This is a genomic window from Gemmobacter nanjingensis, assembly GCF_014652195.1.
GTDB classification, from domain to species: Bacteria; Pseudomonadota; Alphaproteobacteria; order Rhodobacterales; family Rhodobacteraceae; genus Gemmobacter; species Gemmobacter caeni.
In genome coordinates this window covers 60,510-116,237 of sequence record NZ_BMYI01000003.1, presented here as the reverse complement: position 1 = coordinate 116,237, position 55,728 = coordinate 60,510, and the positions used below count along the sequence as shown (strand labels likewise).

The 55,728-nt window shown below is 66.4% G+C and carries 53 protein-coding genes and 1 pseudogene (1 of these 54 cut by a window edge); 27 read left to right on the top strand and 27 right to left on the bottom strand.

The features are described from left to right. From IE126_RS08275 to IE126_RS08255, 5 genes are all read right to left on the bottom strand, one after another. A protein-coding gene (locus IE126_RS08275) for an OpgC family protein (protein ID WP_189380698.1) crosses the window boundary here: on the bottom strand, positions 1–734 show its 5' portion. 412 nt of this gene lie to the left of the window's left edge; 734 of the gene's 1,146 nt are visible here — the first part of the coding sequence; it begins with the start codon at positions 732–734; the stop codon falls past the left edge of the window. After that, a complete protein-coding gene (gene mdoH / locus IE126_RS08270) occupies positions 721–2,511 on the bottom strand; it encodes a glucans biosynthesis glucosyltransferase MdoH (protein ID WP_054304023.1) in 1,791 nt (596 codons plus the stop codon). The genes IE126_RS08275 and mdoH overlap by 14 nt, the downstream gene beginning before the upstream one ends. Positions 2,512–2,514: 3 nt before the next feature. Beyond that, positions 2,515–2,694, bottom strand: a complete 180-nt coding sequence (locus IE126_RS08265; RefSeq protein ID WP_145693593.1) for a hypothetical protein — start codon at positions 2,692–2,694, stop codon at positions 2,515–2,517. Then, positions 2,694–4,292, bottom strand: coding sequence for a glucan biosynthesis protein (locus IE126_RS08260; RefSeq protein ID WP_189380697.1), 1,599 nt, complete (start codon positions 4,290–4,292; stop codon positions 2,694–2,696). Before IE126_RS08260 ends, IE126_RS08265 begins: the two co-directional genes overlap by 1 nt. 274 nt (positions 4,293–4,566) lie before the next feature. Beyond that, positions 4,567–4,767: a SlyX family protein gene (locus IE126_RS08255; RefSeq protein ID WP_082401090.1), complete on the bottom strand. Its 201-nt coding sequence runs from the start codon at positions 4,765–4,767 to the stop codon at positions 4,567–4,569. 80 nt (positions 4,768–4,847) lie between these two features. Between IE126_RS08255 and hisS the strand changes: the two genes are divergently transcribed. From hisS to hisG, 3 genes are read left to right on the top strand one after another with little or no spacing between them, the layout of a single operon-like run. Beyond that, on the top strand, positions 4,848–6,335 hold the full coding sequence (hisS, locus tag IE126_RS08250; protein WP_189380696.1) for a histidine--tRNA ligase: 1,488 nt from the start codon (positions 4,848–4,850) through the stop codon (positions 6,333–6,335). Further along, positions 6,332–7,432 carry an ATP phosphoribosyltransferase regulatory subunit gene (locus IE126_RS08245; protein ID WP_189380695.1) on the top strand — a complete coding sequence of 367 codons (1,101 nt, stop codon included), beginning with the start codon at positions 6,332–6,334 and terminating at the stop codon, positions 7,430–7,432. Before hisS ends, IE126_RS08245 begins: the two co-directional genes overlap by 4 nt. Positions 7,433–7,435: 3 nt before the next feature. Next, complete coding sequence (gene hisG, locus IE126_RS08240) at positions 7,436–8,146, top strand: ATP phosphoribosyltransferase (RefSeq protein ID WP_189380694.1); 711 nt, start codon at positions 7,436–7,438, stop codon at positions 8,144–8,146. Here the strand turns inward: hisG and IE126_RS08235 are convergent. Then, positions 8,121–9,005, bottom strand: coding sequence for a DMT family transporter (locus IE126_RS08235; protein WP_189380693.1), 885 nt, complete (start codon positions 9,003–9,005; stop codon positions 8,121–8,123). The genes hisG and IE126_RS08235 overlap by 26 nt on opposite strands. A gap of 68 nt (positions 9,006–9,073) precedes the next feature. Further along, a complete protein-coding gene (locus IE126_RS08230) occupies positions 9,074–9,505 on the bottom strand; it encodes a DUF1489 family protein (protein WP_189380692.1) in 432 nt (143 codons plus the stop codon). Between the two features lie 127 nt (positions 9,506–9,632). Here IE126_RS08230 and IE126_RS08225 point away from each other — a divergent pair, with 127 nt between their 5' ends. The 3 genes from IE126_RS08225 (at position 9,633) to IE126_RS08215 (ending at position 13,326) form a co-directional block, all read left to right on the top strand. After that, positions 9,633–11,906: an adenosylcobalamin-dependent ribonucleoside-diphosphate reductase gene (locus IE126_RS08225; RefSeq protein WP_189380691.1), complete on the top strand. Its 2,274-nt coding sequence runs from the start codon at positions 9,633–9,635 to the stop codon at positions 11,904–11,906. A gap of 431 nt (positions 11,907–12,337) precedes the next feature. Continuing rightward, positions 12,338–12,673, top strand: a complete 336-nt coding sequence (locus IE126_RS26370; RefSeq protein WP_189380690.1) for a glycosyl hydrolase family 65 protein — start codon at positions 12,338–12,340, stop codon at positions 12,671–12,673. Beyond that, positions 12,670–13,326 carry an HAD family hydrolase gene (locus tag IE126_RS08215; protein ID WP_189380689.1) on the top strand — a complete coding sequence of 219 codons (657 nt, stop codon included), beginning with the start codon at positions 12,670–12,672 and terminating at the stop codon, positions 13,324–13,326. The genes IE126_RS26370 and IE126_RS08215 overlap by 4 nt, the downstream gene beginning before the upstream one ends. Before the next feature lie 213 nt (positions 13,327–13,539). On the opposite strand, the gene IE126_RS08210 is transcribed toward IE126_RS08215, so the two are convergent. From IE126_RS08210 to IE126_RS08180, 7 genes are all read right to left on the bottom strand, one after another. After that, positions 13,540–14,646 carry an alkane 1-monooxygenase gene (locus IE126_RS08210; protein ID WP_189380688.1) on the bottom strand — a complete coding sequence of 369 codons (1,107 nt, stop codon included), beginning with the start codon at positions 14,644–14,646 and terminating at the stop codon, positions 13,540–13,542. A 45-nt stretch (positions 14,647–14,691) separates the two neighbouring features. After that, a complete protein-coding gene (gene mutY / locus IE126_RS08205; RefSeq protein WP_108128479.1) occupies positions 14,692–15,741 on the bottom strand; it encodes an A/G-specific adenine glycosylase in 1,050 nt (349 codons plus the stop codon). Positions 15,742–15,753: 12 nt separating this feature from the next. After that, a complete protein-coding gene (locus IE126_RS08200) occupies positions 15,754–16,236 on the bottom strand; it encodes an RNA pyrophosphohydrolase (RefSeq protein WP_189380687.1) in 483 nt (160 codons plus the stop codon). 40 nt (positions 16,237–16,276) lie between these two features. Next, positions 16,277–17,626, bottom strand: a complete 1,350-nt coding sequence (locus tag IE126_RS08195; RefSeq protein WP_054304008.1) for a S41 family peptidase — start codon at positions 17,624–17,626, stop codon at positions 16,277–16,279. Between the two features lie 52 nt (positions 17,627–17,678). Then, on the bottom strand, positions 17,679–18,833 hold the full coding sequence (locus IE126_RS08190; RefSeq protein ID WP_189380686.1) for a murein hydrolase activator EnvC family protein: 1,155 nt from the start codon (positions 18,831–18,833) through the stop codon (positions 17,679–17,681). After that, complete coding sequence (gpmI, locus tag IE126_RS08185) at positions 18,830–20,353, bottom strand: 2,3-bisphosphoglycerate-independent phosphoglycerate mutase (RefSeq protein WP_108128482.1); 1,524 nt, start codon at positions 20,351–20,353, stop codon at positions 18,830–18,832. Before gpmI ends, IE126_RS08190 begins: the two co-directional genes overlap by 4 nt. A gap of 72 nt (positions 20,354–20,425) precedes the next feature. Then, on the bottom strand, positions 20,426–20,887 hold the full coding sequence (locus IE126_RS08180) for an RrF2 family transcriptional regulator (protein WP_108128483.1): 462 nt from the start codon (positions 20,885–20,887) through the stop codon (positions 20,426–20,428). 210 nt (positions 20,888–21,097) lie between these two features. Here IE126_RS08180 and IE126_RS08175 point away from each other — a divergent pair, with 210 nt between their 5' ends. The 7 genes from IE126_RS08175 (at position 21,098) to IE126_RS08145 (ending at position 28,299) form a co-directional block, all read left to right on the top strand. Then, on the top strand, positions 21,098–23,248 hold the full coding sequence (locus tag IE126_RS08175; protein ID WP_189380685.1) for an FAD-dependent oxidoreductase: 2,151 nt from the start codon (positions 21,098–21,100) through the stop codon (positions 23,246–23,248). Beyond that, on the top strand, positions 23,245–23,856 hold the full coding sequence (locus tag IE126_RS08170) for a CDP-alcohol phosphatidyltransferase family protein (protein WP_189380684.1): 612 nt from the start codon (positions 23,245–23,247) through the stop codon (positions 23,854–23,856). Before IE126_RS08175 ends, IE126_RS08170 begins: the two co-directional genes overlap by 4 nt. 11 nt (positions 23,857–23,867) lie before the next feature. Further along, a complete protein-coding gene (locus IE126_RS08165) occupies positions 23,868–25,058 on the top strand; it encodes an ABC transporter substrate-binding protein (RefSeq protein ID WP_189380683.1) in 1,191 nt (396 codons plus the stop codon). Beyond that, entirely contained in the window at positions 25,055–26,746 is a 1,692-nt protein-coding gene (locus tag IE126_RS08160) for an ABC transporter permease (protein ID WP_189380682.1), read from the top strand. The genes IE126_RS08165 and IE126_RS08160 overlap by 4 nt, the downstream gene beginning before the upstream one ends. Continuing rightward, complete coding sequence (locus IE126_RS08155; protein ID WP_189380681.1) at positions 26,743–27,390, top strand: ATP-binding cassette domain-containing protein; 648 nt, start codon at positions 26,743–26,745, stop codon at positions 27,388–27,390. Before IE126_RS08160 ends, IE126_RS08155 begins: the two co-directional genes overlap by 4 nt. 65 nt (positions 27,391–27,455) lie before the next feature. Further along, positions 27,456–27,629, top strand: a complete 174-nt coding sequence (locus IE126_RS08150) for a hypothetical protein (protein WP_189380680.1) — start codon at positions 27,456–27,458, stop codon at positions 27,627–27,629. 61 nt (positions 27,630–27,690) lie between these two features. Beyond that, on the top strand, positions 27,691–28,299 hold the full coding sequence (locus IE126_RS08145; RefSeq protein ID WP_407646007.1) for a TetR/AcrR family transcriptional regulator: 609 nt from the start codon (positions 27,691–27,693) through the stop codon (positions 28,297–28,299). On the opposite strand, the gene IE126_RS08140 is transcribed toward IE126_RS08145, so the two are convergent. Both IE126_RS08140 and IE126_RS08135 read right to left on the bottom strand, forming a co-directional pair. Further along, positions 28,296–29,000: an NYN domain-containing protein gene (locus tag IE126_RS08140; RefSeq protein WP_189380679.1), complete on the bottom strand. Its 705-nt coding sequence runs from the start codon at positions 28,998–29,000 to the stop codon at positions 28,296–28,298. The genes IE126_RS08145 and IE126_RS08140 overlap by 4 nt on opposite strands. 62 nt (positions 29,001–29,062) lie before the next feature. Then, on the bottom strand, positions 29,063–29,854 hold the full coding sequence (locus IE126_RS08135) for an NYN domain-containing protein (RefSeq protein ID WP_189380678.1): 792 nt from the start codon (positions 29,852–29,854) through the stop codon (positions 29,063–29,065). Positions 29,855–30,005: 151 nt separating this feature from the next. Here IE126_RS08135 and IE126_RS08130 point away from each other — a divergent pair, with 151 nt between their 5' ends. From IE126_RS08130 to IE126_RS08120, 3 genes are all read left to right on the top strand, one after another. Then, entirely contained in the window at positions 30,006–30,884 is an 879-nt protein-coding gene (locus IE126_RS08130) for a DMT family transporter (protein WP_054302603.1), read from the top strand. Positions 30,885–30,967: 83 nt separating this feature from the next. Next, on the top strand, positions 30,968–31,930 hold the full coding sequence (locus tag IE126_RS08125; RefSeq protein ID WP_082400868.1) for an NAD(P)-dependent alcohol dehydrogenase: 963 nt from the start codon (positions 30,968–30,970) through the stop codon (positions 31,928–31,930). Between the two features lie 150 nt (positions 31,931–32,080). Beyond that, positions 32,081–32,509 (top strand): PACE efflux transporter, encoded by a 429-nt coding sequence (locus IE126_RS08120; protein ID WP_108128492.1) that lies wholly within the window; start codon positions 32,081–32,083, stop codon positions 32,507–32,509. Positions 32,510–32,513: 4 nt separating this feature from the next. Here IE126_RS08120 and IE126_RS08115 read toward each other — a convergent pair whose 3' ends face one another. Further along, on the bottom strand, positions 32,514–34,454 hold the full coding sequence (locus IE126_RS08115) for a lytic transglycosylase domain-containing protein (RefSeq protein WP_108128493.1): 1,941 nt from the start codon (positions 34,452–34,454) through the stop codon (positions 32,514–32,516). A 214-nt stretch (positions 34,455–34,668) separates the two neighbouring features. Between IE126_RS08115 and dapA the strand changes: the two genes are divergently transcribed. The 6 genes from dapA (at position 34,669) to IE126_RS08085 (ending at position 39,602) form a co-directional block, all read left to right on the top strand. Further along, the gene (gene dapA, locus IE126_RS08110) at positions 34,669–35,541 is read left to right on the top strand and encodes a 4-hydroxy-tetrahydrodipicolinate synthase (protein WP_189380677.1); all 873 of its coding nucleotides are present in this window, start codon (positions 34,669–34,671) and stop codon (positions 35,539–35,541) included. A gap of 99 nt (positions 35,542–35,640) precedes the next feature. Further along, on the top strand, positions 35,641–36,510 hold the full coding sequence (locus IE126_RS08105) for a DMT family transporter (protein WP_189380676.1): 870 nt from the start codon (positions 35,641–35,643) through the stop codon (positions 36,508–36,510). Positions 36,511–36,572: 62 nt separating this feature from the next. Then, positions 36,573–37,043, top strand: a complete 471-nt coding sequence (gene smpB / locus IE126_RS08100) for an SsrA-binding protein SmpB (RefSeq protein ID WP_054302627.1) — start codon at positions 36,573–36,575, stop codon at positions 37,041–37,043. Between the two features lie 104 nt (positions 37,044–37,147). Beyond that, on the top strand, positions 37,148–37,426 hold the full coding sequence (locus IE126_RS08095; RefSeq protein ID WP_119133631.1) for a hypothetical protein: 279 nt from the start codon (positions 37,148–37,150) through the stop codon (positions 37,424–37,426). An 85-nt stretch (positions 37,427–37,511) separates the two neighbouring features. Next, positions 37,512–38,372 (top strand): 3-mercaptopyruvate sulfurtransferase, encoded by an 861-nt coding sequence (gene sseA, locus IE126_RS08090; RefSeq protein WP_054302597.1) that lies wholly within the window; start codon positions 37,512–37,514, stop codon positions 38,370–38,372. 48 nt (positions 38,373–38,420) lie between these two features. Then, a complete protein-coding gene (locus tag IE126_RS08085; RefSeq protein ID WP_189380675.1) occupies positions 38,421–39,602 on the top strand; it encodes an amino acid aminotransferase in 1,182 nt (393 codons plus the stop codon). Between the two features lie 151 nt (positions 39,603–39,753). Here IE126_RS08085 and IE126_RS08080 read toward each other — a convergent pair whose 3' ends face one another. Together IE126_RS08080 and IE126_RS08075 are read right to left on the bottom strand one after the other, a co-directional pair. Further along, a complete protein-coding gene (locus IE126_RS08080) occupies positions 39,754–41,103 on the bottom strand; it encodes an ammonium transporter (RefSeq protein ID WP_054302626.1) in 1,350 nt (449 codons plus the stop codon). A 28-nt stretch (positions 41,104–41,131) separates the two neighbouring features. Beyond that, entirely contained in the window at positions 41,132–41,470 is a 339-nt protein-coding gene (locus tag IE126_RS08075; RefSeq protein WP_054302595.1) for a P-II family nitrogen regulator, read from the bottom strand. 257 nt (positions 41,471–41,727) lie between these two features. Between IE126_RS08075 and IE126_RS08070 the strand changes: the two genes are divergently transcribed. Beyond that, positions 41,728–43,953: a transglycosylase domain-containing protein gene (locus IE126_RS08070; protein WP_189380674.1), complete on the top strand. Its 2,226-nt coding sequence runs from the start codon at positions 41,728–41,730 to the stop codon at positions 43,951–43,953. On the opposite strand, the gene IE126_RS08065 is transcribed toward IE126_RS08070, so the two are convergent. The 4 genes and pseudogenes from IE126_RS08065 to IE126_RS25900 form a co-directional block, all read right to left on the bottom strand. Further along, positions 43,947–44,663 carry an LrgB family protein gene (locus tag IE126_RS08065; protein ID WP_054302593.1) on the bottom strand — a complete coding sequence of 239 codons (717 nt, stop codon included), beginning with the start codon at positions 44,661–44,663 and terminating at the stop codon, positions 43,947–43,949. The two genes, IE126_RS08070 and IE126_RS08065, sit on opposite strands and share 7 nt — an antisense overlap. Further along, complete coding sequence (locus IE126_RS08060) at positions 44,660–45,016, bottom strand: CidA/LrgA family protein (protein ID WP_054302592.1); 357 nt, start codon at positions 45,014–45,016, stop codon at positions 44,660–44,662. Before IE126_RS08060 ends, IE126_RS08065 begins: the two co-directional genes overlap by 4 nt. A gap of 43 nt (positions 45,017–45,059) precedes the next feature. Next, entirely contained in the window at positions 45,060–45,497 is a 438-nt protein-coding gene (locus IE126_RS25905; protein ID WP_229825356.1) for a GNAT family N-acetyltransferase, read from the bottom strand. 78 nt (positions 45,498–45,575) lie between these two features. Further along, positions 45,576–45,905: pseudogene (locus IE126_RS25900) on the bottom strand (GFA family protein); the annotation flags it as partial. 178 nt (positions 45,906–46,083) lie between these two features. Here IE126_RS25900 and smc point away from each other — a divergent pair. Both smc and IE126_RS08045 read left to right on the top strand, forming a co-directional pair. Further along, on the top strand, positions 46,084–49,539 hold the full coding sequence (gene smc / locus IE126_RS08050) for a chromosome segregation protein SMC (protein ID WP_189380672.1): 3,456 nt from the start codon (positions 46,084–46,086) through the stop codon (positions 49,537–49,539). Beyond that, the gene (locus IE126_RS08045; protein ID WP_189380671.1) at positions 49,536–49,892 is read left to right on the top strand and encodes a hypothetical protein; all 357 of its coding nucleotides are present in this window, start codon (positions 49,536–49,538) and stop codon (positions 49,890–49,892) included. The genes smc and IE126_RS08045 overlap by 4 nt, the downstream gene beginning before the upstream one ends. On the opposite strand, the gene IE126_RS08040 is transcribed toward IE126_RS08045, so the two are convergent. Continuing rightward, positions 49,893–50,528, bottom strand: a complete 636-nt coding sequence (locus IE126_RS08040; protein ID WP_189380670.1) for an exopolysaccharide biosynthesis protein — start codon at positions 50,526–50,528, stop codon at positions 49,893–49,895. It abuts the gene before it with no gap. 131 nt (positions 50,529–50,659) lie between these two features. Here IE126_RS08040 and IE126_RS08035 point away from each other — a divergent pair, with 131 nt between their 5' ends. Together IE126_RS08035 and purD are read left to right on the top strand one after the other, a co-directional pair. Next, positions 50,660–51,130 carry a MarR family winged helix-turn-helix transcriptional regulator gene (locus IE126_RS08035; protein WP_229825323.1) on the top strand — a complete coding sequence of 157 codons (471 nt, stop codon included), beginning with the start codon at positions 50,660–50,662 and terminating at the stop codon, positions 51,128–51,130. A 70-nt stretch (positions 51,131–51,200) separates the two neighbouring features. Next, the gene (gene purD, locus IE126_RS08030; protein ID WP_189380669.1) at positions 51,201–52,463 is read left to right on the top strand and encodes a phosphoribosylamine--glycine ligase; all 1,263 of its coding nucleotides are present in this window, start codon (positions 51,201–51,203) and stop codon (positions 52,461–52,463) included. 8 nt (positions 52,464–52,471) lie between these two features. On the opposite strand, the gene IE126_RS08025 is transcribed toward purD, so the two are convergent. From IE126_RS08025 to IE126_RS08015, 3 genes are all read right to left on the bottom strand, one after another. Beyond that, positions 52,472–52,813 (bottom strand): hypothetical protein, encoded by a 342-nt coding sequence (locus IE126_RS08025; RefSeq protein ID WP_189380668.1) that lies wholly within the window; start codon positions 52,811–52,813, stop codon positions 52,472–52,474. Between the two features lie 74 nt (positions 52,814–52,887). Continuing rightward, positions 52,888–53,295, bottom strand: coding sequence for a PaaI family thioesterase (locus IE126_RS08020; RefSeq protein ID WP_108128503.1), 408 nt, complete (start codon positions 53,293–53,295; stop codon positions 52,888–52,890). A gap of 19 nt (positions 53,296–53,314) precedes the next feature. Continuing rightward, complete coding sequence (locus IE126_RS08015; RefSeq protein ID WP_189380744.1) at positions 53,315–55,702, bottom strand: ligase-associated DNA damage response DEXH box helicase; 2,388 nt, start codon at positions 55,700–55,702, stop codon at positions 53,315–53,317. Between the last annotated feature and the right edge of the window lie 26 nt (positions 55,703–55,728).

Here is a 55,728-nt window from a genome sequence, read left to right as displayed (position 1 = left end):
AGCGCGAAACCGACCCATGCCAGCGCCAGCCAGATCAGCCAGCGCCGCTTTGGAACGAAGCTGCCGCCCCGGCGAATGGCCATCCCGCTCAACAAGCCGACTGTGAAGATCACCTGCCAGCTGAACGGATTGAAGAACCAGCCGCCATCCATCGGATAGTTGGGCATGTTGAAGTAGATCATCGCCGCCGCCAGCCACAGCACAACCGACAGTGCCATGGTCACACGCGGCCAGCGCAACCCTGCCCAGAGTGTCAGCGGCGCGAAGGCCAGCAGAACGGCATACAGCGGCAGGATGTTGGCATAGCCGATCTGATGGGTCAGCAGCGGGATGCCGATCAGAAACTCCAGCGGTTTCTGCCACTGGAAACGGATCGCATGCAGGCGCATCGCCTCGGGCGCGTCGAACCATAGCATCGTCGCGGCCGAGATGCCGAGCGCAATCACCGTGGTCACGATATGCACCTGATACAGCGTCCATACCCGCCGCCAGATATGGCCGACGCCTTCCCAGAACGGGGCAGGGCGGTCGAAATACTTGCCATAGGCCAGCCCGGCAGCGATGCCCGACATCAGCACGAACGCCTCTGCCGCATCGGAGAAGCCGAAGTTCCGGGTGGTGAAATTCTCGTAAATCGTGCCGGGCGTGTGGTTGATGAAGATCATCATCAGACACAGGCCGCGAAACACGTCGAGCCGGGGATCGCGCGCGGCGCGGGGTTCAGGCGCTGACATGGGAAGGTTCGGTTCCGGCAAGTGCGGCGTTGGGAAGGGCGGTTTCACCCTCCCATATTGCAAGGATTTCGCGCTGGCGCTGCATCACCGCGGGCTCGGCCAGATCGGTGGGCGTGACGAACAGACCGCTGCGCGAGGGGCGGGAAGACCAGGACAGCAGTAGCGGGGCGGCCAGCATCGGCAGGATCACCGGCAGCATCCAGACCACCAGACCGGGCGCCATGGCCCAGGTGCCCGCCAGCGCCACGGCGCCGGTCATCACGATCCAGTGGCTTGCCGCCCAGGCCTCTCCGAGGCTCAGCGTGGCATCGCCCCGGTTGTTGGTGGGCCAGCCGCCATCGCGGCCCAGAAACACCTGAAACACACTGCGAGTCTGCCAGGCGAGCAGCACCGGCGCGGTGAGCGAGGAAAACAACAGTTCCGCAAAGACCGAAGCGAAGACCCGTGCGGCGCCACCGAAACTGCGGGCGCGACCGCTCATCGAGGCATGCAGGGCGATGGCGAATTTCGGCAGGATCAGCAGGCCGAAGACACCGATGGCAAGGCCGATGGCCTTGGAGGTTTCAGCCTGCGGGAAGATCGGGAAGGGCCAGTAGGGTTCGGGGAAGTAATCGGGCGGCGGTGCGAAATAGGGCGCCAGAACCGATGCGACCATGAAGCCGATCCAGAACAGCGGCGAGATATAGGCCATGATGCCCTGAAAGAACACGAACCGGCTCCAGGGTTTCAGTCCCGGGGCCAGCAGCAGGCGGCTGTGTTGCAGATTGCCCTGACACCAGCGCCGATCGCGTTTCGCATGATCGACGATGTTTTCGGGGCCTTCCTCATACGACCCGCCCAGATCGTCGTCCAGCCGCACGCGCCAGCCCGCACGGGCCAGCAGCGCGGCCTCGACATAATCGTGGCTCATCACATGGCCACCGAATGGCGGCTTGCCGCGCAGTTCCGGCAGACCGCAGCTTTCGGCGAAGGCGCGGACCCGGACCATGGCGTTATGGCCCCAGAACGGCCCGGTGCGACCCTGCATCATTGCCAGCCCGCGCGCGAAGACCGGCGAGTGGAAGGCTGCGGAAAACTGCATGGCGCGGCCGAAGCGAGTTTCGGCGCGGGTCACCACCGGCAGGGTTTGCAGCAGACCCAGATCGGGGGCAGCCTGCATCCGGCGGGCCATTTCCACAATTGTCGCGCCTTCCATCAGGCTGTCGGCGTCGAGGATCAGGGCGAAATCATATGCCCCGCCGGATTTCTGGATGAAATCCTCGATATTCCCGGCCTTCTTGCCCCGGTTATCGGCACGGCGGCGATAGAAGATGCGTCCTTCTGCCGCCCGATCCCCGACCAGACGCAGGAACCAGAGGCGTTCGCGCGCGGCAATCGCCTCGTTCCGGCTGTCCGACAGGATGGCGATGTGGAACAGATGACCAAGTCCTGTAGCCTGAAGGCTTTCGTCCATCGCCGCCACGCGCGAGAAGGTGGCCACCGGATCTTCGTTATAGACCGGCACCAGAACTGCGACTTTCGCGGTCAGCGGTGCATCGGGCAGGGCAGGGGCGGCGGCCTGTGTTGTCAGGCCCATGAGGCCCTGAACTGCACCCCAAGCCAGCCACCAGGTCGAAATGAAGATGAGGACCGACCGCGCGATATCGATGGAATCCAGCCCGTCCGACATGCCGAACTGAAGAAACAGCATGAAGGCCCCGGCCCCGGCGATGAGGCTGAGCACAACGGCAACGGCGCGCGGCAGCGCGGCGCCGGGTTGCCCCGCAGGGCCGGACATGGGTTACAGCCCCTGACGCGGCGACGCCAGCAGGTGCAGGCGCAGCATCAGTCCGCGCAGGAGGCCGCCATGCGGCGCTTCGAGAATCTGTTTGGGCATGACCATGGGCGCCGAAACAGGTGTGCCGATGGCCTGCACCATACGCTCGACCTCGGCAGAGGAGAGGGGGGCGGTGTTTTGCATCACGCGTTGATCCATTGATAGAGCCAGGTTTCCGAAAGCTTCCTTCCGAAACCCGCAACATGGGCAACCAGTTCCACGGTCGCCCCTTCTTCTGCCTTCACATCCATCGCCAGCCGCCAGATGTCAGAACCCCAGACACGCTGGAAGCTCTGCGAGACGATCTCGCCGCCATGGACCGATACGACCGGCTCGACCGGCGCGTCAGCGGGCAGCGGGTCCAGCGGATCGCCGGTGAAATCCACCACGAACTTGCGGGTATTCTGGGCGCTTTCCACCCCCGAAACCCCGCCGACACCCGACCGCGTTTCCAGCACATGCGCCAGATCGGTCCGATCCTCGACCGGCAGATTGCCCCAGCGCAGGCGGTAGTTAAATTCGCGCGTGTCCCCGGCCTTGACCGAGCCTTCGGGCACCCAGAAGGCGACGATATTGTCGTTCACCTCAAGGTCCGACGGGATCTCAACCAGACGGACAACGCCCTTGCCCCAGTCCCCCAGCGGCTCCACCTCCAGAGAGGGGCGGCGCTCGTACCGGGCTTCGGCATCCTGATAATGCGCGAACTCTCGGTCGCGCTGATGAAGACCGAAGGCATGCGGGGTCGTTTCGGCGAAATGCGAACCTGCCAGACGGGGCGGGTTGCTGAGCGGACGCCAAAGCACATCGCCATCGGCGCGGGTAATGCGCAGGCCGTCGCTGTCGTGAACCTGCGGGCGGTAATCGTCAAAGGCGTGACGGTTGCGTTCCGAGAACAGATACATCGAGGTCAGTGGCGCCACGCCAAGCTGCACCACATCGGCCCGGAAGAACAGCCGCGCGGTCACATCCATCACCGTTTCCTCGCCGGGGGTGATGACGAAGCGGTAGGCCCCGGTCACGCTGGGCGAATCCAGCGCGGCGCAGACCGTGACGCTGCGCGCGCCCGGCGCCGGACGGTCGATCCAGAAGGCAGAGAAGCGCGGAAATTCCTCGGCCGTGTCGGTCGCGGTGTTCAGCGCCAGACCCCGGGCCGACAGGCCATAGGCCGATCCCTGACCGAGGGCACGGAAGTAGCTGGCGCCAAGGAAGGCGACCACTTCGTCCATCACATCCAGCCGGTTCAGCGGATAATGCAGGCGGAAGCCCGCGACACCCGGCATCACCTCGCCCGGCGGCACTTTGGCGGCCAGTTCGTTCAGGAAGCGGAAATCGTCGGTGGTAAACACCATCTCGCTGGCGTGGCCGTCGCGCACTTCGTAAAGGCGCACGGGTTCGGCAAACAGCCAGCCCATCGGGAAGGCATGAAGCTGGAACTGGCTGTCCTTGTCATCGTTCCAGCGTGCCTTTTCCGGATCGAAGCTGACCAGACGATAGTCATCATACTTCAGTCCGGCAAAGAAGCCGCTGATCTTTTCCGGCGCAGCATAGGGCAGGGCCGCCCGGTCCTGCATCTGGCGCGTCAGCATGTCGAAGCTGAATTGCTGTGGCGCAGCATCTGGGGCGGGGGTCGCAGCCTCCTGTGCGAAACCACGACCGGCAGCCGCCATGATGGCGCCCGAGGCAGCAGAGAGAATCAGAGCGCGGCGCGAGAGGGTGAGCTCGGCCGAAGAGCCAGGCAGCATAGCAAGAATTCCAAGAGATTCCGGGCACTCGGGACAGTGCCGCATTCGGGGTGCTATATCTGTGCCCGCGCGGGATTTGCAAGGTGTGCCGGTGACTTGGCCAGCCTATCAGCGCGAAATTGCCCGCCTGTTGCGCGGCCGCCTGCGGAGCCTTGCCGAAGCTGTGCAATTTGCAGGCGCAGAATGAAGATTTCCGGGGGGCGAGTGCGATGGCGCACTCTTGCCGGTCGGCTCCGGCGCGCCCTTTCCCGGGGGGGCGATTCTCTCCGTGGGCTCACCAGTGTGGCGGCTTCTGGTCGGCCAGCGGGATAGTGCCGCCCTCGGCCTCGCGTTCGGCCTCACGCTCCATCAGCAGACCGATGCGGCGGGCCATGATGTCCATTTCGCGGCTCTGGCGGACCACGATATCCGACAGATCCTCGACCATGCGCGCCAGATGGGCGAGTTGTTCTTCCAGCGTGGTGATCCTGTCCATGTCCGGCCTTTCCCTTCCCGCACTTGTCGCGCTGCCCCCCATCCGCTAAGGCAAACGCGATTGCAAGCGAGGCCATCCCCATGTCGAAGGACAAACCCGCCCGCCGCCCGAAGGCTGAACCTCCCAAGGGCTTCCGCGACTATTTCGGTGCCGAAGTCACCGAGCGCAAGGCGATGCTGGACCAGATCGCCGGGGTTTACCATGCCTATGGTTTCGATCCGCTGGAAACCAGCGCGGTCGAGACGGTCGAGGCGCTGGGCAAGTTCCTGCCCGATGTGGACCGCCCGAACGAAGGCGTGTTCGGCTGGCAGGACGAGGACGACCAATGGCTTGCCCTGCGCTATGACCTGACGGCGCCGCTGGCGCGGGTGGCGGCGCAGTTCAGGAATGATCTGCCTTCGCCCTACCGGCGCTATGCCATGGGCCCGGTCTGGCGCAATGAAAAGCCGGGTCCGGGGCGGTTCCGTCAGTTCTATCAATGCGATGCCGATACGGTGGGCAGCCCCACCGTCGCGGCGGATGCGGAAATCTGCGCCATGCTGTCGGACGCTTTGGAAGTGGTCGGCATTCCGCGCGGCGACTACATCGTGCGGGTCAATAACCGCAAGGTGCTGAACGGCGTGATGGAGGTTGCGGGCGTGCTGGACCCCAGCGACCCGACCCGCTTCGAGGCCGAACGCGGCATCGTGCTGCGCGCCATCGACAAGATCGACCGTCTGGGCGAGGCTGGCGTGCGCGCCCTGCTGGGCGCGGGTCGCAAAGATGAAAGCGGCGATTTCACCAGGGGCGCAGGGCTGTCGGACGAACAGGCCGAGGTGGTGATGGCCTTCATGGCCGCCAAGCGCGACACGGGTGCGGCTACAGCCGCGCGGCTGCGCGATCTGGTCGGTGGCTCCGTGATCGGCCTTGAGGGTGTTGGCGAGCTGGAAACCATGGCTGATCTGTTGGACGCACAGGGCTATGGCGCCGACCGTATCGTGATCGACCCCGGCGTGGTGCGGGGCCTTGGCTATTACACCGGCCCGGTTTTCGAGGCCGAACTGACCTTTGAGATCCTCGACGAAAAGGGCCGCAAGCGGCAGTTCGGTTCGGTCTCGGGCGGCGGGCGCTATGACGATCTGGTCAAGCGCTTCACCGGGCAGGCGGTGCCGGCGACCGGGGTTTCCATCGGGGTGGACCGTCTGCTGGCTGCGCTGCGCGCCAAGGGGCGGATGGGGCAGGCGGCGCAGGGGCCGGTTGTCGTGACCGTGATGGACCGCGACCGCATGGCCGATTACATGGCCATGGTGGGCGAACTGCGCCGCGCGGGCATCCGGGCCGAGATGTATCTGGGCAACCCGAAGAACTTTGGCAACCAGTTGAAATATGCCGACAAACGCGAAAGCCCGGTGGCGGTGATCCAGGGCGGCGACGAGGCGGCCAAGGGCACCGTGGTGCTGAAAGACCTGATCCTCGGGGCGAAGATCGCGCAAAGCGCCTCGCTGGAGGAATGGAAGGACCGGCCCGCGCAGGTCGAGGTCGCGCGCAGCGATCTGGTCAGCGCCGTGCGCCGGATGCTGGACCAATGACCATCAGCCCCGCCGCCCGCGTCGAGGCCGAGGCGCTGTTCGCGGCCTTCCGCGCCACCGGCGCCGCGCCGGTGGAGGCGGATGTGCTGCAACCCGCCGGCACCCTGTTGGACCTGTATGGCGAGGACATCCGCGCCCGCGCCTATGTCACGCAAGACCCGCTGCGCGGCGAAATGGTGCTGCGCCCCGATTTCACCGTGCCGGTGGTGCAGGCGCATATGTCGGGCGGGGCGGAACCGGCGCGCTATTGCTACATGGGCGAGGTGTTCCGAAAGCAGGACCATCTTGGCCCGCGCGCCAGTGAATATCTGCAAGTCGGGTTCGAGGTGTTTGATCGCGATGCACCCAAGGCCGATGCCGAGGTCTTTGCCCTTTTCGCCGGGCTGCTTGGCCCGCTCGGGTCGAAGGCGCTGACCGGCGACATCGGCATCCTGCTGGCGGCCATCGAGGGGCTGACCACCACACCGCGCCGCAAGGCCGCGCTGCGTCGTCATGTCTGGCGGCCGCGGCGCTTTCGCGCGCTGCTGGACCGTTTCGCGGGTCGCGCGCCGGTGTCCGAGGCACGGGCGCGTCTGCTCGGCCACCTGAAAACCGACAGTGCCGAGGCGCTGATGCAGGCCGCCGGGCCGTTGACCGGATTGCGCGGTGCCGATGAAATCGCTGACCGTGCCCGTGCGCTGATCGAGGATGCCGAGGCACCGCCGATTGCCGCGCCGGAGGCCGCGCTGCTTTATGATCTGCTGGGTCTTGCCGCCCCTGCGGATTCGGCGCTGGCGCATTTGCGCGGCATACAGCCCCTGATGCCCGCCATCGCCCCGGCAGTGGATCGGTTCGAGGCGCGGCTGGCCGCGCTGCGCGCCCATGGCATCGACACTGCCAGCCTGCCGTTCGAGGCGAGCCATGGCCGCACCACGCTCGAATATTACGACGGTTTCGTTTTCACCTTCCATGCCGGCGATGCGGAGGCGGAGACGCCGCCGCTGGCCTCGGGCGGGCGCTATGACGCGCTGACCGCGATTCTGGGTCAGGGCCGGTCCATCCCCGCCGTCGGCGGGATCATCCGGCCCGCGCTGGTGGCCGAACGGAAAGGGGCCTGAACCATGAGCCTCAAGATCGGGGTGCCGTCCAAGGGGCGGCTGATGGAAAAGACCTTCGACTGGTTCGGCGCACGTGGGGTGACCATGGTACGCACCGGGTCGGAGCGCGAATATGCCGGGGCGGTGGAAGGCATCGGGGGCGTGGAACTGGTGCTGCTGTCGGCGGGGGAGATCCCGCGCGAACTGGCAGCCGGGCGCATCCATCTGGGCGTTACCGGATCGGACCTCGTGCGCGACAAGCTGGCGGACTGGAACAAGCAGGTGGCCGAACTGGCGCCGCTGGGCTTTGGTCATGCGGACCTCATCATCGCGGTTCCGGCCTGCTGGATTGACGTTGATACGCTGGATGATCTGGATGCTGCTGCCAGCGCCTTTCGCGCGCGGCACGGCTTCCGCCTGCGCATCGCCACCAAATATCACCGTCTGGTGCGGGATTTCCTGACGGCGAATGGTGTGGCGGATTACCAGCTTGTCGATAGCCAGGGCGCGACCGAGGGCACGGTGAAGAACCTGACGGCCGAGGCGATCGCGGACATCACCTCGACCGGCGAGACGCTGCGCGCCAACCATCTGAAGATCCTGGCCGATGCGGTGATCCACCGCAGTCAGGCGACGCTGTTCCTGTCGCATCGCGCCGACTGGGGCGCGGAACGCGCGGTGCTGGAGGCGCTGGTGGCGAAGCTCGGGCTCAGCGCGCCCGCGCTTTCCGGCTGACCAACGCGACCCCGAAGGCGGCCAGCGCCATGCCGGCCCAGGAAAGCGGCGGCATGGCCTCGCCCAGCAGGGGCCATGCGAACAGGGCCGACAGCGCGGGGACAAGGTAGAACAGCGCCGAGACCCGCGCGACCTCGCCCACGCGGATCATCGCCAGCAGAAGCGTCATGGCCAGCAGCGAATTGCCGATCACCAGATAGGCCATGGCCCAGAGGAATTCGGCATCCCAGTTGATCGCCACGCTTTCGGTCGCCAGTGCCACGGGCAGGGTGCAGGCTGCGCCGACGGCATATTGGATCAGGTTCGATGTCACCGGATGGTGGCTGACCCCGAAGCGTTTCTCGTAAAGTGTGCCGCCGGTGATGCCCAGCAGGGCCACGAAGGTCAGCACCAGGCCGAGCGTGTTTTCAGCAGCCACTGCCGAACGGCCAAGGATCACCATGACCGATCCCGCCAGCCCCAGCGCAAGGCCGGTCCATGCCTTGCGGCCCAGCCGCTCGCCCACTGTCCACGGTGCGGCCAGCGCCACGAGGATCGGTTGCAGGCAGACGATGATCGCCACCCCGCCTGCCGAAACGCCCAGCTTGAAGGCCACATAGCACAGGCCGAAATAGACCACCTGAATGAGGAACCCGACCAGCGCCACATCCCCCGCCGCGCGCCAGCTTTTCGGCAGGGGCGGGCGCATCACCAGTGCCACGGGGATCAGTAGCGCCAGTACCAGCGAATAACGCAGCGCAAGGATGGTCAGTGGCGCGGCATGGGCGACGGCGATCTTGGCCACGGCGAAGCCCGCCGACCACAGGATCAGGAAGATGACGGGGGCGAGGATCAACCAGAGGGGACGGGTGCTTTGCATGGCCGCACCATCCTGTGCCACCCCGGTTTGCGCAAGCCGCAGCCGCGACATGCGGTGTCGGAAATGCCTTAACGCAACCCGATCTCGGCCAGGGCGCGCGCGAGGTCTTCGGGCAGGGCATCGTCCTGCGCGCGGCTTTTCGGCAGGTCGCGCGGGCTGTCTTCGGCGGTCAGATAGCGCCAGCCCTGAAACGGGCGGCGGGGCGCGGCCTCGGTGCGGATGACCTGCGGGTCCAGCAGCAGCGCACAGCGCGAGATGCCGTCGCCACCTTCCACACGCTCCAGCCCCAGAATGCGCTGGCGGGCCAGCACCTCGCCCTTGATGACCCAATAGAGCGAACCGCCCGCCAGAACCTCGGCCTCACGCTTGGGCCACATGCGGGTGACATGCACCGCCCGGCCTTCCGGCCAGCGATGGGCCTGCGATTGCTGCCAGTCCTCCAGATCCTCGACGGAATCGGCGCCGACGCAGAGTTTCAGAAGATTGACGAAATCGGCCACCTTGCCCCCCGTTGCTGATCCGCAGTTAGGACGATGATCCCGTCACGGCAAGCCCTTTGACGCTTCCGTCTGACAAGCGTATCCTGTAGGGCCTCCCCCCGCAGACCACCATATGAAGGAAAATCCGATGTCTCGATTCGCAGCACCCATTGCCGAGCAGATCTGGGACATGAAATACCGGCTGAAACAGGCGGATGGCACGCCGGTGGACGGTTCGGTCGAGGATACCTGGCGCCGCATCGCGCGGTCGCTGGCTGAGGTGGAAAAAGACCCGGCGCTGTGGGAAGAGCGATTCTATTCCGCGCTTGAAGGTTTCAAATATCTGCCCGCCGGGCGGATTACCGCCGGTGCGGGCACCGGCCGCAGCGTCACTTTGTTCAACTGCTTTGTCATGGGCACCGTGCCGGACAGCATGTCGGGCATTTTCGACGCGCTGAAGGAAGCCGCGCTGACCATGCAGCAGGGCGGCGGGATCGGCTATGATTTCTCGACCATCCGCCCGCGCGGCGCCGAGGTGAAGGGCGTCGCTGCCGATGCCTCCGGCCCGCTGTCGTTCATGGATGTGTGGGATGCGATGTGCCGCACCATCATGTCGGCCGGTTCGCGTCGGGGCGCGATGATGGCCACCATGCGCTGTGACCACCCGGATGTGGAGGCCTTCATCGAGGCCAAGAAAGACCCGGCCCGCCTGCGAATGTTCAACCTGTCGGTTCTGGTCACCGATGCCTTCATGGATGCGGTGAAGGCTGATGGCCCATGGGAGCTGCAATTCGGCGGCAAGGTCTATCACACGGTTCAGGCGCGCGATCTGTGGAACAAGATCATGCGCAACACCTATGATTTCGCAGAACCCGGCGTCATCTTCATCGACCGCATCAACAAGATGAACAATCTTGGCTATGTGGAAACCATCGCCGCGACCAACCCCTGCGGGGAACAGCCGCTGCCGCCCTATGGCGCCTGCCTGCTGGGGTCGGTCAATCTTGCGACGCTGGTGACGGACCCTTTCACGCCGAAAGCAAAGCTTGATCCGGTCGCGCTGGATGAACTGGTCCGCCTTTCGGTGCGGATGATGGACAATGTGGTGGACGCCAGCCGCTTCCCGCTGGAACAGCAGGCGCTTGAGGCGCGCAACAAGCGCCGCATCGGGCTGGGCGTGACCGGCCTCGCGGATGCCCTGCTGATGCTGGGCCTGCGCTATGGCAGCACCGAGGCTGCGGCGCAGACCGAAGCCTGGATGAAGGCCATTGCCCGCGCCTCCTACCTCGCCTCGGTCGATCTGGCGAAAGAGAAAGGGCCCTTCCCGCTGTTCGATGCCGAGGGATATCTGGCCTCCGGCAACATGATGCAGATGGATGAGGATGTGCGCGAGGCGATCCGCACGCATGGCATCCGCAATGCCCTGCTGACCTCCATTGCGCCTACCGGCACCATCTCGCTTTACGCGGGCAACGTCTCGTCCGGGATCGAGCCGGTCTTTGCCTATGCCTACAAGCGCAAGGTCTTGCAGAAAGACGGCTCGCGCACCGAGGAAGAGGTGGTCGATTACGCGGTGAAGCTGTGGCGCGATCTGAAGGGCGATGCGGCCCTGCCGGATTATTTTGTCAACGCTCAGACCCTGCCGCCGCTGGATCATGTGCGCATGCAGGCCGCCGCGCAGAAATGGATCGACTCGTCGATCTCCAAAACCATCAACTGCCCCGAGGACATCAGCTTTGACGATTTCAAGGAGGTCTACATGGCCGCCTGGGATCAGGGCTGCAAGGGCTGCACCACCTACCGTCCGAATGCGGTGACGGGTTCCGTGCTGACCGTTTCGGAAAGCAGCGAAAAGACCCCGGCCGAGGCACATGCCCCGGTCGAGGGCGGCGAGGTGGTCTATCTGTCCGAGCCGCTGGATCGCCCGGCCGCGCTGGAGGGGCAGACCTACAAGGTGAAATGGCCGGGCAGCGAACACGCGCTTTACATCACCATCAACGACATCGTCATTGCGAACCATCGCCGCCCGTTCGAGGTTTTCATCAATTCCAAGAACATGGAGCATTTCGCCTGGACCGTGGCGCTGACCCGGATGATTTCGGCGGTGTTCCGGCGTGGTGGCGATGTGTCCTTCGTGGTGGAGGAGTTGAAAGCCGTATTCGACCCGCGCGGCGGTGCCTGGATGGAAGGGCGCTACATTCCCTCGATCCTCGCGGCGATCGGCGGCGTGATCGAACGCCACCTCATCTCCATCGGCTTCATCGAGGGCGAGGGCATGGGCCTGAAATCCGACCCCAAGGCCGAAGTCGTCGCCATCGGCGGCCGCCCCGGCAAGTCCTGCGACAGCTGTGGCAGCTATGACCTGCGCATGGTCGAAGGCTGCATGACCTGCGGCAGCTGTGGCCAGAGCAAGTGTGGCTGAAACAAGGTTTTGTGGTTGTTGTTGTGAGGCCCGCTAAATCTTGTCCATTTCCGGGGTAATTGGTCCATTCCGGCACAGGATTAATGACCACCGGCTGCGCTGCAGTCGGTGGTTTCTTTTTATATCAATGGCTTGCACGTTTGACTGATTTGCGACCTTTGATGCGCAGTTGCAGCGCTCCGTCCTGGTGGGTGCTGTTGACGGCCTGACGCGCTTTCGGCATCCCTCAGGGCCAATCCGGCCGGGTTCTTTCCAACTTCCCCCTCGTGCAGAGCGTCTGCCCGAGGGCATGGCGCAACGCGCCTGAAAGGACCTCCATGACGAAGATCAAGTTCATCGATGCCCGCATCGCCGATCCCGACGAGGACGAGTTCGCCCTCAAGCGCCGCTTCGAGTGGCACCTGCGCAAGCTCCGTGCGCTCTGAGACGGGGTGTCTCCGAAGGTGCCGGGAGACTTTGAAGATGAGTTGCGCTGGAACGAGGACCTTATCGCGGTGCATCTCTCGGAGAAGGATCGGACCAAGGTCTTGCGCCGCGCGCGTCGGGTGAGTTTCCGTCCATGGCTGCCCCCCGGCTGGACGGCGGTGCGATTTTCTCTGTGGTGGCATGGAAGCCGGATCACGGTGTGTATCAGGCAGGAAGATGCGACCTTCCTTCTGGAACCCGGCCCTGTGTCCCGCCTGACCATCTGCGTCGAAAATCGGGAAATCAATCTGGAAACCGGGCATGTCGTCACGGTTTCCCTCTGCCCGGAGGCAGCGGCGTGACCCTTCTGAAAGGTGTGATTTTCGATCTGGACGGCGTGATCGCCGACACCGTGCCCGCCCATTACGCCGCCTGGAAGCGGATGTTCGAAGAAGAGGGCTATGCCTTTGACGACCAAGTCTATCATGACAAGGTGGACGGGCGCCGCAGGTTTGACGGTGCGCGGGCGGTGATGGTGGATGCGACGCCAGACCGCGTCAGCGCAGCCGCCGCGCGCAAGGATGCCTATTTCCTGGCGCAGATCGAGCAGGGGCAATTCGAGGTCTTTGCCGACACGCTCGATTTCCTGCGGGCCTGCCGCGCAGAGGGGATTGTGCTTGCGACAGCCTCCAGCAGCCGCAACGTCCGCCTCGTGCTGGAAAAGGCAGGGATTGCTGATGAATTTGCGGCGATCGTCGGAGGCGACGATGTTGCCAATGGGAAACCCAATCCCGATATTTTTCTGCTGGCGGCTGAACGGCTTGGAATGGCGTCAGACGCCTGCATTGTCATTGAAGATGCGATCTCGGGCGTTGCCGCCGCCAAGACCGGCGGGTTTTTCTGCATCGGGATCGACCGCAGCGGGCAAAGCCAACGCCTTGCCGGGGCCGATCTGATCGTCGCGAGCCTCTCAGAGCTGCGGCCCTGTGAAATTGAGAAACTCATGAAGAAATGAGCGCACAGGGCAGGCGGTTGCTCCGAAGCGGGCAATCAACGTCAGGTGCGGCGAAACGCGGCTGCGAGTGTCGCTGGTCCCGCACCTCTGATGCCGGCATTCTTTCTGAATGGCCGCCTCGGCGAGGCAGCTATATCGAACTGGCGGCAGGGGATCAGGGGGCGCCAGAACTGAACAAACAGGAATGGCCCTCCGGGGCGCGTTTTTCGAACGTCATCCGGCAGTCCCGGCACGCCAGTCGGTGACGTCGGGATAATACCGGCGGCGCCATGCCCGGACGCGCGGGTTCATCCGGCGCCGCCAGAGCGGTGGGATCATCGCCAGAACGCCCATCGCGGGATATCCCATCGGCAGCATCGGCGCTTCGTCGGCGGAATAGGTTTGCAGCAGCGGGAAGCGCCGGTCGGGCTTGTAATGGTGGTCGGAATGGCGTTGCAGGTTGATCAGCAGCCAGTTTGACGCCTTATGCGGGGCGTTCCAGCTGTGATGTGGACGGACGGGTTCGTATTTGCCGCCCGGAAGCTGCCGCCGCGTCAGCCCGTAATGCTCGATGTAGTTGGTCAGCTCCAGCTGCCAGACCGCGAAGAAGGCCTGAAGCAAGAACAGCACCAGCCCTGCCCAGCCGCCGACCAGCCAGGCCAGCGCCAGCGCCGCCAGTTGCAGCCCGCCGTAGCGCCAGAACGGGTTAGACGGATGCCAGACCGGGCGGCCCGCGCGGGCGAGCTTTTCCTTTTCCGCCACCCAGGCCGAAGCCGGGCATTCGCGCAGCACACGCCAGAAGAAGCGGTGGAACCCCTCGTTATACCGCGCCGTCACCGCGTCGCGCGGGGTGCCGACATAGCGGTGATGCACCAGCAGATGCTCGGTGCGGAAATGGCTGTAAAGCACGGTCGCCAGCAGCAGATCGGCCAGCCAGCGCTCGACCCGGTTGCTTTGGTGCATCAGCTCATGCGCATAGACGATCCCGATGGTGCCCGAGGCGACGCCGACGCCGAACATCAGCGCCACCTGTTCCGGCACCGACAGCCCGCCGGAACGGGTGATCCACCAGATCGAGCCATAGATGATCAGCGCCTGAAGCGGCAGCCAGATCAGCGTGATGGCGCGATACCAGAACAGGTCTGCCTCTTCGGTCTGCGGATCGGGGTTTTCCTCGCTCCGGCCCAGCAGCAGGTCCAGAAATGTCGTCAGCGTCCAGGCGTAGGCGGGCATCAGAGCCACGGTCCAGCCTCCTTGCGTGACGCCGATCATCACCAGCGGCACGAGGCCCAGCGACAGCCAGAAGGGCAGAGCGTTGCGAAAATCGGCGATGTTGCGCATGGGGGCCTCCGTCGCGGCGGAGTGTAGGCGGGCGCCGGGGCGGGCTCAACCACCCGTGATGTCGCGGGGCACGAGATCCCAGCCCTTGCGCATGACCGTGGGCAGGGCGGCGGGGCGAAAGGCGGCGCGCGGCAGGAAGGTGCCGCGCTCCGGCTGCGCTTCGGTCACCGCAGTCAATATCTCCAGCACCAGATGGAAATGGGTGAAGGTGTGGCGCACCTCGCCCACGCGCTGCCAGTCGGCCTTCAGAGGGGCAGGGGCAGTGGAACCATCCCAGCCAGAGGTTGGAAAGCCCGCCATGCCGCCCAGCAGCCCGGATTGCGGGCGCTCCTCCAGCAGCACCGCGCCATCGGGGCGCAGGGCGATCCAAAGCACGCCTTCGCGCTGCGGTTTCGCGGGCTTCTGGGTCTTACGCGGCAGTTCGGCCTGTACCCCTGCCGCGCGGGCCGTGCATTCTGTGCTCAGCGGGCAGATCGCACAGGCCGGGTTGCGAGGTGTGCAGATTGTGGCACCAAGGTCCATCACCGCCTGCGCATAGTCGCCGGGACGTTCCGCGGGCGTCAGCCGTGCGGCGTGGGCCACCAGAACAGGTTTCGCACCGGGCAGCGGCTCCTCCACCTGGAACAGCCGTGCCATTACCCGTTCGACATTTCCATCCACCACCGTCTCGGCCCGGTCAAAGGCGATGGAGGCCACCGCCGCTGCCGTATAGGGGCCAACACCGGGCAGCGACAGCAGCCCCTCGCGCGTGTCGGGAAAGCGCCCGCCGTGATCGGTCGCCACGGCGCGGGCGCATTTCAGCAGGTTGCGGGCGCGGGCGTAATAGCCAAGACCGGCCCATTCGGCCATGACCTCGGCATCTTCCGCAGCCGCCAGCGCCGCCACGTCCGGCCAGCGCGCGGTGAAACGGTGGAAATAATCGCGCACCGCCGCCACGGTGGTCTGTTGCAGCATCACCTCGGACAGCCAGACGCGGTAGGGGTCGGCCTGCGCCCCGGCGGCGCGGTCGGCGGGCGAGACGCGCCAGGGCATGATCCGGTGGTGCCGGTCATACCAGGCCAGAAGCAGCGCCTGCACGGTGGCGGGATCGGTCATGCGCTGCGTGGCTCAGGCCAGGTGCGGGCGAAACTGCGCCACGACTTCTTCATAGACCGCGCGCTTGAAGGGAACGATGGCGGCGACCATCGCATCGGCATGTGTCCATTGCCAGCGGTCGAACTCGGGGTGTTCGGTGGCGATATTCACCTGATCGTCGCGGCCCAGATAGCGGAACAGAAACCATTTCTGCTTTTGCCCGCGATATTTGCCCCCCCAGACCTTGCCCAGAAGCTCGGGCGGCAGGTCATAGGTGACCCAGCCGTCGGACTTGGCGACGAATTCCACCAGATCCTCGGTTATGCCGGTTTCTTCCCACAATTCGCGCAGCGCGGCCTTGCGGGGCTTTTCGCCCTCGTCGATGCCCCCCTGCGGCATCTGCCAGGCGGCACTGGTGCTGTCCTTGCGGTTGCCGGTGAAAATCAGCCCGTCGGGATTGATCAGCACGACGCCCACACAGGGGCGATAGGGCAGGGAAGCGGGATCTGTCGCCATGATGTATCGGGTCCGGTCGCCCGGCCCCCCTTTCCTGATCTTACTCGGCTTTCGGGGCGATGGCCTCGGCCCCGCGCAGGATGTCCACCGCATAGGCGAGCTGATAATCCTCGTCCCGCAGCTTCGCGGCCTCGGCGGCACGCTCCTGCTCTTCCTTGTACTGACGCTTCTCGTCGTCGGTCATCGAGTCGTTGGACAGAACGCCGCGCAGATCGGCCTCGGTGCGCGCCTTGGCCGCCGCTTCGGCTGCTGCCGCCTCGGTGCCCGCCTCGCCATCCTTCTTCATCGGCTGGTTCACCACGATGTCGGGCGAGATGCCAAGCGCCTGGATCGACCGGCCCGAGGGCGTGTAATAACGCGCCGTGGTCAGCCGCATCGCGCCTTCGCCGCGCAGCGGGATGACCGACTGCACCGATCCCTTGCCGAAGCTCTTTGTCCCCACCACGATGGCGCGGCGGTGATCCTGCAAGGCACCCGACACGATTTCCGAGGCCGAAGCTGAACCGCCGTTGATCAGCACGACCATCGGCTTGCCTTCGATCAGATCGCCCGGCGTCGCGTTGAACCGTTCGCCATCCTGCGGGTTGCGGCCACGGGTCGACACGATCTCGCCCTTGTCGAGGAAGGCATCCGACACCTTGATCGCCTGCGTCAGAAGACCGCCGGGATTGTTGCGCAGATCAAGCACGACCCCGTTCAGCTTGTCTTTGCCACCCAGCTGTTCCAGCGCCTTCTTCAGTTCCGTTTCCAGCCCCGGATAGGTCTGGTCGTTGAAGGTGGTCAGGCGCAGCACGGCGGTATGGCCGACCACGCGGCCCTTCACCGCCGTCAGCTTGATCGTGTCGCGGACAATCGACACGTCGAACGGGTCTTGCACACCATCGCGTACCACGGTGATGACGATTTCCGAACCGACCTCGCCGCGCATCTTGTTCACCGCATCGTCGAGGCTCAGGCCCAGCACACTTTCGCCATCGACATGGGTGATGAAATCGCCGGACTGGATGCCGGCCTTGTCGGCAGGAGTGTCATCCATGGGCGAGACGACCTTGATGAAACCGTTCTCCTGCGTCACCTCGATGCCGAGCCCGCCGAATTCGCCGCGCGTCTGCACCTGCATGTCGCTGAAATCATCGGCGGGCAGGTAGTTTGAATGCGGGTCGAGCGAGGTCAGCATGCCGTTGATCGCGGCCTCGATCAGCTTCTTGCTGTCAACATCTTCCACATATTCGGCGCGGATACGTTCGAAGATGTCGCCGAACAGATCCAGCTGTTCATAGACCGAGCTGTTCTTCGCGGCTTCCTGCGCGATGAGCGGGCCTGCGACCTGCGTCGACAGAAGCACACCTGCCACGGTGCCGCCCAGAGCGGCCATAACGAATTTCTTCATCGCCTTCGTCGTTCCCTTTCTCAAGGCTTCCGCCTCATCGCACCTTTACCCGTCACGGCACCTGCTGGCGCTCGGCAAGCGGGGCGGTGGCCTCGAACCACGGCATCGGGTCTACCGGCTGCCCCCCCTGCCGCAACTCGACATACAAAGTCGCCGTTTCGCGTGTGGCGCCATCCTGTGCCGGGACGAGAAATTCGTCCACCCCCGGTTCGCCGCCACCCATCAGACCAAGTGGCGCGCCCGCCGCAACGACCTCGCCCACCTCGCCATATACGGTTTCCAGCCCTGCCAGAACCAGAAGATAGCCGGGTCCGGGCTCAAGGATCATCACGTTTCCGAAATTGAGCAAGGGCCCACGATAGCGGATCGTGCCGGACCAGGGCGCGGTGACCAATGCGCGGGGGCGGGTCGCCAGCACCATGCCGGGGCGGCGCACGCCTGCGCTGTCGGCCTCGTCCGGGCGGCGCAGCAGCGTCCCCAGGGCAGGCAGCGGCAGCTTGCCATGCGAGAAGCCGAAATCGGCCATCCCCTCGGCCTCAACCTCGTTCAGGGACAGGCCGGCGGCAAAGGCATCCAGCGTATCGGCGCTTTGCAGCAGGTTCTTCAGAACCTCGGGATCTTCGGTGAACCGCTTCGGCAGTTGCGTGCGTTCCGAAATCGCCTGGCTCAGCGCGGTGCGGGCCTCCTGCGCGGCGCGCAGCCCGTCGGCCAGCGTGCGCCCAGCGGCGGTTTGCAGGGCCCGCAGGTCGCGCACCTCCTGCAACTGGGCACGCAGGGTTTCCGCCTCGGCCCGGATGGCCGGGGTGACATCGGCGATCATCATGCCCGAACGCACGGTGCCCAGCGGCCCGGAAGGATGCAGCAACAGCAGCGGCGCCGGGTCGGATTCCATCCGTCCCAGCACGCCCAGCAATTGCGCTAGCCGGTCGCGCTTGGCCTCGAACTGGTAAAGCAGGGTCGCCTCGCGGATCGAGGCCTGCCGCAGGCTTTCGCGCAGCGCGGTCAGCCCCTGTTCATAGGCGGTAATGGTGCGGGTCAGCGCCTGCACCCGGTCGCGCGCCTGCCGCGCCTCGCCCAGGGCGACGACTGCCTCCTGAAGGTTGCGTGCCGCCGTCTGTGCCTGTTCGGCAACGGAAGCCGCCACTGCAGGCCCGCCGAAGGCCAGCGCAGTCAACAGGACAAGGACGGCAAAGCGGTAGCGCATCATCCGGCGATCAGGCTCTGTCCGGTCATTTCGGCCGGTTGCGGCAGGCCCATCAGGTGCAGCACCGTCGGCGCCAGATCGGCAAGCCGTCCACCCGCGCGCAGATGTGCCCCTTCCGGCCCGCCGACAAGGATCACCGGCACCAGGTTGGTGGTATGGGCGGTATGCGGCCCGCCGGTCACCGGGTCCACCATAAGCTCGCAATTGCCATGGTCGGCGGTGACGATCATCGCGCCGCCCGCCTTCTCCAGCGCCGCCAGTGCAAGGCCAAGCCCGGTATCCACCGCCTCGCAGGCCTTCATCGCGGCCTGAAGGCTGCCGGTATGGCCCACCATGTCGGGGTTGGCGAAGTTCACCACGATCAGGTCATAGCCATGCTCGATGGCGCCGACCAGACGCTCGGCCACCTCAGGTTCGCTCATCTCCGGTTGCAGGTCATAGGTGGCGACCTTGGGCGATTTCGGCATGAACCGATCCTCGCCCGCCGAAGGGGTTTCCTTGCCGCCGTTCAGGAAGAAGGTGACATGGGGGTATTTCTCGGTCTCGGCCAGACGGAACTGGCTGCGGCCATGGCTCGCCACCCATTCACCCAGCGTGTTCACGATGTCCTGCTTGGGGTAGCAGGTGGTCATGAAAGTGTTATGGGTGGTGGAATAATCCACCATCCCCAGCAGGGCGGCCCATTGCGGGCGGGCGCTGGCGTCAAAGCCATCAAAGCCCGGCTGGCCCAGCGCCAGCAGGATTTCCCGCGCGCGGTCGGCGCGGAAGTTCAGGCAGAAGAAGCCGTCGCCATCCTTCGCACCCGCATAGCCCGCGACCACGGTGGGCGCGATGAATTCATCCGTCTCGCCGCGCTGATAGGCGGCATCGACGGCGCGGGCGGCAGTGGTCGCACGTTCGCCCTCGGCTTTCACCATAGCGTCGAAGGCGCGGCCCACACGTTCCCACCGATTGTCGCGGTCCATCGCCCAGTAGCGGCCGATCACGGTGCCGATGCGCGCACCTTCCGGCAGATCCTCGGTCAGTTCGCGCATGAAGGTGACGGCGGATGAGGGCGCCACGTCGCGCCCGTCGGTGATGGCGTGCAGCACCACCGGCACCCCGGCACCAGCAATGGCGGTGCAGGCTGCCAGCACATGCCGGATATGGCCATGCACCCCGCCATCCGAAATCATACCCATCAGATGCGCTGTGCCGTCGGTCTTCTTCAGCGTTTCGATGAACTCCAGCAGCGCCGCATTGCGGTAGAAGCTGCCATCCTCAATGGCGAGGTCGATCTGCCCCAGATCCATCGCCACCACCCGGCCCGCGCCGATGTTGGTATGCCCGACCTCGGAATTGCCCATCTGCCCGGTGGGCAGGCCCACATCGGGGCCATGGGTGATCAGCAGCTCATGCGGGCATTCGGCCCAGATCCGGTCGAAATTCGGGGTTGCAGCCAGGGCAGGGGCATTGGCGGCGCGTTCCTCGCGGTAGCCCCAGCCATCCAGAATGCACAGAACGACGGGTTTCGGGATGGTCATGCGCGGCCCCTCTGCTTGGCGTTGCCGGGGTTTTACGCCGCCCTGCGCTGTGCTGCAACTGCCCGCCGCGCCTCAGGCGCCTTCGGCCGGACCCAGCACCTTTTCTGCCGTTCCGGCGTGCAGCATGTCCTCCAAAGTCAGCGAGTCGATGATGACCAGATAGGACCAGAACACCTCGGCAAAGACCTTGCGGATGCGACAGGTCGCCTCGTCGGTACAATCCTCGCAGCGCTGGTAGGCACTGCGCGACAGGCAGGTCAGCGGGGCAATCGGCCCGTCGATCTTGCGCAGCAGATCCGAAATCGAAATCTCGCCCGGCGCCTTCACCAGCGAATACCCGCCCGAACGGCCACGGGTCGACGCGATGACACCCGCATTTCGCACGTCCAGCAGGATATGTTCCAGAAACCGCTTCGGCGTCGCGGCGCGGCGGGCGATTTCCTCGATGGTCAGCGGTTCCGGCCGTTTGGACCGGGCCTCGTCGGCCAGAACCAGCAACGCCTTCAGCGCATATTTCATCTTCTGGGTGATCATGTCGTGCCGGGCCGTCTGCGGGGTTTTCCCTCCATACCGGCCTCGGGACGGCATGACAATCACCGGGGGGCAATCCGGGCAATGTTTCATCCACTGACGCAGCCGTGAATGCAAATGATGTAGCAGTTCGCCCCGCGCTGCGTATTGACCTATAGAGGAAGAACGGAGGCTTGACCGATGAGCGGCGGGCAAAAGTCGCGGAGGAACGGCATGAAACGGCCCGTGCTGTTTCTTGGACTGGCGGTTGCGGTGCTCCTGGCCGGGATTTTCCTGGGCGATGTGGTGCCCGATCTCGCGGCGCTGCGGGCGCATCTGGCGGGGGTCGAGGCCTGGCGGACGGCGCATCCTTCGCTGGCGGCGGGGCTGTTCTTCCTGCTCTACCTCGGTGTCACCGCGCTGTCTCTGCCGCTGGCGGTCTGGCTCACGCTGGCAGGGGGGGCGCTGTTCGGCTTCTGGGCCGGGCTGGCGCTGGTGTCCTTTGCCTCCACCGCCGGGGCAACGCTGGCCTTTCTGGCGGCGCGGCACCTGCTGCGCGACTGGGTTCGCGCCCGGCTGGGGACGCGGGCGGGCGCCATCGACGCGGGCCTGCGCCGCGACGGGGCCTTCTATCTGTTCAGCCTGCGGCTGATCCCGGTGGTGCCCTTCTTCGCCGTCAATTTGCTGATGGGGCTGACGCCGATCCGCACCGCGGTGTTCTATGGCGTCAGTCAACTGGCCATGCTGCCCGCGACGGCGGTCTATGTGAATGCGGGCACCCAGATTGCGAAGATCGACAGTCTGTCCGGCCTCGTCTCGCCCGCGCTTCTGGCCTCTTTCGCGGTCTTGGGCCTGTTCCCGTGGCTGGCGCGGCTGGTCGTGAGCGCCTTGCGCCGCCGCCGGATACAGGCGCGCTGGACCCGGCCGCGCCGGTTTGACCGTAATCTGGTGGTGATCGGCGCGGGCTCCGCCGGTCTGGTGACCGCCTATATCGCCGCTGCCGCGCAGGCGAGTGTCACGTTGGTCGAGGCGGGTGAGATGGGCGGTGATTGCCTGAACACCGGCTGCGTGCCGTCGAAGGCGCTGATCCGCAGCGCGAAGCTGGCGCAGGAGATGCGGCAGGCTTCGGCGCTGGGCATCGGCGCCCCGGAGCCGCAAATCCGCTTCGCAGAGGTGATGGAGCGTGTGCATCGCGCCATCGCCCAAATCGCCCCGCACGATAGTGTGGAGCGCTATACCTCCCTCGGGGTCGAGGTGTTGCCGGGCCGCGCCCGTCTCCTCGACCCCTGGACGGTGGAGGTGGCGCTGAACGGGGGCGGCACAGAGCGGCTCACCACGCGCAGCATCGTCATCGCCACCGGCGCACGCCCGGTGGTGCCGCCGCTGCCGGGCATTGATGCGGTGGATTGCCTTACCTCGGATACGCTCTGGTCCCGGCTGCGGGGGCGCGACACGGCCCCGGCGCGGCTTGTGGTGCTGGGTGGCGGGCCGATCGGGACGGAGCTCGCACAGGCGTTTCAGCGGCTCGGGTCACAGGTCACGCAGGTGGAAATGGCCGACCGCCTGATGATCCGCGAAGACCCGGAGGTTTCCGCCCACATCCGCACCGCGCTGGAGGCCGATGGCGTGCAGGTGCTGACCGGGCACAAGGCGCTGGCCTGCGGGCGCGGCGAAAGCGGCAAATGGATCGAGGTCGAGGGGCCGCAGGGCCGTCAGCGCATTCATTTCGACGAGATCATCGCCGCTGTGGGCCGCGCCGCCCGGCTGCAAGGCTTCGGGCTGGAGGAGCTGGGCATTCCGACCGACCGGGTGGTGCAGACCAACGACTATCTCGAAACGCTGCACCCCAATATCTATGCAGCGGGCGATGTGGCCGGGCCTTACCAGTTCACCCATACCGCTGCGCATCAGGCCTGGTTTGCTGCCGTCAACGCGATGGCCGCACCGTTCTGGCGTTTCCGCGCCGACTATCGTGTTATCCCCTGGGCCACCTTCTGTGACCCCGAGGTTGCCCGTGTCGGCCTGTCCGAAACCGAGGCGCAAGAGCGCGGCATCGCGCACGAGGTCACACGCTACGGCATCGACGATCTGGACCGTGCCATTGCCGATGGCCGGACCGAGGGCTTCGTCAAGGTGCTGACGGTGCCGGGCAAGGATCGCATTCTGGGTGTCACCATCGTCGGTCATCATGCGGGCGATCTGATCGCGGAATTTGTGCTGGCCATGAAACACGGACTGGGGCTGAACAAGATCCTTGGCACCATCCACATCTACCCGACGCTGGCCGAGGCCAACAAATACGCGGCAGGCAACTGGCGTCGGGCGCATGTGAACCCGAAGCTTCTTGCGCTGGCCCGCCGTTTCCACGACTGGAGGCGCGGATGATCGACGCCGCCCTTCTGCCCCTGCAACACCGCCTGCTGCGCCCCCCGGCGCAAGCGCTGGTGGCGCGTGGCATCAGCGCCGATCAGGTGACGCTGGCGGGCTTTGCCCTCGGGGCGCTGGCGCTGCCCGCGCTGGCCTTCGGCGCCTGGGGGCTGGCGCTGGTGCTGATTGTGGCGAACCGGCTCGCCGACGGGCTGGATGGTGCAGTGGCGCGGTTGACGGGCCCGACCGACCGGGGCGCCTTTCTTGACATCGCCTTTGACTTTGCTTTTTACGCGCTGGTGCCCCTGGGTTTTGCGCTGGCCGATCCGGGCGCCAATGCGCTGCCCGCCGCGCTGTTGATCGCGTCCTTCATCGGCACCGGGTCGTCCTTCCTTGCCTTCGCTGCCATCGCGGCCAAACGGGGTGAGGTGGCGCCTGCCTATCCGTCAAAAGGCATCGCCTATCTGGGCGGGCTGACGGAAGGGGCGGAAACCATCGCGCTGTTTCTGGCCATGTGTCTTGTGCCCACGGCCTTCCCGCTGCTCGCCGGCCTTTTCGCTGCCGCCTGCACGCTGACCACTGTGCTGCGCTGGTGGTGGGGCTGGCGCGCTTTCGCCCCTTTATGACAGGAGTTTTCATGCGCCTTGCGACGCTTGCCGCCCTTCCCCTGACGCTGGCGCTTGCCAGCCCTGCGCTTGCCGACTGGCAGGCGACGCTGGATGCCGCGAAAGGGCAGACGGTCTACTGGAACGCCTGGGGCGGCGATGACCGCACCAATGCCTTCATCCAGTGGGTCGGGCAGGAGACCGAGCGGCTTTACGGCGTGAAGGTCGAGCAGGTGAAGCTGACCGATACCGCCGAGGCGGTAACTCGGGTCATCGCTGAAAAAGCGGCGGGGCAGGACAGCGGTGGCTCGGTAGATCTTATCTGGATCAACGGGCCGAACTTCCTTGCAATGAAGGAACAGCGGCTGCTGCACGGCCCGTTCACCGCCGATCTGCCCAACGCGAAATATGTCGATCTGAGCGGCGCCGCGCCTGCGGCGGTGGATTTTACCGTGCCGGTTGAAGGCATGGAAAGCCCGTGGCGGCTGGCGAAATTCGTCTTCGTCCATGACAGCGCCCGCGTGCCGGAACCGCCGCGCACCATGGCGGCCTTCGTCGACTGGGCTGCGGCGCATCCGGGGCGCATGACCCACCCAGATCCGTCGAATTTCATGGGCGCAACTTTCCTGAAACAGGCGCTGATCGAACTGGCGCCCGATCCGGCGGTGCTGCAACAGCCGGTGACGGATGCCGCATTCGAAGCCACCACCGGGCCGCTTTGGGCCTGGTATGACGCGCTTCGTCCGAACCTGTGGCGCGGTGGCGCGACATTCCCGGAAAATCAGTCGGTGCAGCAGCAGTTGCTGAATGATGGCGAGCTGGACATCGCCATGAGCTTCGATCCTGCCTCCACCGCAGCCGCCATCGAACAGGGGCTGCTGCCCGATACCGCTCGCGTTTTCGTGCCCGAGGGCGGCACCATCGGCAACGTCAGCTTCGTCGCTATCCCCTATAACGCCGCCCATGCGGCGGGCGCCGAGGTGGTGGCGAACTTCCTTCTGGACCCGGCAACCCAGGCGCATATGCAGAATATCGAGGTGCTGGGGTCGTTCTCGGTTCTTGATCCGGCGAAACTGGATGATGCCGGACGCGCGGCCTTCGCCGCCCTGCCCACGGCGCCCGCGCTGCCGCAGCTGGAGGATCTTGGGCCGACACTGCTGGAGCCGCACGCCAGCTGGATGAACCGCCTGACCGGGGAATGGGCGCGGCGCTACACGAAATGAGCGATGGCCGGGGCCTGCGCGGGTTGGTTCTGCTGATCGTTGGGACGGGGCTGCTGGCCCCGATTCTGGCCGGTCTGGCGGAAACGGCCGCTGCGGCCTTCGGTCATCTGCCCGCGCTGGGGTTTGATGGCTGGAGCCTCACGGCCTGGCAGGCCCTCGCCGCCGAGCCGGGGCTGGCCACCAGCCTGCGGCTGACGCTGGTCACCGGGCTGGGGGCGACGGCGCTTTCGGTCGTGCTGGCGATGGGCGCCGTGGCGGCGCTGGCCGGGCGGGTGCCCGCTGCGCGCGGGATGCGGGCGCTGGCGCCGTTTCTGGCGGTGCCACACGCGGCCATGGCGATTGGTCTTGCCTTCCTTCTGGCACCCTCGGGCTGGATCGCGCGCGGGCTGGCGCCGCTGATGGGTTGGGCGCTGCCGCCGGACCTCGCCAGTGTGAATGATCCTTGGGGGCTGGCGCTGATCCTTGGCCTGCTGGTCAAGGAAGTGCCCTTCCTCATGCTGGTCACCTGGTCGGCGCTGGGGCAGATCGACGCCGGGCGGCAGATGGCGGCAGGCAGGGCGCTGGGTTATGCGCCTGCCGCCATCTGGGCCAAGGTGCTGCTGCCGCAGCTTTGGCCGCTGGTGCGACTGCCGGTGGCGGTGGCGCTGGCCTATGCGTTGTCGGTGGTGGATATGGCGATCATCCTTGGCCCGTCGAACCCGCCCGTGCTGGCCGTGGCGCTGACCCGCTGGTTCTTCGACCCCGATCCCGCGCGTATCCTGCCCGCCGCCGCCGGGGCGCTGGCGCAGGCGGGTATCGTGGCGCTGGGCCTTGCGTTGCTGTGGGGGGCGGAGCGTCTGGCCCACAAGCTTGGCCGACGGTGGGTGCGGGCGGGTGGGCGTCGCGCCTTCGGTCCGGGGCTTGCCGCCGTGCTGGTTGGCGGGCTGCTGACCCTTGCCACCCTGGCGCTGCTGGCTCTGGCCGTCTGGTCGCTGGCCTGGCGGTGGAGCTTTCCGCAGATGCTGCCCGAAAGCTGGTCGCTGAAATTCTGGCTGGCCTCGGGTCGCTGGGGCGCCGCTTTGGGCATGACGCTCTGGCTCGCAATGGCCTCTGCCGCACTGTCCGTCGCGCTGGCGATCCTGTGGCTGGAGGCAGAGGATCGCGGCCAGCGCACCCGCGCCCGCTGGGCCGAAGCGCTGATCTATCTGCCGCTGATCCTGCCGCAGATCGCGTTTCTTTACGGGCTGAACGTGGTGGCGCTGCGGGCGGGCCTGTCGGGTCACCCCGGCGCGGTGATCTGGGCGCAGGCGATTTTCGTCTTTCCCTATGTGATGATCGCGCTGACCGCGCCCTGGCGGGCGCTTGACCCACGCCTCAGCCGCGCGGCGGCGGCACTGGGGGCGGGGCCATGGCGCCGGCTCGTCCGCGTCAAGCTGCCGGTGCTGCTGCGCCCGATCCTGACCGCGGCGGCTATCGGCGTGGCGGTATCGGTCGCGCAATATCTGCCGACGCTGTTTCTGGGCGCGGGCAGGGTGGCAACGCTGACGACCGAGGCGGTGACGCTGTCGTCCTCCTCCGACCGCCGGGTGGTGGCGGTCTATGCCAGCCTTCAGGCGCTGGTGCCTTTTGTCGCCTATGCGCTGGCGGCGCTGCTACCCGCATGGGTGCATCGCAACCGCCGCGATCTGGCCGGAGCCGTGCCCGCATGAGTCTTGTTCTGGAAAAGCTGATGGTCACCTTGCCCCGCGCCGACAGGCCGCTGTTCGAGGTTAGCCTTCGGGTCGAGCCGGGGCAGGTGGCCAGCGTCATGGGGCCGTCGGGCGTCGGAAAATCCACGCTGCTCGATGCGGTGGGGGGACATCTGGCGCCGGGCTTTCGTTGCGCGGGTCGGGTCTGGCTGGAAGGACGCGATGTGACGCACCTGTCCGCCGAGGCCCGGCGCATCGGGCTGATGTTTCAGGAGGCGCTGCTGTTCCCGCACCTGTCTGTGGGCGACAACCTTGCCTTCGGGCTGAGCCCCGCCGTGAAGGGGCGCGCCGCGCGCCGTGCGGCCGTGGCTACCGCGCTGGAGCGCGCGGGGCTGGCCGGGATGGAGGGGCGAGACCCGGCTACCCTGTCGGGCGGGCAGCGGGCGCGCGCGGCGCTGATGCGCACGCTGCTTGCCGATCCCGCCGCGCTTTTGCTGGATGAGCCCTTCTCGCGGCTGGACACCGGGTTGCGGGCTGAAATGCGCGCCTTCACCTTCGCCCATATCGCTGAACGGGGTATTCCGGCGCTGATGGTGACGCATGATCCCGAAGATGCGACCGCAGCAGCGGGGCCGGTGCTGCGATTATCTGCCACGGGGACTTGAAAATCTGAACAGTTCGGTTCACTTTCACAAAATGAACCGAGTCGTTCAGTTTGTGGAGCCCCCTGATGCGCCTGACCCTTGCCGCCCTCTGCCTTGCCGCCTTGCCCAACCTCGCCGCCGCGGGGGGCGCGCCTTTCGACCTGCCGCGCCTGACCTTCCCCGACCCGGCGCCGCCCGTCACACAATCCTGCACCGATCCGGTGGCCATCGGCGGCGCGACCTGCTCGCAGGTTCTGTGAGCGCCGGTGCTTGCGGGCGCCCGGTCGGCTCGTCTACTCTGGTGTGATGGAAAGCCAGGTAATGCCGCGCGCCCGTAAGGGCCGGAAGTTCGATCAGGTGCTGGAAGGCGCCCGAAACGTGTTTCTGCAACACGGATTCGAGGGTGCCTCGGTCGATGACATCGCCCGCGAGGCGGGGGTCAGCAAGGCCACGCTTTATAGCTATTTCCCCGACAAGCGCCTGCTGTTCATGGAGGTCGCTCAAAGCGAGTGCCGCCGTCAGGCCGATGAGGCGGTGGAGCTGATCGACCAGAACGCCCCTGTCGACAAGGTGCTGACCGAGGCGGCGCGGCGCATGGTCGCCTTCCTCATGTCCGATTTCGCACAGAAGGTGTTCCGCATCTGCGTGGCGGAAAGCGAGCGCTTCCCCGAACTGGGGCATCAGTTCTACCATTCCGGCCCGGTGCTGGTGCGGGAGCGGCTGATGGAATACCTCGCCAAGGCGGTGGAGCGTGGCGAGTTGCAGATCGACGATCTGGCCTTCGCCGCCGACCAGTTCGCGGCGCTGTGCAAGGTGACACTGCACGAACAGACGATTTTCGGCGTCGCCGCCTGCTGTCCGCCGCAGGAGGCCGACAAGGTGGTCTCGGGCGCGGTCGAGATGTTTCTGGCGCGCTACGGGGTGCGTTAGAGCAGCCGGACGCTGCCGCCGGGCGTGGACTTGTCCAGCCTGAAGCGGTCGGAATGGGCAGACAGAAACTTGCCCCAGCTTGCGTGCCCCGTGGCCTTCAATCTGCCCTTCAGCTCCTGCCCGATTTTGGTCAGTGGCAAGGCACCACCCGATGCGCTGTCACGCAGCAAGTTTTCTACATCCTTCAGCAGGGTGGCTTCAGGCAGGTTGGCCGGCAGGACATGCGCTGGCTTGGGCGCGGATGTTTGTGTCGGTCCCGGCGCAGCTTTCAACTCTACAAACCCCGTGCAGCTTTTACGCCAGTTTTCTGGTGCTGTAGCCTCGCCCATGCCATAGACCGGAATGCCGCGCTCGCGCAGGTGGCTGGCGATATGGCTGAAGTCGCCGTCATTGCTTGCCAGAACGATCACATCCGCCAGCCGGTCATGCACCAGCGCCAGGGCCTCGATACACAAAAGCAGATCGGCCGCGTTCTTGCCCCGCCCGGCATGGATCAGCCGGTAACCCGGCGCCGCGTCCCAGCGCGGCAGCCTGGCCGCATCGCCATAGACCCGCTTAACCGTCACCGCACCATGTTTTGCTGCCTGAATGATCAATGGTCCGGCATGGCGGTCGCCAAGATTCTCGCCATCGACCAGCAGAGCAACACGGGCGCGACCGGAGGTATGGGTCGCCATGAGTTCGGGGGACAAGGCATTCATCGGAGACTCACACTGATTTCAGTCAGTCAAGTCGCCGATTATGGCCCTGTCATGGCGATGGGTCAGGAGCGGTCGCGCGCCAGCAGTTGACCACCCGGACCCGGTTTCACCTCGAACCGGCTGGAGATCTTGCGGATCAGGTCAGACAGTTTGGCGCTGCCGTAGGTGCGGGTGTCGAAATCGGGATTGGCCTGCGTGATATACTGGCCGATCTGGCCCAGCGAATACCATTCGCCCTCGGGGTCGATGGCGCGCATCGCGGCAGCGATCAGCGGGATGGCCTTTTGCGGCGATTCCGTCTCGCGCTTGCCGCGCGGAGCGCGCGGTTCGGCCGGGGTATCGGCGGGCGTGGTATCCACAGGCTCCGGCGCGCGGTCTATCCGTGGCTCGGGCGTGTGGTCATCGCTTTCCTCGGCCCCGAGGTTCTCCACATAGATGAACCGCTTGCAGGCCATGCGGAAGGCTTCGGGCGTTTTCTTCTCGCCGATGCCGTAAACATCCAGACCCTGTTCGCGGATGCGCGCGGCCAGACGGGTGAAATCGCTGTCAGAGCTGACCAGAACGAACCCGTCAAACAGGCCCGAATGCAGGAAATCCATCGCCGCGATCACCAGGCCGATATCCGAGGCATTCTTGCCCTTGGTGTTGGAAAACTGCTGATCCGCCACCATGCCCAGCCGCGCGACCTTCTTTGCCCAGCCGCCAAGACGCTGTGCCGACCAGTCGCCATAGATGCGGCGCACGCTGGCTTCGCCCAAGGCGGCGATTTCCTCGAAGATCGCTTCGGCATAGCCGGCGGGCACGTTGTCGGCGTCGATCAGCACACACAGGCGGGGAGTTCTGGTTTCGGGCATCATGGTCCTCTTGTTCTTTTGCAACCATTGTCACAGGTTCGGCGCCTCAGGGGAAGCGGATTTGCCGGTTTCCCCTGCGCGAGGTCGCCGTCAGGCGGGAAACACACGGAAAATCCCGTGACCCTGCACCGGGCGAGGGCAGGAGGACAGGATGGAGCAGGGACGCGGAACGCTGGCCGGGATCGGGCTGATGCTGGCGGCAATGGCGGTGCTGCCGTTTCTGGATGTGGTGGCCAAGACACTGGGTCAGCAGGGCATGCCGATCCTGCAAATCGTCTGGGCGCGCATGGCAATGGGCACGCTGATGACCGCGCCCTTCGCCGCGCGGATCGGCGGGATGCGGGGGCTCTGGCCCTCGCGGCCGGGGATGCATGCGCTGCGCACGGCTTTCCTCATCGGGGCGACCTTCTGTTTCTTCTTCGCGCTGAAGTTTCTGCCGATTGCCGATGCGCTGGCCATCTTCTTCGTGCAGCCGCTGGTGGTCACCGCCCTGTCGCCGCTGGTGCTGGGCGAAAGGGTCGGGCCGCGCCGCTGGGCTGCGGTCGCCGTGGGTTTCATCGGTACGCTGGTCATCATCCGTCCCGGCTTTCAGGCGGTCAATCCGGGCATGTTGCTGGCACTTGCCGCAGGGACGAGCCTTGCGCTCTACATGCTGATCACCCGGCGCATGGCGGGGCGCGATCACGCGATGGTCACCACGTTCCAGACCAGCCTGATCGGCGCCATTGCCGTCAGCCTTGCGGTGATCCCGGTCTGGCAGGCGCCCACGCCTGCGCAATGGGCGCTGTTCCTCGCCCTCGGCTTCGTGGCGACCTTCGGCCATTACCTGATCGTCATGGCCTATGACCGGGCTGAGGCGAGCCTGCTGGCCCCCCTGGCCTATACCGAGATGATCATGGCCGTTGCCGTGGGCTGGTGGTTCTTCGGCGATTTCCCGGATCTGTGGACCTTCGTGGGCGTCGGCATCCTGATGGCCTGCGCGCTTTACATCTCGGCCCGCGAGCGTGCCGTGACTAAACCTGCGGAATAAAGACCGGATTTCAACCCCCTGCCGACTTGCCCTGCGGGCTTTGCCTGCCCAGCCTCTGCCCGCGACAGGCAAGGGAAACAGATATGCGCGCAGCGATATGTCGGGACTATGGCGGCCCCGGAGTGGTGAGGATTGAGGATCGGCCCGTGCCGGTGCCCGGACCGGGGCAGGTGCTGATCCGTGTTCTGGCGACGACCGTCAGCGCCGGGGATGCGCGAATCCGCGCGATGCGGATGCCACCGGGGATGGGGGTGCTGGGCCGGGTGCTGTTCGGCCTGCGCCGCCCGCGTCAGCCGGTGCTGGGGGCCGAGTTCTGCGGCAGGGTCGAGACGCTGGGGCCGGGCGCCACGGGCTTTGCGCCAGGCGATCTGGTGGTCGGCATGGCGCGCGGCGGTGTTCATGCCGATTATGCCGTGCTGCCGGCCAACGGCCCGCTGATCCGCAAACCCGGGGCGCTGAGCCTGCATGAGGCCGCTGCGATGGCCTTCGGGGGCACCACGGCGCTGACGTTTCTGCGGGGTGTGACGCGGCTGCGGGCGGGGGAGCGGCTGCTGGTGATTGGTGGCGCCGGGGCTGTCGGCACAGCGGCCGTGCAGATCGGTCGCGCGCTGGGGGCCGGGGTCGCGGCCCTGACCCGGCCCGGAAATACCGCGCTGCTGGCCGGGCTGGGGGCCGAGCCGCTGCCGTTTCACCCGGCCGCCCTGATGCACGAGGCACGGCGCTGGGATGTGGTCCTGGATACGATGGACCTGCCGCGCCCCACTGCCCGCGCGTTGCTGGAACCAGACGGGCGGCTGCTGATGGTGGCAGCCGGGCTGGGCGGCATGCTGGCGCCGGTGGGCAATGCGCTGCGGCGACAAAAGCTGCATGTCGGGATGGCCGGTGAAACCCGCGCCGATCTGGAAGCCCTGGCCGATCTTGTTGCGCGCGGGCACTTCCGCCCCGTCATCGACTGCGTTCTGCCGTTCGAACGTATCGCCGAGGCACACGCGATTGCGGACAGCGGCGCGAAACGCGGCAGCGTGGTGCTGGATCTGACCATCTGAGCAGGGTGGTTGCCGGAAGGTCACGCTGCGGTTTTCCTCGCCCGGCCCCCTTTTCCCGTGCGCCGGGAAGGTTATCTTGCGCCGGGAAGGGACGGCCCTTCCAGGGAACTACATCGCGGGACGGCCCGCCCGAAAGGAAAGGGCCGCAAGATGCGCAGCTTCCGTGACCGTTTGCGCCATGCGCTGAGTTTCGAAATCCTCGGGCTTCTGATCGTCACGCCACTGGCGATCCTGCTGCTGGACATGCCCGCCGCGCATGTGGGCGTGGTGACGGTGGGCAGCGCCACGCTGGCCGTGATCTGGACCTGGGCTTACAACTGGGGGTTCGACCTGATCCTGCACCACCGGCGCGGCGATACCCGCAAGGGGCCGGGTCTGCGCATCCTGCATGCGGTGCTGTTCGAACTGGGGCTGCTGGCGGTGCTGGCGCCCTTCATCGCCTGGTGGCTGGGCGTAAGCCTGACCGAGGCGCTGCTGCTCGATCTGGGCTTCGCTTTGTTCTACATGGTCTACGCTTGGGCGTTTAACTGGGGCTATGACCGGCTGTTCCCGCTGCCGGAATGGGCCGAGGGGCGCTGACCCCTCAGCCCTTCAGCTCGGCGATCAGGCGGATCGGGCCGGGGCTGCCGCGCAGGCGGGCGCGATAGACAGTCAGCGATTCCGCGACCCGCATCACATAGGCGCGGGTCTCGGTGAAGGGGATCATCTCCACCCAGTCCACCACATCCACCGCATCGCTGCGCGGGTCGCCAAATTCGGTGATCCAGCGGCGCGGACGCCCCGGCCCGGCATTGTAGCCCGAGGCGACCAGCGCGATGGATGGCCCGAATTCCTCGACCAGCTTTGCCAGATAGGCCGATCCCAGCGTGGCATTATAGGCCGGGTCGGAGGTCAGCCGCGCCAGTTCGTAGGGCTGCCCGATCTCGGCTGCCGTGCGTCTGGCGGTTTCCGGCATCAGCTGCATCAGCCCGCGCGCGCCCACCGGGCTTTGCGCCGCCGGGTCAAACTCGCTTTCCCGCCGCGCGATGGCCAGCGCGAAGGCGCGTGATACCGCCAGCCCTTCGGCCGGAACCAGATCAGGTACGGGGAAATAGGCGGCAGGCAGGATCACACCCCGCTCTGCCGCCTGTTTGGCGATCAGCACGGCAACATGCGGTTCGTGGATGGTCAGCGCCAGATTGGCGAGGCTGGCGGTATCCTGCGGGCCCAGACCTTCGGCCAGATGCAGGATGAACCGCTTACCCAGCGTCCGGTCGCCTGCGTTGAACAGCAGAAGCGCGGCTTCCAGCACGCTGGAGCGGGCAAAGGTCCGGTTGCGCCAGTCGGGTGCTTGCAGGGGCGCCAGAAGCGCCGGGTCGAGTGGCTGGCCGATGCGTTCGGCGGCAAGCTGCCCGTAATAGGCGGTCTGCATCGTGGCCGCACGGGAATAGGCGGTTTTCGAGGCGGGATCGCCCAAAGCCTCCAGCGCGCGGCCCTGCCAGTAAAGCGCGCGTGAGACCGAGATGGGTGTGGCGACATTCTGTTCCAGATGTCGGAAATGCCCCAGGGCGGTCTGTGCATCCCCCAGCCTGCGCAGGGCGATGAAACCCGCGAGGAACTCCAGATCCGCATAATCGCCGCCCGAGGTAAGATAATGCCGGGCCGCGATGCGATAGGCCGATTTCGCATCGCCATCGCGCAGAAGCTTCCGTGCGAGTTGGGCGCGGCGCTTGCCCCAGGCCTCGGGGCGGCCCAGCGTCTCGGCCTTGGCGGATGCGTCGAGCATCAGCGCCGTCGCCTCGGGCCAGAGATCGCGCGCGATGCGCCAGTCCATGCGGGCATGGGCGATCAGCGGATGGGCCGCCATGGCCGGGGGCAGGGCCGCCAGCCGGGCATCGACGCCAGTGTCGCGCGCCATCAGGGCCAGCCGCGCCTCGGCCAGCGCGCGCCAGTCCGGCGAAAGGCGCGGCAACAGCCGCTTTGCCTCGGCGGCGCGGCCGTCCCACAGCAGGCGTTCCAGCCGTTGCGCGTTCAAAGTCGTCAGACCGGGGTAAAGACCCAGCAGCGCCGCCTCGTCCTCGGGCGTCAGCGGCAGGTCGGTCCAGGCACGGCGGGCCTCGGCCTCAGCCTCGGGTGCGCGGCCGCTGGCGCGCAACGCGCTGATGACGGCCAGACTGCCGGTGCCGGTTTCGGGCAGGTGGCTGCCGAACCAGGCCAGAACACGGTCGGGCGTGGTGGACCGCGCCACTGCCTCTTCTCCTTTTTCGCGCAGATAGGGCAGGCCGGGCCAGTCTGGGCGACGGGCGAGAAAGTCCTCATATTCCGTCAGCGTGCCATCCCCGGAGCGCAACCGCTGCCATTCGATGATGTCGCGACCCACGGGGGATGTACTGGCAGCCAGCCGCATGGCCTCGGGCCAGTTGCGGCGCCCGGCTTCGTTCAGCGCCAGACGCAGGGCGCCGGGCGTGTCGGTTTGCGCCACGGCGGGGGGCGTGGCGACGGGCAGGGCAAGGGCGAGGCTGGCGGCAAGGAGAAGGCGCTTCATGCCCCGAACCTGCCGCAAGCGCGCGGCAGGGGCAATTCACTTCGACGCCAGCGGCGGCGACCGGCGCCCCGGCGCCGCCCAAAATTCTTCGCAAGAATTTTGCCGCCCGCAGGCGGGCGGGGCGCTGCGCTTTGCCTTGGCAATTGCCGCAGGGATCGCTAGAGGAAAGGCGTTCAACCGGGCGAGTCTGCCCCAGCTTCAGGAGATGCGTGTCATGTTCAAAGGGTCCATGCCTGCCCTTGTCACGCCGTTCAAGAACGGCGAGCTGGATGTGGAAACGCTCAAGAAGCTGGTCGAATGGCATATCGCCGAAGGCTCCAACGCGCTGGTTCCGGTGGGGACCACGGGCGAAAGCCCGACGCTGAGCCACGAGGAACATGGCCGGGTCATCGAGATCGTGGTGGAAACCGTTGCGGGCCGCATTCCGGTCATCGCCGGGGCAGGGTCGAATGCAACGGCCGAAGGGATCGGCCTGATCCAGCATGCCGAACGCGCGGGCGCCGATGCGGCGCTGGTGGTGACGCCCTATTACAACAAGCCGACCCAGGCCGGGATGATCGCGCATTTCACCGCGCTGCATGATGCCTCGGCGCTGCCGATCATCATCTACAACATTCCGGGCCGCTCCGTCGTGGACATGACCCCCGAGACGATGGGCATGCTTGCAAAACTGCCGCGCATCGTCGGCGTGAAGGATGCCACCGGCAAGATTGAACGGGTGAGCCAGCAGCGCGCAAGCTGCGGTGCCGATTTCATTCAGCTTTCGGGCGAGGATGCGACGGCACTGGGCTTCAACGCCCATGGCGGCGTGGGCTGCATCTCGGTCACGGCGAACGTGGCGCCGCGTCTGTGCGCGGAGTTCCAGGCAGCGACGCTGGCCGGTGATTATGCCAGGGCCCTGGAGTATCAGGACCGTCTGATGCCGCTGCATGAGGCGATCTTCATCGAGCCGGGTCTGGTGGGGGCCAAATACGGTCTTTCGCTGCTGGGTCTGTGCAGCGAGGAGGTGCGTCTGCCGCTGGTCGGGCTCACCGATGGCACCAAGGCGCGCATCCGTGCGGCGATGGAGCACGCGGGGCTGCTCTAAGAGGGGCTCTGCCCCCGCGCCTGCGGCGCGCGCCCGGGATATTTGGACCAGGATAAAGGCCCTGCACCTGCGGGGCCTTTTTGACGCGAGGGGACACGGATGACCGACAATCTGCGCGGCAGTCTGTTCATGGTGGCGGCCATGCTGGGATTTGCCATTGAGGACATGCTGCTCAAGCGTGTTGCCGGGGCAGGGGTGCCGGTGGGCGAGGTGCTGATGCTGTTCGGCACCGGCGGTATGCTGGCTTTTGCCGCCCTGACCGCGCGGGCCGGGCAGGCGCTGTGGCATCCTGCCGTGGTCGCGCCGCGCATGTTGTGGAAGGCGGGCTTCGAGGTCGGCGGGCGGCTGTTCTATACGCTGGCCATCGCGCTGACGCCACTGTCCAGCGCCAGTGCCATCCTTCAGGCGACGCCGCTGGTGGTGGTGGCCGGGGCCGCGCTGATCTTTGGCGAGCGGGTGGGCTGGCGCCGCTGGTCGGCCATTCTTGTCGGGCTGGCCGGCGTTCTGCTGATCCTGCGGCCGGGGCTGGAGGGGTTCAGCGCCGCCTCGCTTCTTGCGGTTGCCGGGCTTCTGGGCTTTGCCGGGCGCGATCTGGCGACGCGGGCGGCGCCGAAGGTGCTGAGCAATCTGCAACTCGGGATCTACGGCTTTGCCGCCATGGTGCCGACCGGCGCGGGATTGTTGCTGTGGGAGGGCGGCGCGGTGGTTCCGGCCGCGCTGCAATGGGCTGAACTGGCGGGCGCGGTATGCGTAGGGGTCTTTGCCTACTGGGCGCTGACCGTGGCGATGCGCACGGGCGAGGTAAGTGTGGTGACGCCGTTCCGCTATACCCGCCTGCTGTTCGCGCTGGTGCTGGGGATGGTGGTGTTCCACGAGCGTCCCGATGCGGCGACACTGATCGGTTCTGCGATTGTGGTGGCCGCCGGGGTCTTTACCCTGTTGCGCGGCAGGGCCTCCGCGCGTGGCTGATCCGGGGTGTGGCCGGGGGTGATCTGGACTTTCATTCCCGGCTCGCCTATCTGATGCCGACCATGGCCCAGAAATCCGATCCCAATTCCAAGCTGATTGCCGAAAACCGCCGGGCGCGTTTCGATTACTTCATCGAAAGCGATCTGGAGGCAGGTATCATGCTGCTGGGGTCCGAGGTGAAATCGCTGCGTCAGGGCGGATCGAACCTTGGCGAAAGCTATGCCTCGGTGGAGGAGGGTGAACTGTGGCTGATCAACAGCTATGTCGCCCCGTATCGCGAGGCAAAAACCTGGGGCCATGAGGAACGCCGCAAGCGCAAGCTGCTGGTGTCGCGGCGCGAACTGGCGCGGCTGTGGAATGCGACCGCGCGCGAGGGTATGACCATCGTGCCGCTCAAATGGTATTTCAACGAACGCGGGCTGGTGAAGGTGAAGCTGGGCATCGCCAAGGGCAAGAAGATGGCCGACAAGCGCGCCACCGAAGCCAAGCGCGACTGGGACCGCCAGAAGCAACGCCTGCTGCGGCACGGCTGAAATTCCCCCTCACTTCCGGTGGCCGCGGTGATTGGCAAGCGGCGGTGGCAGGTGCAGGCTTGCCGCATCGGGCCGCTGTGGCCCGGCTGTAAGGGAACGAGTTCATGGAACTGATCATCAGTCTGATCGCGGGGGCGCTGGGCGGCAATGGCGCGGGCGCCGTGCTGAAGAACCTCAGCCTTGGTCCGCTGGGCAATTCGATCGTGGGGATTCTGGGCGGTGGCCTGGGCAGCCAGCTTCTCGCCATGCTGGGGGCGGGCGGCATGGCTGGAGCGGGCGGCGCTGATCTGGCCTCGATCATCGGCAGCATCGCTTCAGGCGGTGTCGGCGGCGGGGTGCTGCTGGCCATTGTCGGGGCGATCCGCAGCGCGATGGCAAAGTAAGCCCGTCAGCGCCGGGCCGTGGCTTGGCGCTTGCCTCGGAAGGCGGCAATCGGTAAGCCGGTCCTGATTAGACGAGGAGCCGCGCATGACTTCCGCCTTCCGCGACGACCCGAAAACGCTGGTCTCGACCGACTGGCTGGCCGCGCATCTGAAAGACCCCGATCTGCGGGTGCTGGATGCAAGCTGGTATATGCCCGACGCCGGGCGCGATGCGAAAGCCGAATATGACGCCGGTCATATCCCCGGCGCACGTTTCTTCGATATTGACGAGATTTCCGACCAGCGCTCTGCCCTGCCGCATATGGCGCCGCCGGTCGAGAAATTCATCAGCCGCATGCGCGCCATGGGAGTGGGTGACGGGCATCAGGTTGTGATCTACGACGGCGCCGGGCTGTTTTCGGCCGCGCGCGTCTGGTGGACCTTCCGCCTGATGGGCAAGACAGATGTCGCGGTGCTGGACGGCGGCCTGCCGAAATGGAAGGCCGAGGGGCGCGAGATTGAGGACATGCCGCCGGTGCTGCGCGACCGCCATATCACCGTCAGCCGTCAGGCCGGGCTGGTGAAGGATGTGACGCAGGTGGCCCATGCCAGCAAGCTGGGTGAGGCCGAGATCATCGACGCCCGCTCCGCCCCGCGCTTCCGGGGCGAGGTGGCCGAGCCGCGGCCGGGTCTGCGCTCGGGGCATATCCCTGGATCGAAGAACCTGCCGTTCGGCGAGCTGTTCAATGCCGACGGCACCATGAAGAATGACGCCGATCTGCGGGCGGCTTTCACAGCGGCGGGGGTAGATCTGTCCAAACCGGCGATCACCACCTGCGGCTCCGGGGTGACTGCCGCCATCCTCGCGTTGGGGCTGGAACGGATGGGCCATCGCAACTGGGCGCTCTATGACGGCTCTTGGGCCGAATGGGGCATGTACGACGACCTGCGGGTCGCCAAAGGCTGAGCCCTGCCCGGTTTCCACGGGGCTCTACTTCTCTGGAAGGTGAACGGGATGTTTGACGCATTGAAGGCGCAGCCGCAGGACAAGATCCTGCAACTGATCGCCATGTTCCGCGAAGACACGCGGGCGGACAAGATCGACCTTGGCGTCGGGGTCTACAAAGACCCGACCGGGCTGACCCCGGTGATGCGGGCGGTCAAGGCCGCCGAGAAGAAGCTCTGGGAAGCCGAGACGACAAAGACCTATACCGCGCTGGCTGGTGAGCCCGCCTATAACATGGCGATGCGTCGCATGATCCTTGACGGTGCGGTGGCGGAGGAGCGTCTGGCTTCGGTCGCGACGCCCGGCGGGACGGGGGCCATCCGGCAGGCGCTGGAACTGGTGAAGCTGGCCGATCCGAAGGCGACGGTCTGGCTGTCGGCACCGACCTGGCCGAACCATCCGTCGATCATCAAATACCTTGGCATCCCGATGGCCGAATACCGCTATTTCGATGCGGCCAGCGGCGGTGTCGATTTCGCAGGGATGATGGAGGATCTGGGCCGGGTGAAGCCGGGTGATGTGGTGCTGCTGCATGGCTGCTGCCACAACCCGACCGGCGCGAACCTGACCGCCGATCAATGGGCCGAGGCGGTTGAACTGCTGGCCGGGCGCGGTGCGCTGCCGCTGGTCGATCTGGCCTATCAGGGCTTTGGCGACGGGCTGGAGGCCGATGCGTCTGCGACGCGGCTGGTGGCCGAAAGCTTCCCCGAGGTGCTGATCGCTGCTTCGTGCAGCAAGAATTTCGGGATCTACCGCGAACGCACCGGCATCCTGATCGCCGTGTCGAAGGATGCGGAGGCCACGAAAATCACGCAGGGCAATCTCGCCTTCCTGAACCGCCAGAACTACAGCTTCCCGCCGGATCATGGCGCGCGGGTGGTGACGGTGATCCTTGAGGATGCCGCGCTGACCGCCGACTGGAAGGCCGAGCTGGAGGAGGTGCGACTGAACATGCTGGGCCTGCGCGAGCAACTGGCCGAGGAACTGCGCAAGGCCACCAATTCCGACCGTTTCGATTTCGTGGCGCGCCATCGCGGCATGTTCTCGCGGCTGGGGCTGACCGAGGCGCAGGTGAACCGGCTGCGTGAGGAGCATGGCATCTACATGGTGGGCGACTCGCGCATCAACATCGCAGGGCTGAACGCGAAAACCGTGCCGGTGCTGGCGCGTGCCGTGGCTTCGGTCCTGTGACGGCGGGGGTGACGCAAAAGTTTTCCTGAAAACTTTTGCAAATTTCTTTGCAAGAAATTTGAAAGGCCCGGAGCTTGCTCCGGGCCTTTTCCTTTGCCCGAGGTCGGGCTGGGTGTGGCGGGCCGGGGAGGAGGTCGGCCCGCCGGGACGCTTAGCCGTGATAGGCGCTTTCACCATGCGAGGTGAGGTCAAGGCCCTGACGCTCGCTGTCATTATCCACGCGCAGGCCGACAACCATGTCCACCAGCTTGTAGAGGATGAAAGAGATCACGCCGCTCCAGACGATGGTGATGACGACCGACTGGAACTGCACCCAGGTCTGCGCCGCGATCGAGTAGTCGTCGCCGTTCACGCCGCCCAGCGTCGCCGCCGAGAAGATGCCGGTGCCGATGGCGCCGACGATACCGCCCACGCCGTGAATGCCGAACACGTCAAGGCTGTCATCGTAGCCGAGTTTGATCTTCACCACGGTGACGAAGTAGTAGCAGATGGCAGCAGCGATCACGCCGAGCAGGATGGCGCCCATCGGGCCGACGGTGCCGCAGGCCGGGGTGATGGCCACGAGACCGGCCACCATGCCCGACACACCGCCCAGCATCGAGGCCTTGCCGCGCAGCATGCCTTCCAGCGCAGACCAGGCGACAGCGGCGGCAGCGGTGGCGAGGAAGGTGTTGATCATGGCGAGTGTCGCGCCGCCGTTGGCTTCAAGGTTCGAGCCGACGTTGAAGCCGAACCAGCCGACCCACAGCATCGAGGCGCCGATCATGGTCATCACCATCGAATGCGGGGCCATGTTCTCTTTGCCGTAGCCGACGCGCTTGCCGATCACGAGGCTGCCGACCAGCGCCGCGATCCCGGCGTTGATGTGCACAACGGTGCCGCCCGCAAAGTCGATGGCACCCATATTGAAGATCAGGCCTGCGCCGTCCCACACCATATGGGCGATGGGGAAGTAGCAGAACGTCCCCCACAGCACGCTGAACAGCAGCACGGCGGTGAACTTCACCCGTTCGGCGAAGGCGCCGATGATCAGGGCCGGGGTGATGGCCGCAAAGGTCATCTGGAAGGCGATGAACAGGTATTCCGGGATCACCACGCCGTCGGTGAAGGTGGCCGACATGCTGTCAGGCGTCACACCGGCGAGGAACAGCTTGCCGAGGCCACCCCAGAACGGCGAGGTGCCGCCGCCGAAGGCGAAGGAATAACCGTAGATCACCCAGACCAGCATCATCACGCAGGCGATCAGCGTGGTCTGCATCAGCACCGACAGCATGTTCTTGGTGCGCACGAGGCCGCCGTAGAACAGCGCCAGGCCCGGCAGCGTCATGAACAGCACGAGAACGGTGGAGGTCATCATCCAGGCGACGTCGCCCTTATCCATCACCTGCGCGACTTCGGCGACGGCTTCGGTGGCCTCGGCGGTGGCTTCCTGCGCCCAGACGGGCAGCGCGGTCACTGCCGCGAGCCCCGCAAGGCCAGAGAGTTTGGTCAAAGTTTTCATGGTCGTTGTTTCCCCTTCCACCCGCATCTCAAAGCGCGTCGTCATTGGTTTCGCCGGTGCGCACGCGCACGGCCTGTTCGACATCCAGAACGAAGATCTTGCCGTCACCGATCTTGTCGGTCCGGGCGGTGGAGCGGATCGTTTCCACCACCTGATCGGCCAGGCTGTCGGAGACCACGATCTCCAGCCGCACTTTCGGCACGAAATTCACGGCATATTCTGCGCCGCGATAGATTTCCGTATGACCCGACTGCGAGCCGAAGCCCTTGATCTCGGTTACCATCATCCCGCGCACCCCGATGGTGGTGAGCGCCTCGCGGACTTCCTCAAGCTTGAACGGCTTGATTGCTGCGATGATCAGTTTCACGTGCGTCCCCTTCTCTGGCAGACGGCCCGCTGCGGGGCCTTGCGCACTCAGAAGGCGGAGAATGCTGCGAGTGCACAAGAAACGACGTCCGCAAGGGGCGGGCAGGAGACGACAAGTTGCACATTTTTTGCACTTTCTCCTGCGACTGAATATTTTTTGTGCGGAAACGAATTGCGAATCGCGGGCGCATGCCCTCCACAACAGGCGTGCGACAGGGTAAGATTCCCCAAAACAAGATCAGAGCAGGCGTGACGGGCATGAGTGGATCGGGAAACAAGGGCAAGACGCTGGTGGCGGATCGGCGCTATGGCGGGGGCGGGGCCAAGCCACCGCCGAAAAAGCCTGCCGCCGCGAAGAAATCGCCCGCTCCGCGCAAACGCCCGCCCCGCAAGCACGGTCTGATCATGGGGTTCATTCTGGGCATCCTGTCGATGATCTGGCGGGTGGTCTGGGGAATCGGCTGGCGCGTCACCGCCGTTGTCGGGCTGATCCTGTTTGGCGCGGCCTTCTATTTTGAACAGCGCCTGCCGCAGGTATCGGACCTTGTGGATGCCCGCGCGCGCGGATCGGTGACCATGCTGGACCGCGATGGCAAGGTCTTTGCCTGGCGCGGCGAAACCTTCGGCGGCATGATCACCGCCGAAAACGTCTCCAAACACCTGAAGAATGCCGTGGTGGCGACCGAGGACAAGCGGTTCTTCCATCATTTCGGCGTCAGCCCGCGCGGCATTGCCTCGGCCATCCGCATCAACCTTGCCGAAGGCCGTGGCCCGCTGGAGGGCAACGGCGGTTCGACCATCACGCAGCAGGTGGCAAAGCTTCTGTGCCTTGGCGTCGAATATGATGCGAAACAGTGGAAATCCGAAGCCGCCTACGAGGAAGACTGCCGCTCGGGCGGGGTGTGGCGGAAGGTGAAGGAGATTCCCTTCTCGCTGGCGATGGAATGGAAATATTCCAAGGATGACATCCTGACGATCTATTTCAACCGCGCTTATCTGGGTGCGGGTGCGCGCGGGTTCGAAGCGGCAGCGCAGCGGTACTTTGGCAAATCGGCCAATCAGGTGAATCCGGCTGAAGCCGCGATGCTGGCGGGCCTGCTGAAAGCACCCTCGCGCTATGCCCCGACCAACAATCTGAAACGGGCGCAGGACCGGGCCAATGTCATTATCGGCCTGATGGAAGAGCAGGGCTATCTGACCAGGGCCGAGGCCGATGATGCCCGCGCGCATCCGGCACAGCTTTCGGAGGCTGCGCAAAAGAATGCGGGTGGCTTCTTTGCCGACTGGGTCATGGAATCCGGTCCTGCCTTCCTGACCAAGGAAACCACCGAGGATGTGATCATTCGCACCACGCTGGATCAGAAGATCCAGCGCGACGCGGAAGGCGCGCTGCAATTCGTCTTTGAAACCAAGGTGCAGGAAGGCTCCAAAGCGCAGGCCGCCATCGTGGTGATGAGCGCGGATGGTGCCGTGCGCGGCATGGTCGGCGGGCGCAAGATTGCGGCCGCGGGCAGCTTCAACCGGGCGACGCAGGCGCTGCGGCAGACGGGATCGGTGTTCAAGCCCTTTGTCTATGCCGCTGCGCTGGATCTGGGCTACAGCCCGTCGGATTATGTCGAGGATACGCCGCTGACGATGCGGATACCCGGCTCCGGCCCCTGGACGCCCGAGAATTACGACAAGAAGTTCAAGGGTATGATCACGCTGACGCAGGCGCTTGCGGAAAGCCGCAATATCCCGGCGGTGCGCGTGTCCGAGGCGGTGGGCCGCGATGTGGTGCGGCAGGTGGCGCAACAGTTCGGGGTGAAAAGCGATCTGGCGGCGGGTCCGGCGCTGGCGCTGGGGGCTTCGGAAAGCACCTTGCTGGAGATGACGGGCGCCTATGCCGGTATCCTCAACGGCGGCTCGTCGGTGCAGCCCTATGGTCTGGTGGAACTGAAGTTGCAGGGCGATGACACCGAGCTTATCGGCCAGTCGGGCGGTATCGGTGAGCGGGTGATCAGCCAGAATGCGGCGCAGTTGCTGACCTATATGATGACGCAGGTGATCCAGAAGGGCACCGGCGGCCGGGCGCGGCTGGGCGATACACCCGTTGCGGGCAAGACGGGCACCACCAATGCTTCGCGCGATGCGTGGTTCATCGGTTTCTCGGCACATTATGTTGTCGGGGTCTGGATGGGCTATGACGACAATACGCCGCTGAAGGGTGTGACCGGCGGCGGTCTTCCGGCCGAAATCTGGCATGAGGTGATGGCGCGGGTCCACAAGGGCATCCCCGCGACGCCGCTGCCGATGATCGTGCCAGAGCCGCGTCTGCCACCCAGCGCTGGTGCCTCGGCATCATCCGGCGATGTCGGCGGTGTGCCGCAGGGCCAGCAGTATGCGCCTCAGCCCCAGCAGGGTGGCCAGCCGCCTGCGCAGGGCAGCGACCCGATTGCCGATGCGCTGCGCGATGTGCTGGGGACGACCTCGGGGCTTTACTGAAACAGCCGCAGCACCAGTGGGGCCACGAAGGCGGTCAGCACCGCGTTCAGCCCCATGCCGAGGCCGGCGAAGGCCCCGGCCACCGGATGCACCTGAAAGGCGCGGGCGGTGCCGATGCCATGGGCAGCGACGCCGGTGGCAAAGCCCCGCGCGCGCCAGTCGCGGATTCCCAGCGCATTCAGCAGCGGTGTGGTGCAGATCGCCCCGATGATGCCGGTCAGGATCACCAGCACGGCGGTCAGCGTGGGTGAGCCGCCCAGCCGCTCGGATATGCCCAGAGCCACCGGCGCGGTGGCGGATTTTGGCGCGAGCGAGGCCAGAACCTCGCCGGTGATGCCGAAGGCCCGTGCGATGGCCACGGCCGATCCGGCGGCGACCACAGATCCGGTGACCAGCGCCGCCAGCAGTGGCAGCGCGGCGCGGCGCACATGGGGCAGGTTGTCCCACAGCGGCAGCGCGAGCGCGACCGTGGCGGGGCCCAGCAGGAAGTGCACGAATTGCGCTCCCTCGAAATAGGTGGGGTAAGGCGTATCGGTCAGCCACAGCAGCCCCGCCAGCAGTGCGACTGCGATCAGCACCGGGTTGGCCCAGGGTTTGCGCCCCGCCGCGCGGAAACAGGCGTCCCCTGCCGCATAGGCCGCGAGCGTTGCCGTCAGCCACAGAAGCGGCCCGCGCGCGAGGTAAGACCAGATCTCGGCGAAATCGGTCATGCTTCCGGTTCCATTTTCATCAGCTTTGCTACAGCGGTAAAGGCCAGCGCCCCGGCGCCGATGGCGAGGATGGTCGAAACGATCAGCACCACGGCCAGTGCCGGGCCATAGCCCGCGAGCGTGCCAAGATGGCCCACGACGCCGGTGCCCGCAGGCACGAACAGCAGCGAGAGGTTGCCAAGTATGCCCTGCGCGAGCGGGCGCACGATCGTGACCAGGCCGGGAAAAACGGCAAAACCGGCAATCAGGATCAGCATTCCCAGCACCGGGCCGGGCAGTGGCAGCCCGGTCACGCGTGTCAGCATTTCACCGGCAAGCTGGGCGCCAAGAAGGGTCAGAAGGGCTGGGATCATGCGGCCTCCGGGGTTTTGTCGGAGACTGAGACAAAGCGCGGATTCAGGGAAGGGGCAAGACCGGCTTGCGGAAGGTCAGGCTTGTCGGGCGGTCATAACCTGCATGCGCCGTGGCCTCGGTCTGGGTGAAGCCCATCGCGGTGAAGGCGGCGTGGTTTTCCACCAGCTCCACCCGGCTTTGCAATTCCAGCGTGGGAAAGCCCAGTGCGCGGGCGCGCATCTCGGCGCAGGCGATCAGGCGGCGGGCGAGGCCGCGCCCCCGCTCGGTCTTTGCGGTGGCGACCTTTCCGACGTAAAGCGCATCGGCCTTCGGGGTCAGGACCATGCAGGCCACGGGTGGTGCGCCGATCACCCAGACCTCGCCCGTCTTTGCCTGCGCGCCCAAATCCGCTTCGGTCAGCCGGTGCATGGAGGAAGGCGGGTCGATCCGCCCGTCCATATAGGCGAAGGCCGCGCGGATCAGCGCCAGCACCGGCGCCATGTCATCCTCGGGCGCCAGACGGCGCGGCGGCGGCGCGGCAAGGGTGGTCCAGGGCAGATGTTCGTCAGTATGGACCTCGGTTTCCGCCACGAAATCCTGCGGGCGGTCCAGCGTGGCGGCGTGCAGATGCACCTCGCCCGGAAACCGGGCCGAGCGATAGGCCAGCGGGCTGCCGCACTGGCCGCACCGATCCCAGAAGGTGCCGGGGCTGCTGCAATGGCTGGCGCGATCCGGGCCGGACCAGCGCAGGGCCGCCTCTGCCGCGCCCAGATAGCTGGCAAAACCCGCCCCGGTCGCCTTGCGGCAGGACGCGCAATGGCAATGCGCGGTCCAGAGGGGCGGCGCGTCCAGCCGGTAGGTGGTAGCGCCGCAAAGGCAGGCGCCGGTGATCGGGGGTGAAAGGCTCATGCCCCGATCCTCGCCGCAGCCTTGCCTTGCGTCAATTGCCGGATTTCGCGGCGCTTTGGCGCAGGGGAACAGCCAACATCTTGGGGATAACCCCGCCCATCCCCGCCATATGCGGGGGGCAGAGATTGACTCCACTCCTCGCAACCCCGACGATGCCACCCCCGAAACGGAGATTCCCTTGCGGTTCACCCGCCTCAGACTGAACGGCTTCAAAAGCTTTGTCGATCCGACGGAGCTGGTGATTCACGATGGCCTGACCGGCGTCGTGGGGCCGAACGGCTGTGGCAAGTCGAACCTGCTGGAGGCATTGCGCTGGGTCATGGGGGAAAACCGCCCCACCGCCATGCGCGGCGGCGGGATGGAGGATGTGATCTTCGCTGGCGCGGCCACCCGCCCGGCGCGCCACTTTGCCGAGGTGGCGCTGGTGCTGGACAACAGCGAGCGGCTGGCGCCCTCCGGGTTCAACGATGCCGATGCGCTGGAAATCGTGCGTCGCATCACCAAAGACGCGGGGTCCGCCTACAAGGCCAACGGCAAGGACGTGCGGGCACGCGACATCCAGATGCTGTTCGCCGATGCTTCGACCGGGGCGCAAAGCCCGGCTCTGGTGCGGCAGGGGCAGATTTCGGAGCTGATCAACGCCAAGCCCAAGGCGCGTCGGCGTATTCTGGAAGAGGCGGCGGGGATTTCCGGCCTTTATCAGCGGCGGCACGAGGCCGAACTGCGGCTGAACGCGACCGAGCAGAACCTGACCCGCGTGGATGATGTGCTGGAGCAGCTTGCGGCGCAGCTTGCAACGCTGGCGCGGCAGGCGCGGCAGGCGGCGCGGTATCGTGAGATCGGCGAGGAACTGCGCCGTTCGGAAGGGATGCTGCTGTATCGCCGCTGGCGTGAGGCCGATCTGGCGCGGGCCGAGGCGGAGGATGTGCTGCGCGGGCGGCTTCTGGCCGCGGCTTCGGCTGAAAAGGCCGCGCGCGAGGCGACGAAACGGCGCGAGGCGGCCGAGGATCTGCTGCCGCCCCGGCGCGAGGAGGAAGCCATCGCAGGTGCGGTCTTGCAGCGGCTGGTGGTGCAGCGCGACGCGCTGAATGATCAGGAAGCGCGGGCGCGGCAGGTCATCGAAACCCTGCATGGCCGCATCGCCCAGCTTGCCCGTGACATGGAGCGCGAGGCCGGGCTGAACCGCGATGCGGGCGAAACCATTGCCCGGCTGGACTGGGAGATGGAGGCGCTGGCCCGCGCCCATGACGGCCATGACGAGCGGCTGGCGGAGGCGGTGGAAGTGGCGCGCGAAGCCGGGGCGATCCTGTCGGAACGGGAAGCGCAGCTTGCCGACCGGACCGAGGATGTCGCGCGTCTGGCGGCGCGGCACCAGTCGGCGCAGCGCCTGCTGACCGATACCCGCGCCACGCTGGAGCGGGCCGAGGCCGAGGCGGCTCGGGCACGGGATGCGGTTGCCACAGCGACCGGCGCGCTGGAAACAGCGGCAGAGGCGCAGGACAGCGCGGCAGAGACGCAGGAAGAGGCCATCGCGCTGGCCGAGGCGGCGGAAGAGGCGCTGGCCAGCGCCGAGGAAGCCCGCGCCGAAACGCAGACCCGCGAGGCGGAAGCCCGTGCCGCGCGATCTGGTGCTGAGGGCGAGGCCAATGCTTTGCGCGCCGAGGTCGCGGCTTTGGCCCGTCTGGTGGACCGCGAGGCGCAGGCGGGCACGCAATTGCTGGACCGGGTGCAGGTCACGCCAGGTTATGAGGCGGCGCTGGGGGCAGCCTTGGCGGACGACCTGCGCGCGCCGGAACTGGCCGAAGGGGCGCGTTCCGGCTGGGCCTTGCTGCCGGATTACGACGCGCCGCAACCGCTGCCCGAGGGGGTGGCGCCGCTTTCGGCCCATGTCACCGTGCCCGAGGTGCTGTGCCGCCGGATTGCCCAGATCGGTCTGGCCGACCGGGCGCAGGCGGCGGCTTTGCAGGCACAATTGCGCCCCGGTCAACGGCTGGTCAGCCTGAACGGCGATCTGTGGCGCTGGGACGGGTTCCGGGCGGGGGCGGAGGATGCGCCATCGGCCGCCGCGCTGCGTCTGCAACAGCTTAACCGTCTGGTGCAGTTGAAGCGCGATCTGGAAGAGGTCGCCGCGCGGGCTGAGGGCGCGAAACAGGCGCATGAGGCATTGCAGGCCCGTCTGAGTGATCTCAACCGGGCCGATCAGATGGCGCGCGAGGCGCGGCGTGCCGCTGACCAGCGCGTGACCGAGGCGGGCAGGGCACTGGCGCGGGCCGAGGCTGACCGCTCGCTCGCCGCTGGCAAGCTGGAGGCCGCGCGGCTGGCCGTGACGCGATTTGATGACGAGGCGATGGCCGCGCGGTCGCGCCTGGCCGAGGCCGAAGCCGGGGCAGGCGGGCTGGACGATCTGGAAACCGCGCGCAGCGGGGTCGAGGCATTGCGCATGGCGGTCGAGGCCGCGCGCATCACCATGATGTCCCGCCGTTCCGCGCAGGATGAACTGCGGCGCGAGGGCGAGGCCCGCGTGCGGCGGCGGCAAGAGGTCACCAAGGAAATCTCGGGCTGGCGGCATCGTCTGGATACGGCGGAAAAGCGCAGCGCCGAACTGGCCGAACGCAAGGCCGAGGCGGAGGAGGAACTGGTCGAGGCCAGCGCCGCGCCCGAGGAAATCGCCATCAAGCGCGAGGAACTGGGCGAAGCGATCGACGCCGCCGAGGCTCGTCGCCGCAAGGCCGCCGATGCGCTGGCCGAGGCCGAGGGCAAGCTGCGCGAGGCGCAACTGGCCGAGCGGGACGGGGAGCGGTTGGCAGGTGAGGCCCGCGAGGCCCGCGCCCGCGCCGATGCGCGCGCCGATGCGGCCCGCGAAACCGTCGCCTATGCGGCGGAACGTATCCGCGAGGAGATGGATCTTGCGCCCGCCGAATTGCTGGACCGGCTGAAGGCCGACCCGGATGTCATGCCCGCCGCCGAGGTGCTGGAGACTGATGTGAACCGGCTGAAACGCCAGCGCGACTCGCTGGGGGCTGTGAACCTGCGCGCCGAGGAAGATGCAAAGGCGGTGCAGACCGAACATGACCAGCTTCAGCAGGAAAAATCTGATCTGGAAGAAGCGGTGAAGAAACTGCGCGCCGGGATTCAGGGGTTGAACCGCGAAGGCCGCGAACGTCTGCTGACCGCCTTCGAACAGGTCAACGGGTCTTTCGGCACGCTGTTCAATCACCTGTTCGGCGGCGGTGAGGCGCGTCTGGTGCTGGTGGAAAGCGATGACCCGCTGGAAGCCGGGCTGGAAATCATGTGCCAGCCGCCCGGCAAGAAGCTGTCCACGCTCAGCCTTCTGTCGGGGGGCGAACAGACGCTGACAGCACTGTCGCTGATCTTCGCGGTGTTCCTCGCCAATCCCGCACCGATTTGCGTGCTGGACGAGGTGGACGCGCCCTTGGATGATGCGAACGTCACACGCTTCTGCGACCTCCTGGACGAGATGACCCGGCGCACAGAGACGCGGTTCCTGATCATCACCCACCACGCCGTGACCATGGCGCGGATGGACCGGCTGTTCGGGGTGACGATGCAGGAACAGGGGGTCAGCCAGTTGGTCAGTGTCGATCTGAAGAAGGCGGAGGCGCTGGTGGCATGACCGGGGCAGAGGTGCAGGCGGCTTTCGTCACCGCAGGGTTTTGTGGTGTCGAAGCGGAGGGCGGCGTGGTCTATGCCCGCGTCACTCCGCAATCGCCCGAGTTCCGGGCAGAGGAAACCGAAGCCGGCTGGCGGCTGCTGCTGCCGTGGAACGTGACCCCGCCCGCCGAGGCGATGGCGGCGTGGAATGCCCTGATGGGGGCCGCCCGGATGGAGTTGCATCAGGGCGAGGCGCGGCTGGTCATGGGCTTTCCGGGGCCGCAAGTGCTGATCCGCTGGGCCGCCCTGGCAGTCGAGGCAGAGGTGCATTTCATCCGCTGGCGCCGCGACCGGCGTCCTTGGGAGGGCATGTGATCAGAACGCATTGCCGATCACGAAGGCCGCCGCCCGGATCACGCCCCAGGATACCAGTCCCAGCCACAGGAACGAAACCACCGCCGCGCCAAGGCCAGCCAGCACCCAGAGCCCGTCACGCTCCATGATCGCCAGTGCGAGGATGCAGACGCTGAGCGAGGGCAGCAGATTGCCCAGCGGCACCGGCAGCGACAAAAGGATCGCCAGCGCCAGGCAGATCATCCCCAGCAATCGTTCGGCCAGCGGCGCGGTCAGCAGCGGCCAGCGGTGGCGCAACAGCCTTTCGGCCCGGTGCAGATGCGGCAGGGCGCGTGCCACCAGTTGCCGGACCTGCGCGGTCGCCATGGATCTTTCGGCGATCAGCCGGGGCAGATGCGGCGGCCGTCCCAGCGCCATCTGGGCCGAAAGAAAGATGATCGGCAGGCCAAGGATCGTCGCCACGCCCGGCGGGGTCGGCAGGATGTTCGGAAAGGCAAAGACGAACAGCAGTGCAGCACCTGCCCGGTCCTGCATCGCAGCCAGCATGTCGCCAATGCTCAGCCGTGGGTGCGGATGCGCGCTGGCTGTTGCGTGCAGCAGATCGGAAAAGCGCGGCTCGCCGTGGCGGGGCAGAGCGCGCGGGGCGGCATTGGGCATGGCATGGCCTCTGGCATCGGATGCCTGCCGGTCTATCCCCGCCCTGTATCAGCCTGACGACAGCCGCGCCGGGGGTGACAGGCCGGGGCCGCTGTGGCACTTTGGCCGGGGATGACTGGCTGGCGGGGGTAATGCCGATGATGGAAGCGGAACAGGGGCAGTTCGATCTGGACGGTTTTCTGCCCTATCTGCTCAATCAGGCGGCGGAGGCGACTTCGAAATCCTTCTATGCAGTTTATCGCGCTGACTACGGCATGACCCGCACGCAATGGCGCGTCATGGCCAATCTGGGCCGCTTCGGCGCCATGACAGCGCGGGACATCTGCCGCATTTCACATATCGAAAAAACCAAGGTCAGCCGCGCGGTCGCGGCGCTGGAGGCCGAGGGCCATCTGGCGCGCAACCCCAGCCCGACCGACCGGCGGGCCGAAATCCTGTCGCTGACCCCGGCCGGGCGCGAGGTGTTCCTGCGGCTGGGTCAGCGCGCGCTGGATTACGACCGCATGCTGCGCGAAAGTCTTGGCACGACCGAGGCGGCCCGGCTGGAGGCGCTGTTGCGCGCCCTGATCGCGCAGGGCAGCGACGTGACGGACGAGGACTGACCGCTGCGCGCTTGCAAGCGGGCGCGGCCCCCCCTATGAGGCGGCAATCCCTGACGGACGGAGCGGCGGCATGAATATCCTCATCCTCGGCAGCGGCGGGCGCGAGCATGCGCTGGCCTGGGCGGTCAAGCAGAACCCGAAATGCGACCGGCTGATCGTGGCGCCGGGCAATGCCGGAATTGCGCAGATCGCCGAATGCGCCAGCCTCGATATTCTGAACGGCCGTGACGTGGTGCGCTTCTGCGAGGAAAACGCCATCGACTTCGTGATTGTCGGCCCCGAGGCGCCGCTGGCGGCAGGCGTGGCCGATGCGACCCGCGCGGCGGGCATCCTGACCTTCGGACCCAGCGCCGAGGCGGCTCGGCTGGAAGCCTCGAAAGGGTTCACCAAGGAAATCTGTGATGCCTGCAATGCACCGACCGCCGGTTACGCCCGCTTTACCGAGGCGCAGGTCGCGAAAGACTACATCCGCCGCGTCGGCGCGCCGCTGGTGGTGAAGGCCGATGGCCTTGCTGCGGGGAAGGGCGTCATCATGGGCATGACCGAGGCCGAGGCGCTGGCCGGGATCGACGAGATCTTCGGTGGCGCCTTCGGGGACGCGGGTGCCGAGGTGGTGATCGAGGAGTTCATGGAAGGCGAGGAAGCCAGCTTCTTCATCCTTTCCGACGGCAAGACCGCCCTGCCCATCGGGACCGCGCAGGATCACAAGCGGGTGGGCGATGGCGACACCGGCCCCAATACCGGCGGCATGGGGGCCTATTCCCCGGCCCCGGTGCTGACCGATGCCATTGCTCAGGCGGCGTTGGATGAAATCGTTCTGCCCACCATCCGCGAAATGGCCCGTCGCGGCACGCCCTATCAGGGGGTGCTTTACGCCGGACTGATGATCAGGGACGGCAAGGCGCGACTGGTGGAATACAACTGCCGCTTTGGCGACCCGGAATGTCAGGTGCTGATGCTGCGGCTTGGCGCGCAGGCGCTGGACCTGCTGCATGCCTGCGCCGAAGAGCGGCTGGCGGAGATGCAGGTGAACTGGGCCGAGGATCACGCGCTGACCGTGGTGATGGCGGCGAAGGGCTATCCGGGCGCCTATGAGAAGGGCAGCGAGATCCGGGGCCTCGCCGCCTTGCCGGAAGACAGCCGCAACATGGTGTTCCACGCCGGAACCGCCGCCCGCGACGGCGCCCTGATCGCCACCGGCGGCCGTGTCCTGAATGTCACCGCAAGAGGTGAGACCCTGGCCGAGGCGCAGGCCCGCGCCTATGCCATGGTTGACGCGATTGACTGGCCGGGCGGCTTCTGCCGTCGCGACATCGGCTGGCGGGCGCTGTAAGGGCGCCTTCAGTTTGGACAGCCGAAGGGCACGAAGGTGCTGGCCATGCCTTCATTCATGGTCATCACGGTCAGCAGGTTCGCAAGCTCGATTTCCTTGCCGGTTTCCGGGCATAGCTTTGAATTGCCGGTGCAGCCGCCTTCGATGAAGGTGGTATTCCGGGCAAGAAAACTCTCCCGTATTCCCTGGCGCCCCACGGCGTGCAGGGCATCGTCGAAGGCTCGCCGGTAAAGGGCACATTTCCGCTCGGTCCATGTCTGCCCGTCCCGACTCGCATCCTGCGCGAACACGGGCTGCGCAAGCAGCGCGGTAAGGGTGACGAGGACGCCCGTGGCAAGGAGGCGTGCCATGTGAGGCAGGCGTTGAGCCAGCCCTCTGAGCCTCCGCGCGGATGGTCTGCACCGCGCTGGTTTGTATCGTCCTTTCACGGATCGACCGGGATCATCGTCGCCTGCATCAGCGCGATGCAGGTTTCGCGACCGTCGCGCAGCGCCACCACCTCGGCGCGGCAGACGGTCAGGCGGCGGCCCGCCTTGGCGACTTCGCCGCGCGCGATCAGCCGGTCGCCGATGCAGGGGGACATCAGGTTGATCTTTGCTTCCACCGTCATCACCTCGCGCCCCTCGGGCATCAGGGTCAGCGCGGCATAGCCTGCGGCGGTATCGGCCAGAGCGAAGGTCAGGCCTGCATGGCCCGCGCCGTGCTGCTGGCGGGCGCCCTCGCCAATCGGCGCCTCAAGTACCACCCTTCCGGGGGCGACCTCGGCCACCGTGGCGCCGAAGGTCTGCATCAGGCTTTGCGCGGCAAAGCTGTCGCGAATCCGCTGTTCCATCCGTTCCTCCCCCTGCGCATCAGGCGAGACCCGCCGCCACCATCAGCCGCGCAGCCGCTGCCTCAGCCAGTCGCTCGCGCCCCTCACCCTGAACGGGGATGCGGCCTGGCTCAAGGAACAGCGGCGCGGCCAGAGGTGTGACGCTGCGTAACCGGCGGAGGTCGATCCGGCCCTGCACGCGGGAAAGCCGGTCCTCGATCCGGCCGAAATCGACCAGACCGCGCATGGCCTCCTCTCGCGTGATCTGCAACATCAGGTGATCGGGGTCGAAACGGCGCAACGTGTCGTAAAGGATGTCTGACGAAAAGGTTGCCTGCCGCCCCGATTTGCGCCGCCCCTGATGCTGCCGCTCGATCAGCCCGGCGATGATGGCCGAGGCGCGGAACGTGCGCTTCATCACCGCATTGCCGGCGAGCCACCCCTCCAGCCCGTCCCGCAGGGCCGCGATATCGAACAGCGGCGCCACCTCCAGCACCGGCTCCAGCCCCCAGATCAGGGTCGCGTAATCGGTGCAGACGAAGCCCAGCGGGGCAAGGCGGGTTTCCTCCATCCGCTTCGTCAGAAGGATGCCCAGCGTCGCCTGCGCATTGCGCCCGGCAAAGCCGTAGACGCACAGATGCTCGCGGCCCTCATGCGGGAAGCTTTCACACAGCAGGCTGTCGGGGCCGGGCATGGACGACACCTCGCGCTGCAAGGCCAGCCATTCGGCGGTATGGGCGGGCAGATCGGGCCATGCGGGCTGTTGCAGCAGGCGCAGGATGCGGTCGGTCAGTCGGGTGGATGTGGCGAATTTGGTGCCATTGAATACTGCGACCTTCGGATCCCGGCCGGGGCTGCGCGATACCTCTACCGTCAGCTCGTTCAACCCCTCGTAGCGCACGATCTCGCCGCCGATCAGGAAGGTATCGCCCGGGGTAAGGCTGGCGGCGAAGCCTTCCTCAACCTCGCCCAGAGGCTGCGCCCGGCCCCGCAGACGGACCTTCAGCACCTCGGTGTCGATGATCGTGCCAAGGTTCTGCCGGATCACCGCCGCCGCGCGGGGATCGCGCAACTGCCAGAGCCCGTCCCGCAGCATCAGCCGTTGCCAGCGGTCATAGGCGCGCAGCGCATAGCCGCCGGTGGCGCAGAATTCGAGACAGGCGTCGAACTCCGGGCGTGAAATCCCCGCATAGGGCCCGGCGCTGATGACCTCGGCATAAAGCGCATCGGCCGCGAAGGGACCGGCGCAGGCCGTGGCGAGGATATGCTGGCACAACACGTCGCGCGGGCCGGGGCCGCGCGGCTCGCCATCCAGATCGCGGGCGCGTACCGCCTCCAGCGCGGCCTGACATTCCACCACTTCCCAGCGGTTCGCGGGCACCAGCAGCGCCTTCGACGGAGCGTTGTAGCGGTGGTTCGCCCTCCCGATGCGCTGTACCAACCGCTTGACGTTCTTCGGCGCGCCGACCTGTATCACAAGATCCACGTCGCCCCAGTCGATCCCCAGATCCAGCGTGCCGGTGCAGACCACCGCCCGCAACTGCCCGGCGACCATCGCCGCCTCGACTTTCTCGCGGCTTTCGCGGGCAAGGCTGCCGTGATGGATGGCGATGGGCAGGCTTTCATCATTCGCGAGCCACAGGTGATGGAAAAAGATCTCGGCCTGCGCGCGGGTATTGTGGAAGATCAGCGTGGTGCGATGGCGCTTCACCTGTTCCAGAATCGCCGGAATGGCATGCCGTCCGCCACCGCCTGCCCAAGGGGGCGGGGCGCCGGTGTCCAGCATGGCGATATCCGGCTCCGGCCCGGGATCGGCTTCCAGCACCTGCGCCCCGGCGCCCAGAAACTGCGCCAGCGCGGCGGGGTCTTCCACGGTGGCCGACAACCCTACCCGCCGCAGCCCCGGCGCGAGCCTTTCCAGCCGTGCCAACCCCAGCATCAGCTGGTCGCCCCGCTTGCTTTCGGCCAGCGCATGAATCTCATCCACCACCACCCGCCGCAATCCGGCGAAGATGCGCGGCGCATCCTCATAGCTCAGCAGCAGCGCAAGACTTTCCGGCGTGGTCAGCAGGATATGCGGCGGATCGGCGCGCTGGCGACGGCGCTGGGTGTAGGTCGTGTCGCCCGTGCGGTCCTCGATACGTATGGGCAGTCCCACCCCCTCGACCGGGCGCCGCAGGTTGCGACGGATGTCGGCTGCCAGAGCCTTGAGCGGAGAAATGTAGAGCGTGTGCAAGCCTGCGCGCGGATCTGCCGCGATTTCTGCCAGTGATGGCAGGAATCCGGCAAGTGTCTTGCCCCCGCCGGTCGGCGCGATCAGCAGGGTTGACCTGTCTTGCGCACGTTCCAGCATCGCCATCTGATGCGGGTGCAACTGCCAGCCTTGCGCGGCGAACCAGTCGGAGAGGGCAGGGGGCAGGATGCTCATGCCGTCAAAATAGCCGTTCGCCGCCC

Excerpts from the sequence above, each read along its gene's own strand:
- mdoH (WP_054304023.1), bottom strand. The coding sequence starts at position 2,511 with ATGTCCGGCCCTGCGGGGCAACCCGGCGCCGCGCTGCCGCGCGCCGTT.
- IE126_RS08265 (WP_145693593.1), bottom strand. The coding sequence starts at position 2,694 with ATGCAAAACACCGCCCCCCTCTCCTCTGCCGAGGTCGAGCGTATGGTG.
- IE126_RS08260 (WP_189380697.1), bottom strand. The coding sequence starts at position 4,292 with ATGCTGCCTGGCTCTTCGGCCGAGCTCACCCTCTCGCGCCGCGCTCTG.
- IE126_RS08255 (WP_082401090.1), bottom strand. The coding sequence starts at position 4,767 with ATGGACAGGATCACCACGCTGGAAGAACAACTCGCCCATCTGGCGCGC.
- hisS (WP_189380696.1), top strand. The coding sequence starts at position 4,848 with ATGTCGAAGGACAAACCCGCCCGCCGCCCGAAGGCTGAACCTCCCAAG.
- IE126_RS08245 (WP_189380695.1), top strand. The coding sequence starts at position 6,332 with ATGACCATCAGCCCCGCCGCCCGCGTCGAGGCCGAGGCGCTGTTCGCG.
- hisG (WP_189380694.1), top strand. The coding sequence starts at position 7,436 with ATGAGCCTCAAGATCGGGGTGCCGTCCAAGGGGCGGCTGATGGAAAAG.
- IE126_RS08235 (WP_189380693.1), bottom strand. The coding sequence starts at position 9,005 with ATGCAAAGCACCCGTCCCCTCTGGTTGATCCTCGCCCCCGTCATCTTC.
- IE126_RS08225 (WP_189380691.1), top strand. The coding sequence starts at position 9,633 with ATGTCTCGATTCGCAGCACCCATTGCCGAGCAGATCTGGGACATGAAA.
- IE126_RS08210 (WP_189380688.1), bottom strand. The coding sequence starts at position 14,646 with ATGCGCAACATCGCCGATTTTCGCAACGCTCTGCCCTTCTGGCTGTCG.
- mutY (WP_108128479.1), bottom strand. The coding sequence starts at position 15,741 with ATGACCGATCCCGCCACCGTGCAGGCGCTGCTTCTGGCCTGGTATGAC.
- IE126_RS08200 (WP_189380687.1), bottom strand. The coding sequence starts at position 16,236 with ATGGCGACAGATCCCGCTTCCCTGCCCTATCGCCCCTGTGTGGGCGTC.
- IE126_RS08195 (WP_054304008.1), bottom strand. The coding sequence starts at position 17,626 with ATGAAGAAATTCGTTATGGCCGCTCTGGGCGGCACCGTGGCAGGTGTG.
- IE126_RS08190 (WP_189380686.1), bottom strand. The coding sequence starts at position 18,833 with ATGATGCGCTACCGCTTTGCCGTCCTTGTCCTGTTGACTGCGCTGGCC.
- gpmI (WP_108128482.1), bottom strand. The coding sequence starts at position 20,353 with ATGACCATCCCGAAACCCGTCGTTCTGTGCATTCTGGATGGCTGGGGC.
- IE126_RS08180 (WP_108128483.1), bottom strand. The coding sequence starts at position 20,887 with ATGATCACCCAGAAGATGAAATATGCGCTGAAGGCGTTGCTGGTTCTG.
- IE126_RS08175 (WP_189380685.1), top strand. The coding sequence starts at position 21,098 with ATGAAACGGCCCGTGCTGTTTCTTGGACTGGCGGTTGCGGTGCTCCTG.
- IE126_RS08170 (WP_189380684.1), top strand. The coding sequence starts at position 23,245 with ATGATCGACGCCGCCCTTCTGCCCCTGCAACACCGCCTGCTGCGCCCC.
- IE126_RS08165 (WP_189380683.1), top strand. The coding sequence starts at position 23,868 with ATGCGCCTTGCGACGCTTGCCGCCCTTCCCCTGACGCTGGCGCTTGCC.
- IE126_RS08160 (WP_189380682.1), top strand. The coding sequence starts at position 25,055 with ATGAGCGATGGCCGGGGCCTGCGCGGGTTGGTTCTGCTGATCGTTGGG.
- IE126_RS08155 (WP_189380681.1), top strand. The coding sequence starts at position 26,743 with ATGAGTCTTGTTCTGGAAAAGCTGATGGTCACCTTGCCCCGCGCCGAC.
- IE126_RS08150 (WP_189380680.1), top strand. The coding sequence starts at position 27,456 with ATGCGCCTGACCCTTGCCGCCCTCTGCCTTGCCGCCTTGCCCAACCTC.
- IE126_RS08145 (WP_407646007.1), top strand. The coding sequence starts at position 27,691 with ATGCCGCGCGCCCGTAAGGGCCGGAAGTTCGATCAGGTGCTGGAAGGC.
- IE126_RS08140 (WP_189380679.1), bottom strand. The coding sequence starts at position 29,000 with ATGAATGCCTTGTCCCCCGAACTCATGGCGACCCATACCTCCGGTCGC.
- IE126_RS08135 (WP_189380678.1), bottom strand. The coding sequence starts at position 29,854 with ATGCCCGAAACCAGAACTCCCCGCCTGTGTGTGCTGATCGACGCCGAC.
- IE126_RS08130 (WP_054302603.1), top strand. The coding sequence starts at position 30,006 with ATGGAGCAGGGACGCGGAACGCTGGCCGGGATCGGGCTGATGCTGGCG.
- IE126_RS08125 (WP_082400868.1), top strand. The coding sequence starts at position 30,968 with ATGCGCGCAGCGATATGTCGGGACTATGGCGGCCCCGGAGTGGTGAGG.
- IE126_RS08120 (WP_108128492.1), top strand. The coding sequence starts at position 32,081 with ATGCGCAGCTTCCGTGACCGTTTGCGCCATGCGCTGAGTTTCGAAATC.
- IE126_RS08115 (WP_108128493.1), bottom strand. The coding sequence starts at position 34,454 with ATGAAGCGCCTTCTCCTTGCCGCCAGCCTCGCCCTTGCCCTGCCCGTC.
- dapA (WP_189380677.1), top strand. The coding sequence starts at position 34,669 with ATGTTCAAAGGGTCCATGCCTGCCCTTGTCACGCCGTTCAAGAACGGC.
- IE126_RS08105 (WP_189380676.1), top strand. The coding sequence starts at position 35,641 with ATGACCGACAATCTGCGCGGCAGTCTGTTCATGGTGGCGGCCATGCTG.
- smpB (WP_054302627.1), top strand. The coding sequence starts at position 36,573 with ATGGCCCAGAAATCCGATCCCAATTCCAAGCTGATTGCCGAAAACCGC.
- IE126_RS08095 (WP_119133631.1), top strand. The coding sequence starts at position 37,148 with ATGGAACTGATCATCAGTCTGATCGCGGGGGCGCTGGGCGGCAATGGC.
- sseA (WP_054302597.1), top strand. The coding sequence starts at position 37,512 with ATGACTTCCGCCTTCCGCGACGACCCGAAAACGCTGGTCTCGACCGAC.
- IE126_RS08085 (WP_189380675.1), top strand. The coding sequence starts at position 38,421 with ATGTTTGACGCATTGAAGGCGCAGCCGCAGGACAAGATCCTGCAACTG.
- IE126_RS08080 (WP_054302626.1), bottom strand. The coding sequence starts at position 41,103 with ATGAAAACTTTGACCAAACTCTCTGGCCTTGCGGGGCTCGCGGCAGTG.
- IE126_RS08070 (WP_189380674.1), top strand. The coding sequence starts at position 41,728 with ATGAGTGGATCGGGAAACAAGGGCAAGACGCTGGTGGCGGATCGGCGC.
- IE126_RS08065 (WP_054302593.1), bottom strand. The coding sequence starts at position 44,663 with ATGACCGATTTCGCCGAGATCTGGTCTTACCTCGCGCGCGGGCCGCTT.
- IE126_RS08060 (WP_054302592.1), bottom strand. The coding sequence starts at position 45,016 with ATGATCCCAGCCCTTCTGACCCTTCTTGGCGCCCAGCTTGCCGGTGAA.
- IE126_RS25905 (WP_229825356.1), bottom strand. The coding sequence starts at position 45,497 with ATGGCGCCGGTGCTGGCGCTGATCCGCGCGGCCTTCGCCTATATGGAC.
- IE126_RS08045 (WP_189380671.1), top strand. The coding sequence starts at position 49,536 with ATGACCGGGGCAGAGGTGCAGGCGGCTTTCGTCACCGCAGGGTTTTGT.
- IE126_RS08040 (WP_189380670.1), bottom strand. The coding sequence starts at position 50,528 with ATGCCCAATGCCGCCCCGCGCGCTCTGCCCCGCCACGGCGAGCCGCGC.
- IE126_RS08035 (WP_229825323.1), top strand. The coding sequence starts at position 50,660 with ATGCCGATGATGGAAGCGGAACAGGGGCAGTTCGATCTGGACGGTTTT.
- purD (WP_189380669.1), top strand. The coding sequence starts at position 51,201 with ATGAATATCCTCATCCTCGGCAGCGGCGGGCGCGAGCATGCGCTGGCC.
- IE126_RS08025 (WP_189380668.1), bottom strand. The coding sequence starts at position 52,813 with ATGGCACGCCTCCTTGCCACGGGCGTCCTCGTCACCCTTACCGCGCTG.
- IE126_RS08020 (WP_108128503.1), bottom strand. The coding sequence starts at position 53,295 with ATGGAACAGCGGATTCGCGACAGCTTTGCCGCGCAAAGCCTGATGCAG.
- IE126_RS08015 (WP_189380744.1), bottom strand. The coding sequence starts at position 55,702 with ATGAGCATCCTGCCCCCTGCCCTCTCCGACTGGTTCGCCGCGCAAGGC.